This window comes from Methylobacterium aquaticum, from assembly GCF_001043915.1.
In the GTDB taxonomy this organism is placed as follows: domain Bacteria; phylum Pseudomonadota; class Alphaproteobacteria; order Rhizobiales; family Beijerinckiaceae; genus Methylobacterium; species Methylobacterium aquaticum.
In genome coordinates this window covers 1-48,089 of sequence record NZ_LABX01000091.1, presented here as the reverse complement: position 1 = coordinate 48,089, position 48,089 = coordinate 1, and the positions used below count along the sequence as shown (strand labels likewise).

The 48,089-nt window shown below is 70.2% G+C and carries 42 protein-coding genes; 12 read left to right on the top strand and 30 right to left on the bottom strand.

The features are described 5' to 3' along the window. Window positions 1–107: 107 nt before the first annotated feature. Entirely contained in the window at window positions 108–1,403 is a 1,296-nt protein-coding gene (locus tag VP06_RS12680) for a cell envelope integrity TolA family protein (RefSeq protein ID WP_082167362.1), read from the top strand. Between the two features lie 41 nt (window positions 1,404–1,444). Next, window positions 1,445–2,785: a Tol-Pal system beta propeller repeat protein TolB gene (tolB, locus tag VP06_RS12675; RefSeq protein ID WP_082167360.1), complete on the top strand. Its 1,341-nt coding sequence runs from the start codon at window positions 1,445–1,447 to the stop codon at window positions 2,783–2,785. A 243-nt stretch (window positions 2,786–3,028) separates the two neighbouring features. Here the strand turns inward: tolB and lanM are convergent, their stop codons facing one another. Together lanM and VP06_RS12665 are read right to left on the bottom strand one after the other, a co-directional pair. After that, a complete protein-coding gene (gene lanM, locus VP06_RS12670; RefSeq protein WP_048464134.1) occupies window positions 3,029–3,436 on the bottom strand; it encodes a lanmodulin LanM in 408 nt (135 codons plus the stop codon). A 128-nt stretch (window positions 3,437–3,564) separates the two neighbouring features. Further along, window positions 3,565–4,887 (bottom strand): hemolysin family protein, encoded by a 1,323-nt coding sequence (locus VP06_RS12665; protein WP_048464133.1) that lies wholly within the window; start codon window positions 4,885–4,887, stop codon window positions 3,565–3,567. 391 nt (window positions 4,888–5,278) lie between these two features. On the opposite strand from VP06_RS12665, the gene purH reads away from it, so the two are divergent. The 3 genes from purH (at window position 5,279) to VP06_RS12650 (ending at window position 10,002) form a co-directional block, all read left to right on the top strand. Then, a complete protein-coding gene (gene purH, locus VP06_RS12660; RefSeq protein ID WP_048464132.1) occupies window positions 5,279–6,880 on the top strand; it encodes a bifunctional phosphoribosylaminoimidazolecarboxamide formyltransferase/IMP cyclohydrolase in 1,602 nt (533 codons plus the stop codon). Between the two features lie 137 nt (window positions 6,881–7,017). Beyond that, on the top strand, window positions 7,018–8,301 hold the full coding sequence (locus VP06_RS12655) for a DUF3422 family protein (protein WP_048464131.1): 1,284 nt from the start codon (window positions 7,018–7,020) through the stop codon (window positions 8,299–8,301). A 765-nt stretch (window positions 8,302–9,066) separates the two neighbouring features. After that, on the top strand, window positions 9,067–10,002 hold the full coding sequence (locus tag VP06_RS12650) for a DUF3616 domain-containing protein (RefSeq protein ID WP_048464130.1): 936 nt from the start codon (window positions 9,067–9,069) through the stop codon (window positions 10,000–10,002). 175 nt (window positions 10,003–10,177) lie between these two features. On the opposite strand, the gene VP06_RS12645 is transcribed toward VP06_RS12650, so the two are convergent. The 7 genes from VP06_RS12645 to VP06_RS12615 all read right to left on the bottom strand — a co-directional run bounded on the left by VP06_RS12645 (window position 10,178) and on the right by VP06_RS12615 (window position 18,144). Beyond that, complete coding sequence (locus VP06_RS12645; RefSeq protein ID WP_048464129.1) at window positions 10,178–11,866, bottom strand: cation acetate symporter; 1,689 nt, start codon at window positions 11,864–11,866, stop codon at window positions 10,178–10,180. After that, the gene (locus VP06_RS12640) at window positions 11,863–12,171 is read right to left on the bottom strand and encodes a DUF485 domain-containing protein (RefSeq protein WP_048464128.1); all 309 of its coding nucleotides are present in this window, start codon (window positions 12,169–12,171) and stop codon (window positions 11,863–11,865) included. The genes VP06_RS12645 and VP06_RS12640 overlap by 4 nt, the downstream gene beginning before the upstream one ends. Before the next feature lie 308 nt (window positions 12,172–12,479). Then, window positions 12,480–14,429: an acetate--CoA ligase gene (gene acs, locus VP06_RS12635; RefSeq protein WP_048464127.1), complete on the bottom strand. Its 1,950-nt coding sequence runs from the start codon at window positions 14,427–14,429 to the stop codon at window positions 12,480–12,482. Between the two features lie 136 nt (window positions 14,430–14,565). Next, window positions 14,566–14,826, bottom strand: a complete 261-nt coding sequence (locus VP06_RS12630) for a hypothetical protein (protein WP_048464126.1) — start codon at window positions 14,824–14,826, stop codon at window positions 14,566–14,568. Window positions 14,827–15,121: 295 nt separating this feature from the next. Beyond that, window positions 15,122–16,012: a LysR family transcriptional regulator gene (locus VP06_RS12625; RefSeq protein WP_048464125.1), complete on the bottom strand. Its 891-nt coding sequence runs from the start codon at window positions 16,010–16,012 to the stop codon at window positions 15,122–15,124. Window positions 16,013–16,121: 109 nt separating this feature from the next. Beyond that, complete coding sequence (gene trxB / locus VP06_RS12620) at window positions 16,122–17,114, bottom strand: thioredoxin-disulfide reductase (protein ID WP_048464124.1); 993 nt, start codon at window positions 17,112–17,114, stop codon at window positions 16,122–16,124. A 31-nt stretch (window positions 17,115–17,145) separates the two neighbouring features. Then, window positions 17,146–18,144 carry a mitochondrial fission ELM1 family protein gene (locus tag VP06_RS12615; protein WP_048464123.1) on the bottom strand — a complete coding sequence of 333 codons (999 nt, stop codon included), beginning with the start codon at window positions 18,142–18,144 and terminating at the stop codon, window positions 17,146–17,148. Window positions 18,145–18,263: 119 nt separating this feature from the next. On the opposite strand from VP06_RS12615, the gene gltX reads away from it, so the two are divergent. Then, entirely contained in the window at window positions 18,264–19,610 is a 1,347-nt protein-coding gene (gene gltX / locus VP06_RS12610; RefSeq protein WP_048464139.1) for a glutamate--tRNA ligase, read from the top strand. Between the two features lie 9 nt (window positions 19,611–19,619). Here the strand turns inward: gltX and VP06_RS12605 are convergent, their stop codons facing one another. The 4 genes from VP06_RS12605 to VP06_RS12590 form a co-directional block, all read right to left on the bottom strand. After that, complete coding sequence (locus VP06_RS12605; RefSeq protein ID WP_048464122.1) at window positions 19,620–21,026, bottom strand: amidase; 1,407 nt, start codon at window positions 21,024–21,026, stop codon at window positions 19,620–19,622. A gap of 4 nt (window positions 21,027–21,030) precedes the next feature. Beyond that, the gene (locus VP06_RS12600) at window positions 21,031–21,378 is read right to left on the bottom strand and encodes a hypothetical protein (RefSeq protein WP_048464121.1); all 348 of its coding nucleotides are present in this window, start codon (window positions 21,376–21,378) and stop codon (window positions 21,031–21,033) included. 14 nt (window positions 21,379–21,392) lie between these two features. Next, window positions 21,393–21,959, bottom strand: coding sequence for a Uma2 family endonuclease (locus VP06_RS12595; protein ID WP_048464120.1), 567 nt, complete (start codon window positions 21,957–21,959; stop codon window positions 21,393–21,395). 118 nt (window positions 21,960–22,077) lie between these two features. Further along, window positions 22,078–23,511 carry a homospermidine synthase gene (locus VP06_RS12590; protein ID WP_048464119.1) on the bottom strand — a complete coding sequence of 478 codons (1,434 nt, stop codon included), beginning with the start codon at window positions 23,509–23,511 and terminating at the stop codon, window positions 22,078–22,080. A gap of 362 nt (window positions 23,512–23,873) precedes the next feature. Between VP06_RS12590 and VP06_RS12585 the strand changes: the two genes are divergently transcribed. Then, window positions 23,874–24,086: a hypothetical protein gene (locus tag VP06_RS12585; RefSeq protein WP_048464118.1), complete on the top strand. Its 213-nt coding sequence runs from the start codon at window positions 23,874–23,876 to the stop codon at window positions 24,084–24,086. A gap of 392 nt (window positions 24,087–24,478) precedes the next feature. Here the strand turns inward: VP06_RS12585 and proB are convergent, their stop codons facing one another. Next, window positions 24,479–25,630 (bottom strand): glutamate 5-kinase, encoded by a 1,152-nt coding sequence (gene proB, locus VP06_RS12580; RefSeq protein WP_048464117.1) that lies wholly within the window; start codon window positions 25,628–25,630, stop codon window positions 24,479–24,481. A 287-nt stretch (window positions 25,631–25,917) separates the two neighbouring features. After that, on the bottom strand, window positions 25,918–26,310 hold the full coding sequence (gene apaG, locus VP06_RS12575) for a Co2+/Mg2+ efflux protein ApaG (RefSeq protein ID WP_048464116.1): 393 nt from the start codon (window positions 26,308–26,310) through the stop codon (window positions 25,918–25,920). A 133-nt stretch (window positions 26,311–26,443) separates the two neighbouring features. Here apaG and VP06_RS36255 point away from each other — a divergent pair, with 133 nt between their 5' ends. Beyond that, complete coding sequence (locus tag VP06_RS36255) at window positions 26,444–26,947, top strand: hypothetical protein (RefSeq protein WP_156295566.1); 504 nt, start codon at window positions 26,444–26,446, stop codon at window positions 26,945–26,947. 60 nt (window positions 26,948–27,007) lie between these two features. Then, window positions 27,008–28,093 carry a 2'-deoxycytidine 5'-triphosphate deaminase gene (locus tag VP06_RS12565; protein ID WP_048464115.1) on the top strand — a complete coding sequence of 362 codons (1,086 nt, stop codon included), beginning with the start codon at window positions 27,008–27,010 and terminating at the stop codon, window positions 28,091–28,093. Window positions 28,094–28,196: 103 nt separating this feature from the next. On the opposite strand, the gene VP06_RS12560 is transcribed toward VP06_RS12565, so the two are convergent. The 10 genes from VP06_RS12560 to rpmH form a co-directional block, all read right to left on the bottom strand. After that, complete coding sequence (locus VP06_RS12560; RefSeq protein ID WP_048464114.1) at window positions 28,197–29,882, bottom strand: methyl-accepting chemotaxis protein; 1,686 nt, start codon at window positions 29,880–29,882, stop codon at window positions 28,197–28,199. A 410-nt stretch (window positions 29,883–30,292) separates the two neighbouring features. Beyond that, window positions 30,293–31,012 (bottom strand): 6-phosphogluconolactonase, encoded by a 720-nt coding sequence (gene pgl / locus VP06_RS12555; RefSeq protein ID WP_048464113.1) that lies wholly within the window; start codon window positions 31,010–31,012, stop codon window positions 30,293–30,295. Then, the gene (zwf, locus tag VP06_RS12550; RefSeq protein WP_048464112.1) at window positions 31,009–32,541 is read right to left on the bottom strand and encodes a glucose-6-phosphate dehydrogenase; all 1,533 of its coding nucleotides are present in this window, start codon (window positions 32,539–32,541) and stop codon (window positions 31,009–31,011) included. Before zwf ends, pgl begins: the two co-directional genes overlap by 4 nt. Then, on the bottom strand, window positions 32,538–33,512 hold the full coding sequence (gnd, locus tag VP06_RS12545; RefSeq protein ID WP_048464111.1) for a phosphogluconate dehydrogenase (NAD(+)-dependent, decarboxylating): 975 nt from the start codon (window positions 33,510–33,512) through the stop codon (window positions 32,538–32,540). The genes zwf and gnd overlap by 4 nt, the downstream gene beginning before the upstream one ends. Window positions 33,513–33,748: 236 nt before the next feature. Continuing rightward, window positions 33,749–36,580, bottom strand: a complete 2,832-nt coding sequence (locus tag VP06_RS12540) for a bifunctional transaldolase/phosoglucose isomerase (RefSeq protein ID WP_048464110.1) — start codon at window positions 36,578–36,580, stop codon at window positions 33,749–33,751. Window positions 36,581–36,694: 114 nt separating this feature from the next. After that, a complete protein-coding gene (locus tag VP06_RS12535; RefSeq protein WP_048464137.1) occupies window positions 36,695–37,066 on the bottom strand; it encodes a DUF423 domain-containing protein in 372 nt (123 codons plus the stop codon). Continuing rightward, window positions 37,066–37,734, bottom strand: a complete 669-nt coding sequence (gene yihA, locus VP06_RS12530) for a ribosome biogenesis GTP-binding protein YihA/YsxC (protein WP_048464109.1) — start codon at window positions 37,732–37,734, stop codon at window positions 37,066–37,068. The genes VP06_RS12535 and yihA overlap by 1 nt, the downstream gene beginning before the upstream one ends. Beyond that, on the bottom strand, window positions 37,734–39,581 hold the full coding sequence (gene yidC, locus VP06_RS12525; protein WP_048464108.1) for a membrane protein insertase YidC: 1,848 nt from the start codon (window positions 39,579–39,581) through the stop codon (window positions 37,734–37,736). Before yidC ends, yihA begins: the two co-directional genes overlap by 1 nt. A gap of 111 nt (window positions 39,582–39,692) precedes the next feature. Next, window positions 39,693–40,232, bottom strand: a complete 540-nt coding sequence (locus VP06_RS12520) for a ribonuclease P protein component (protein WP_063928385.1) — start codon at window positions 40,230–40,232, stop codon at window positions 39,693–39,695. A 46-nt stretch (window positions 40,233–40,278) separates the two neighbouring features. Further along, entirely contained in the window at window positions 40,279–40,413 is a 135-nt protein-coding gene (gene rpmH, locus VP06_RS12515; protein ID WP_010300405.1) for a 50S ribosomal protein L34, read from the bottom strand. 222 nt (window positions 40,414–40,635) lie between these two features. Here rpmH and VP06_RS12510 point away from each other — a divergent pair, with 222 nt between their 5' ends. Together VP06_RS12510 and rcdA are read left to right on the top strand one after the other, a co-directional pair. Next, complete coding sequence (locus tag VP06_RS12510) at window positions 40,636–40,827, top strand: DUF1192 domain-containing protein (RefSeq protein ID WP_048464107.1); 192 nt, start codon at window positions 40,636–40,638, stop codon at window positions 40,825–40,827. A 572-nt stretch (window positions 40,828–41,399) separates the two neighbouring features. Continuing rightward, entirely contained in the window at window positions 41,400–41,924 is a 525-nt protein-coding gene (gene rcdA / locus VP06_RS12505; protein ID WP_048464106.1) for a protease adaptor protein RcdA, read from the top strand. Window positions 41,925–42,037: 113 nt separating this feature from the next. Here rcdA and rpmE read toward each other — a convergent pair whose 3' ends face one another. Beyond that, the gene (gene rpmE, locus VP06_RS12500; RefSeq protein ID WP_048464135.1) at window positions 42,038–42,274 is read right to left on the bottom strand and encodes a 50S ribosomal protein L31; all 237 of its coding nucleotides are present in this window, start codon (window positions 42,272–42,274) and stop codon (window positions 42,038–42,040) included. A 215-nt stretch (window positions 42,275–42,489) separates the two neighbouring features. Here rpmE and VP06_RS12495 point away from each other — a divergent pair, with 215 nt between their 5' ends. Further along, window positions 42,490–44,310: an ABC transporter transmembrane domain-containing protein gene (locus VP06_RS12495; RefSeq protein ID WP_048464105.1), complete on the top strand. Its 1,821-nt coding sequence runs from the start codon at window positions 42,490–42,492 to the stop codon at window positions 44,308–44,310. Window positions 44,311–44,526: 216 nt separating this feature from the next. On the opposite strand, the gene VP06_RS12490 is transcribed toward VP06_RS12495, so the two are convergent. The 4 genes from VP06_RS12490 to VP06_RS12475 form a co-directional block, all read right to left on the bottom strand. Beyond that, entirely contained in the window at window positions 44,527–45,540 is a 1,014-nt protein-coding gene (locus VP06_RS12490) for a peptidoglycan -binding protein (RefSeq protein WP_048464104.1), read from the bottom strand. A gap of 7 nt (window positions 45,541–45,547) precedes the next feature. Beyond that, a complete protein-coding gene (locus VP06_RS12485; protein WP_048464103.1) occupies window positions 45,548–46,588 on the bottom strand; it encodes a MotA/TolQ/ExbB proton channel family protein in 1,041 nt (346 codons plus the stop codon). A 139-nt stretch (window positions 46,589–46,727) separates the two neighbouring features. Then, window positions 46,728–47,549, bottom strand: a complete 822-nt coding sequence (locus VP06_RS12480) for a TIGR00282 family metallophosphoesterase (RefSeq protein ID WP_048464102.1) — start codon at window positions 47,547–47,549, stop codon at window positions 46,728–46,730. A gap of 8 nt (window positions 47,550–47,557) precedes the next feature. Further along, window positions 47,558–48,089, bottom strand: a 532-nt coding sequence (locus VP06_RS12475; protein ID WP_048464101.1) for a 5-formyltetrahydrofolate cyclo-ligase, incomplete at its 5' end; no start/stop codon positions are given.

Genomic DNA, 48,089 nt, shown 5'->3' with positions numbered 1-48,089 from the left:
CCCGGCCCAAAGGCCGGCGCGCGGGCGGGTTTGCCGACAGGCCGCAGGAGACCGCCCCGGGCGAGGCCAGGGCCAGCTTGCGGCCCCCGCCGACGCGCCGGCCGGAGATGAAGGTCGCCAACGCCGAGGAGATTCCGCCGCCGTCCCTGCGGCCGGCCCTCGAGCAGCCCGAGTCCGCCCCGATGCCGCCGCCCCGCCCCGACACCACCAAGGCCGATGCGGAGAGGGCCGCGGCCGCCGCCGCGAAGGCCCGGGCGGAGGCCGAAGCGCGCGCCGAAGCCAAGGCCGAGGCGGAACGGGAGGCCAAGGAAGCCGCCAAGGAAGCTGCCAAGGAAGCTGCCAGGGAGGCCGCGAAGGAAGCGGCGAGAGAGGCCGCCAGGGAAGCCGCTCGCGAAGCCGCGAAGGACGCCGCGAAAGCGGCGGCCCGGGCGGCGGCCGAGAAGGCTGCGGCAGACAAGGCTGTGGCCGAGAAGGCCGCCGCCGAGAAGGCCGAGGCCGAGGCGATCCGGCGCGAGGAACTGGCCGAGGCCAAGGCTGCGGCCGAGAAGGCCGCCGCGGAGAAGGCGGCAGCCGCTGCGGCCGCCAAGGCGAGGGCCGAGGCCAAGGCCCGCGCCGAGGCCGAGGCCAAGGCGCGCGCGGACGCCAAGGCCGAGGCGGACGCCAAGGCGCAGGCGGACGCCGAGGCGAAAGCCAGGGCCGTCGCCGAGGCCAAGGCGAAGGCCGATGCGAAGGCTCGTGCCGAGGCCAAGGCCGAAGCGGAAGCCCGGAAGGCGGAAGCCGAAGCCAAAGCCCAGGCGGACGCCGACGCGAAGGCCGCGGCCAGGGCGGAGGCCGAGGCCAAGGCCCACGCGGCCGCCGAAGCCAAGGCGAAGGCGGAAGCCGCCGCGAAGGCGCGGGCGGTGGCGGAAGCGAAGGCCAAGGCCGCCGCCGAGGCCAAGGCCCGGCGTCAGGCCGAGCTTGCCGCCAAGTTCAATTCAGGCTCGATCCGCGACATGCTGGCCGCGCATGGCCCGTCGCAATCGACCGGTTCCACCGGCCGCGAGGTGCAGCGCACCGCCGCCCTCGGCACGGCGGCGGGCACGTCCCAACGCCTCAACCCGAGCCAGCGCGACGCCCTGGTCGGCCTGCTCCAGCAGCAGATCGAACGCTGCTACTCGGCGCCCCCCGGCGCCGCCCAGGGCATCGTGCTGCCGCAGCTCGACATCCGCCTGAACCCGGACGGCTCCCTCACCACCGATCCGCGCATCCTGCGTGCCGGCGGCAGCGCGGTCGACCGCTCGATCGCCGAAGCCGCCGTGCGGGCGGTGCGCCGCTGCGCGCCCTTCCGCATCCCGTCCCAGTTCGCCCCGTTCTACAACGACTGGCGGGTCATCAATGCGGAGTTCGAGTTGCCGCGGGTCTGAGAGCCCCCGGCGGCCTGCCTCACCCACGACGGACGTCCCCCATGCACTCCCCCTCGCGATTGCGTTCCGCTCTCGCCGCCTTCCTGTGGCTGTGCCTCACCGCCGGCTTCGTCTCGGGCTTCGCGGCGCCCGCACAGGCTCAGCTCAACCTGCGCATCGGTCCCGGCGGCGCGTTCCAGCCGATGCCGATCGCCATTGCGGAGTTCTCCGGCGATCCGAGCCTCGGCCCGACCCTGTCGGGCATCGTGACCAACAATCTGAAGCGCTCCGGCTACTTCACGCCGGTCGAGAGAGCCCGCTTCCCCGAGACTCCGAACTTCGACGCCGCCCCGAACTTTTCGGCCTGGAAGGACATCGGCGTGCAGGGGCTCGTCACCGGCCGGGTCATCCGCGACGGGTCGGGCCGGCTCAAGACCGAGTTCCGGCTCTGGGACGTGCTGTCCGGCCAGCAGATGATCGGCCAGCAATATGCCGGTGACGGCGCCAATGCGCGCCGCATGGGCCATCTGATCTCGGATGCGGTCTACACCAAGATCACCGGCATCGGCGGCTTCTTCGACACCCGCGTCGCCTTCGTCGACGAATCCGGCTCGAAGGAGCACCGCCGCAAGCGCCTCGCCATCATGGACCAGGACGGCGCCAACGTGCGCTACCTGACGAGCGGCGAAGCCTCGGTGGTGGCGCCGCGCTACTCGCCCTCGACCCAGGACATCACCTACATGGCGCAGGTCACCGGCCAGCAGCCGCGGGTGCAGGTCATCAACCTCGCGACCGGCGCACGCCAGGTGATCCCGACCAATGCCGAGATGAGCACCAGCCCGCGCTTCTCGCCGGACGGCCGGCGCCTGGTGATGAGCGACCAGGACGGCGGCAATGCCAGCATCTACGTCATGGACCTCGCCTCCAAGGCCCAGACCCGGATCACCAACGCCAACGCCATCGACACCTCGCCGTCCTTCTCGCCGGACGGGCGCGAGATCGTCTTCGAATCCGACCGCGGCGGCCAGCAGCAGGTCTACGTCATGGGCGCCGACGGCTCGAACCCGCGCCGCCTGACCTTCGGCGACGGCTCGGCCTCGCAGCCGGCCTGGTCGCCGCGGGGCGACTACATCGCGTTCACCCGCCAGCGGAAAGGCTCCTTCGCGATCTGCGTCATGAAGCCCGACGGCAGCGGCGAGCGGGTGTTGACCGAAGGCTTTCACAATGAGGGCCCGACCTGGGCGCCGAACGGCCAGTACGTGATGTTCTTCCGCGATCCCGGCGGCCAGGCCGGCGGCAAACTCTACATGGTCGACATCACCGGCAAGGTCGAGCAGCCGGTCCCGACGCCGTCCTACGCCTCCGACCCGACCTGGTCGCCGCTGATCGACGTGCAAAGGTGAGAAAGAGTCAAGAGTAATAAATCCTAGAGTATTGTCCGACGAAGTGGATACCGGTTCGTCGTAGAAAATACAGCGAGAGAAGCTTCGCGATTGCAACGCGATCGCGAAGCTTCTCTAGCCGTAGCAGAAGCGATTTGTTGTGAGAGTCCGTTGGGAAAGGGGTCTCCAGGCGCAACATGTGGCGCCCAATCTGCCCATCTGGCACCACATTTCGTATGTTGAGGGGGCTTTCCCAACAGCCTCTTACTTCAGCAGGCGTGCCAGGGCCTTGCCGGCCGGCGTGCGGATTTCCTTGGCATCGACGGTGCCGTCGTTGTCCGGATTGGCGGCCTTGAAGCGGGCCTCGACCAGGGCGAGGTACTCGGCCTTGTCCAGGGTGCCGTCGTTGTCCGGGTCGGCGGCCTTCATGTCCTTGCGGCTGACGCGGCCCTGAAGTTCCTTGGTGTCGAGGGTGCCGTCGGCATCCTTCTCGAGCTTGTCGAACACGGCGCCGGCCGCGGCCTTCACCTCGGCCAGGTCAATCGTGCCGTCGGCATCGGTGTCGACCGCCGCGATGGTGCGGTCGGCCTTCGGCTTTGCCTCGGCCGAGACCGGAAGCGCGAGCGGCGCGGCCAGGAGAGCTGCGAGCAGAAGGGTGCGGTTGAGGGTCATGGGTCTCGATCTCCGTCGCTCGCCGTGGGGCCCCCTGGCCCCACCCGGGCAGCGACTCAGGATAATCTGGCAGGAGCTACCTAACCCCACGGCGATCGATTGCAAGCGTGATTCACGCAGGGTAAGGCTCAGGTCTCCGTCTTTGCGGCCAGGATCTTGTCGACCCGGCGCCCGTCCATGTCGACGACCTCGAAGCGCCAGCCGTTGCGCTCGAACCCGTCGCCGGCGGTGGGGATGCGGCCGAGCTGGAAGATCACGAAGCCGGCGAGCGTCGAGAAGTCGTCGCTGTCGAGCCGCTCGGTGAGGCCGAGGCGCTCGAAGGCATCGACCGCCGGCATCATGCCGTCGATGAGCAGCGACCCGTCCTGGCGCTCGACCACCATCGGCTCGTCGTCGTCGGTTTCCGGGATGTCGCCGGCGATCGCCTCGAGGAGATCGGTCTGGGTGACGATGCCTTCGAGATCGCCGTACTCGTCGACGACGATCGCCATCCGGACGGGCTTGGCCTTGAAGGTCTCGAGCACCCGCAGGATCGGCATCCCCTCGTGCACGACGATCGGCTCGCGGATGATCGCGTCGAGGCTGATCGGCGCCCCGTCGAGGAGCTGGTTGAGCACGTCCTGCTTGCGCAGCACGCCGACGATCTCGTGGATCTCGCCGCGGCTCGCCACCAATTGCTCGTGGCGGCAGGCGCGGATCGTCTCCAGCACCGCCTCGCGCGGATCCTCGATGTCGATCCAGTCGACCTCGTGGCGCGGGGTCATGATGTCCCGCACCCGCCGCTCGCCGATGCCGAAGATGCGCTGCACCGCCGCCTGCTGCGATTCCTGGATCAGGCCCGCCTCCTGGCTCGCCGCCACCAGCAGCGACAACTCGGCGGTGGAATGCAGCGAGCCCTCGCCCGAGCCCGGCTGCAACCCGCACAGGCGCAGCACGCCGTTGCCGAGCCCGTTGAGGAACGAGATCGCCGGGCGGAAGATCAGCAGGAACAGCCGTAAGGGGCGAACGATGGCGAGTGCCGTGCGCTCGCTGCGCTGGAGCGCCAGGCTCTTCGGCGCCAGCTCGCCCAGCACGATGTGCAGCGAGGTGATGATGACGAAGGAGATCACCACCGCGACGGCGTGGGCGCCGACCATGCTCACGCCCTGCGGCAGGAAGGCGAGCAGGGGCTCGATCAGGTGGGCCAGGGCCGGCTCGCCGACCCAGCCGAGGGCGAGGGACGAGATGGTGATGCCGAGCTGCGTGGCCGCCAGATGCGAATCCAGGCTGTCGACCGCCCGTTGCAGGGCACCCGCATGGGCCCGCTTCTCGGCTACGAGCTCCTGGACCCGGCTGCGCCTGACCGCCACCAGGGCGAACTCGGCCGCGACGAAGAACCCGTTCGCGAAGACCAGGAACACGATGGCGAACAGGCCGAGGCCCGTCCCCCAGGGACTGTCGGAGAAAATCACCGCCTCCCGTGGCGCGACCGGCCGCTCCCGGGCTCGGGCGCGGCCGGCCCCCTCATAGCAAGTCTGTCCCCCGGAGCCTATCCGTCAGACGGCGCGAGCCGCGCCCCTCCACGGCCGATGCCGTGGAGGACGAGGGGGGCGCCTCGCCCGGTGCCCGACCGATCGCGCCGCGATGCCAGAACCGCTGTCGGTCGGACGTGGGCAGCGTCCGGCTCCGCGACGCGGGCTTGCCGAGACCAGTCCGGACGGATCGTCCGGGCGGCCTGTCACCCCGCTTTGCGGCGCAACATCTGGCTTCGACCGGCCGTTTCTGCTAGGCGCGCCGGAAATTCCTGTGCCGGCTCGGGTTTTTCCGCGGGCTGCGCCCCCGACCGAAAGACCCGGTGTCACCATGGCGAGCGACCTGTCCCGCATCTCCCGCGCGCTCCTCTCCGTCTCGGACAAGACCGGGCTGGTGGAATTCGCCCGGGCGCTCGCCGCCCGCGGTGTCACCCTGGTCTCGACTGGCGGCACCCACCGGACCCTCACCGAGGCGGGGCTGACCGTCACGGAAGTCTCCGACCTCACCGGCTTCCCCGAGATGATGGACGGCCGGGTCAAGACCCTGCATCCGGGCGTGCATGGCGGCCTGCTCGCCATCCGCGACAACCCTGAGCACCAGGCCGCCATGCTGGCCCACGGCATCGCGGCGATCGACCTCCTCGTGGTCAACCTCTATCCGTTCGAGGCGACGCTGGCGGCGGGCAAGCCGGCGGCCCAGTGCATCGAGAACATCGACATCGGCGGCCCGGCGATGATCCGTGCCGCGGCCAAGAACCACAAGGACGTCGCCGTGGTGGTCGACGTCGCCGATTACGGGGCGGTGCTCGCCGACCTCGACGCCCATGACGGCGCCGTCACCTTCGCGACCCGGCGGCGCCTGGCCCAGAAAGCCTATGCGCGGACCGCCTCCTACGACGCCGCCATCGCGACCTGGCTCGCCGGCGAGATCGGGGCGGCACCCGCGGCACAGACCTTCCAGGCCCTTGGCGGGACCCTGGCCCAGGGCCTGCGCTACGGCGAGAATCCCCACATGAAGGCCGCCTTCTACCGCACTGCCGGCGCCCCGCGCCCGGGCGTCGCCACCGCGCGCCAGCTCCAGGGCAAGGAACTGTCCTACAACAACATCAACGACACCGACGCCGCCTTCGAGGCGGTGAGCGAGTTCGACCCGGCCCGCACCGCCGCGGTCGTCATCGTCAAGCACGCCAACCCGTGCGGCGTCGCGGAGGGGGCGAGCCTTCTCGACGCCTACGAGCGGGCGCTGCGTTGCGATCCGGTCTCGGCCTTCGGCGGCATCGTCGCGCTGAACCGCACCCTCGACGCCGAGGCGGCGGGGAAGATCGTCGAGATCTTCACGGAAGTCATCATCGCGCCCGATGCCACCGAGGAGGCCGCCGCGATCATCGCCGCCAAGAAGAACCTGCGTCTTCTCACCACCGGCGGCGTCGCCGATCCCCGCAAGCCCGGCCAGGTCTGGCGCACGGTGGCGGGCGGCTTCCTGGTCCAGGACCGCGACAACGCCGTCGTCGACGACATGCCGCTCAAGGTCGTGACGAAGCGCGCGCCGACCGAGGCCGAGTTGTCGGACCTGCGCTTCGCCTTCCGGGTCGCCAAGCACGTCAAGTCGAACGCGATCGTCTATGCCAAGGACGGCGCCACGGTCGGCATCGGCGCCGGGCAGATGTCGCGGGTCGATTCCTCGCGCATCGCCGCCTGGAAGGCGGCGGAAGCCGCGAAGGCCGCCGGCTTGCCAGAGAGCCTCGCCCGCGGCGCGGTGGTGGCGTCCGATGCCTTCTTCCCCTTCGCCGACGGCCTGCTCGCCGCGGCCGAGGCCGGCGCCACGGCGGTGATCCAGCCCGGCGGCTCGATGCGCGACGACGACGTGATCCGTGCCGCCGACGAGGCCGGCCTCGCCATGGTGCTCACCGGCCACCGCCACTTCCGGCACTGACCGCCGGCACCGACCGCCGGCACCGACAGTCTCCTGGGCCGCCCGCCGACCAAGGGGCCCGTTGACCGAGGGGGCCGCCTCGGCCAAGCCAAGCGTGGCGACGACACGCTTGACGCAGCGAGAGGCGGGCGACGAGGATGCGGCTGGACGAACACCCCTTGCGCGCGCGGGTGCTGGCGGAGGTCCATGCCCGGCCATTCACGCCGGTCAAGACGCCCCGCCGCGTCCTGCATTACGCCTTCCTGACCGACGGCGATGCCGCCGCCGCCGACCGCGACGCGCTCGACGCCTATTGCACCGGCCTCGGCCATCCGGGGCCGGCGCCGGGAGCCAAGCAGCACCGGGTGATCTTCTCCGGCGCGGTCCTGCGCTGGGAGAGCCACAGCGAGTTCACCACCTATACGTGGGAATACGCCGACGCGCAGGGCCAGGCGTTCCAGCCCCATCCCGACGCGATTGACGGCGCGATGGCGGAGGTGGCCCAGCCCGGCCCGCTCCTCGTCGCGGTCGATCTCCACCTCCTAGCGGCGGTGGATGGCGGATTGCCGGCCGACGTGGTCTCGGGCTTCAATGCCGCCTCCCTGGCGATGGCGGAGGCGGAGGGGGGCGCGGCGGTGATCGCCACCGACTTCCAGCCCGATCCGCACGGCTATGTCCGCATCGTGGTGGCCGACCGGCGCCTGAGCCGGCTCGGTGCCGGCACCCTGGTCCAGCGTCTGCTCGAGATCGAGACCTACCGCACGCTCGCACTCCTCGGCCTGCCGGAGGCGCAGGCGCTCGGGCCGACGATCCGGCGGATCGAGACCGCGCTGCCGCCGCTGATGGAGGCGATGCGCTCCAGCGAGGGTTTTTCGGAGAATCACGCCCTCCTCGACGAGCTGATCGGGCTCGCCGCCGAGCTGGAGGCCGGTGCCTCGCGGGCGATGTACCGCTTCGGCGCGACGCGGGCCTACGACGAGTTGGTGCGCCTGCGCCTGTCCTCCTCGGGCGAGCACGCGCTGCCGGGTCAGACGAGCTGGTCGGTCTTCCTCGCCCGACGCTACAACCCGGCGATCCGCACCTGCACGACGATCGCCGAGCGGCAGGACATGCTCTCCCGCAAGCTCGCCCGGGCCGCCCAGATGCTGCGCACGCGGGTCGACATCGACCTGGAGCGCCAGAACCAGGCCCAGCTCCAGTCGATGAACGACCGGGTGCGGCTGCAATTGCGGATGCAGCAGACCGTCGAGGGCCTGTCGGTCGCGGCGATCACCTATTACGTTGCGAGCCTCTTCCACCACGTCCTGGAGGGGGCGCACCATGCCGGCCTGCCGGTCGACGCGACCATCGGGACGGCCGTGGCGGTGCCGGTCCTGCTGGCCGGGGTGTGGTGGACGGTGCGGCGGATCCGGCAGATGCATGGGGAGCCGGGCGGGCATTGATCCCGATCGTCGGTGACACCGGGGTCGCGCCGGTGCCGGAGGAGTGTGGCCCGGGCCGGGAGGACGAGTCCCTCGGGTGACGGACGCGGCGCCAATCAGATCTTGCGGGGGTGATCGCCGGTATTGCGACACACATCTGCGGCCGAACAAGATCGTAGAAGCGTGCCCGATTGTAATGCCATGGCCATGGCATCCCGTCGGCCTGAGAATCGCACGCCATCGACATTGTCATGAGATCATATACCCCAGGCACCCGAAATGTGGTTTCCACTTTTCGGGTGCCTGGGGTATATTTAATAAATATTTTGTATTTTAGGTCTGAGGCAGGCGAAATCGTCTTTTGCTTGGACATCAGGATGAGGTCGAGGGTGGGAACGAACGGCGCTCCAGACGGACCGTCCTATCGTGTCTCGTGTGCAGCACGGGTGGGCGCTGTGCCAGCGGGTCATGTCGAGACATGCGTTACGCCTTCGTCTCATGTCTCCGGTGCCGCCCGGCCCGTTGTGGGGCATCGGCGCGCCTCCAGGGTTGTTCTCGTTGCCGGTCCGGGTCGCGTTCGCCGAAACGGCCTTGTGGCGAACAGGATTTCGTTTTATTGCTCTCAACTAAAACATCGGCCATGAACGCGCTCTTGCGTGCAGATGATCGTTAGTCAAGATCATGCATCGACGGGCCTGGCTGGAGATGTGGAGCAATCGACCGATAAAATCATTGATATGCGTTAGGGGGGTGGCCATGGATAGACTGGCAATCGCATCTTTGTTGATGATCGTCCTTCATGGTCCGGCACTGGCGGATGATGTTTTGAACTATCAAGGGATGTGCGATGCATCGGCGGCCGTCGCGATCGATCGATCCAGTTTCGTCGTGGCAAACGACGAAGACAATACCTTGCGCATCTACGACAGGGATAAGCCGGGCCGTGCGCGGACGATCGCGATCGATGCGTTCCTGACCCCTCCGGATGAGGACACGAGCGGCAAGGAGAGCGATCTCGAAGGGGCGGCGCGCATCGGGAACCGCATCTACTGGATCTCCTCGCACGGGCGGAACTCCGAAGGCAAAAAGAGACCGAAGCGCCATCGCCTGTTCGCCACCGACATCGTGACCAAGGGCGGCGCCCCGGACCTGATCACGGTGGGCACGCCTTACACGGAGCTGGTCACGGCGCTCACCCAGCCTGCCCTTGCGTCGCTCGGCTTGAAGGACGCGGCGAAGCTGGCGCCCGAGGAGAACGGGCTGAACATCGAAGGTCTGGCGGCAACTCCCGATGGCCGCCTGCTGATTGGCCTGCGGAGCCCCGTGCTGGCGAAGGGCGCCATCGTCGTCCCGCTCGACAACCCCGCCGAGGTGATCGAGGGCCGGCCTCCCAGGCTGGGTCAGCCGATCCTGCTGCCCCTCGATGGACGCGGGATCCGGAGCATGGACTACGTCGCATCCCGCAAGGGCTACCTGATCGTGGCGGGGCCACCCGGCCCGGAGGGCGCCTTCGCCCTCTATCGCTGGTCCGGGACGGCCGGCGAGGCGCCGGAGACGCTGCGCGATCTGGCAGGGCACCCCGAGGCTCTCTTCCTGTATCCTGACGACCCGGACACCCTGCACCTGCTGAGCGACGACGGGGACGAGCCTGTCGGCGGCAAGCCTTGCAAGAAGGCCGCGGCGTCCCGGCAGTCGTTCCGCGCCTACGCGGTCAAACCCTGAGCGCCGCCGTTTGACGGGGATCCACGGCGGCCTTCCGGTCCGGGCCAAACGAGGGGAGACCGAGACCGGAGCGAGGCGTGAGTAACGGCGGCAGGGCGTCCGGGCTCGTGCGTCCGGACGCCCTGGTCTCGTCTGGGGAGGCGGTGCTCCGTTGCAGGGAGCCGCCCGGTTCCCGTCAATGCGCGTGCGCGCCGGCCGCCCCGATGCCGGTCTCCGAGCGCACGTATTGCGCCTCGAAGGCCGCCCGCTCGCGACGGGCCCGGGCGGAGTTGTCGATCGTCGAGACCGCCCAGATGCCCAGGAAGGCCAGCGGCATCGAGAACAGGGCCGGATTGTCGTAGGGGAAGAGCGCCGCGGCGTGGCCGAAGGTGGTGACCCACACCGCCTTCGACAGCACCACCATCACGACCGCGCTGACGAGGCCGATCAGGCCGCCGACGAGGGCGCCGAGCGTGGTCGTGCCCTTCCACAGGATCGACATGGCCAGCACCGGGAAGTTGCAGCTCGCCGCCACCGCGAAGGCGAGGCCGACCATGAAGGCGACGTTCTGGTTCTCGAACACGTAGCCGAGATAGATCGCCACGAGGCCGATCACCACCGCCGCGATCTTCGACAGCCGCACCTCGCTCGCCTCGGTGGTGCGCCCGCGGGCGAAGACCTGGGCGTAGAGATCGTGGCTGACGGCCGAGGCCCCGGCGAGGGTCAGGCCCGCCACCACCGCCAGGATGGTCGCGAAGGCCACCGCCGAGATGAAGCCGAGGAAGAGCGAGCCGCCGGTGGCGTTGGCGAGATGCACCGCCGCCATGTTGCTGCCACCGAGAAGCCCGGCGATCCGGTCGTAGGCGCCGTTGGCGCCGGCCTTGAAGTAGCTCGGGTCGCCCATCAGGAAGGTGATGGCGCCAAAGCCGATGATGAAGGTGAGGATGTAGAAGTAGGCGATCAGGCCGGTGGCGTAGAACACCGACTTGCGTGCCGCCTGCGCGTCCGAGACGGTGAAGAACCGCATCAGGATGTGGGGCAGGCCGGCGGTGCCGAACATCAGGCCGATGCCGAGCGAGATCGCGGAGACCGGATCGGCGACGAGGCCGCCCGGCGCCATGATCGCCTCGTGCTTGGGATGCTCGGCCACGGCCGCGGCGAACAGCGCCTCCGGGTTGAAGCCGTAGCGCCACAGGACCGCGAGCGCCATGAAGGACGCCCCGGCCAGCAGCAGGCACGCCTTGATGATCTGCACCCAGGTCGTCGCCTTCATGCCGCCGAACGCGACATAGACGATCATCAGGATCCCGACCGCGATCACCGCATAGAGGTAGTCGAGGCCGAACAGGAGCTGGATCAGCTTGCCGGCACCGACCATCTGGGCGATCAGGTAGAACGCCACCACGACGAGCGTGCCGGTCGCCGACAGGATGCGGATCCGGGTCTGGTCGAGGCGGAAGCTCGCCACGTCGGCGAAGGTGAACTTGCCGAGGTTGCGCAGGCGCTCGGCGATCAGGAACAGCACGATCGGCCAGCCGACCAGGAAGCCGATCGAGTAGATCAGCCCGTCGAAGCCCGACGAGAAGACGAGGCCCGAGATGCCGAGGAACGACGCCGCCGACATGTAGTCGCCCGCGATGGCGAGCGCGTTCTGGCCGGCCGAGATGCCGCCGCCGGCGGCGTAGAAATCGGCCGCGGACTTCGAGCCCGCGGCGGCCTTGTAGGTGATGCCCAACGTGGCGAGCACGAAGAGCAGGAACATCGCGACGGCGGTCCAGTTCGTCGCCTGCTTCTGCACGGCGCCGAGATCCGGACCGGCGGCGTAGGCGGCGCCCGCCCCGGCGAGGGTGAGGGCGGCCACGAGGGCAAGACGGCGAGCGGTCATCGGCCGAGCTCCCGGTTGAGGTCGCGGGTCAGGTCGTCGAAGCGGCCATTGGCCCGGGCGACGTAGATCCCGGTGAGCACGAAGGCCGACACGATGACGACGAGGCCGAGCACGATGCCGAGCGAGGTCACCCCGGAGCCGATCTTCGTCGCCATCAATCCATGCGCGAAGGCGACGAGCAGAACGAAGACGAGGTAGATGCCCAGCATGACGCCGGACAGGATCCAGCCGAAGCGGGTGCGCTCATGCACCAATCTGTGGAATGTCGGACTCGCCAGAACCCGAGCGGTCTCTGCCTCTGCCATCGGCGGGCCTCCCTGTCTTTGTTGTCGGTGATGGTGTCGTCGTGATCTGGCACGGCTCTGCCGCGCACCGAGGACGGTGCGGGAGGATGAGGCCGGTGCGTCGATCTGTCTGACGGCCTGTTCTCGCCAGGCTGAGCTTGCGCCGACTGTGCGTGTTGCGGCGCAATAATCCCGATGGCTCAATTCTGTGGCGAAAGCCAGCACAAAGGGACTGAAAATGTTCTCGATGCGACGAAGGTCTGAGAAGTGCGACCGTCGCGCACAGGATTAAAAAAGCCGGGGCCCCGATCGGGGCCCCGGCATCACGATCACTTGCTGCGGTTCTGGCGGTTCTCGATCAGGTCATCGACCACCGCTGGCTCGGCGAGCGTCGAGGTGTCGCCGAGGGAAGAGAACTCGTTCTCGGCGATCTTGCGCAGGATGCGGCGCATGATCTTGCCGGAGCGGGTCTTGGGCAGGCCGGGGGCGAACTGGATCAGGTCGGGCGACGCGATCGGCCCGATATCCTTGCGCACCCAGGCGACCAGCTCCTTGCGGAGCGCGTCGGAGGGCTCCTCGCCCTGCATCAGGGTCACGTAGGCGTAGATGCCCTGGCCCTTGATGTCGTGGGGATAGCCCACCACCGCGGCCTCGGAGACCTTCGGGTGGGCGACAAGCGAGGATTCGACCTCCGCCGTGCCCATCCGGTGGCCCGAGACGTTGATGACGTCGTCGACGCGCCCGGTGATCCAGTAATCGCCGTCCGCGTCGCGCCGGCAGCCGTCGCCCGAGAAATAGCGGCCCGGGAACGTCGAGAAGTAGGTCTGCACGAAGCGCTCGTGGTCGCCCCACACGGTCCGCATCTGGCCGGGCCAGGAATCGTCGATGCAGAGGTTGCCCTCGCAGGCTCCCTCCTGGACCACGTTGTCGCCGTCGACCACCACCGGCCTGACGCCGAAGAACGGCCGGGTCGCCGAGCCGGGCTTGAGCGGGGTGGCACCGGGGAGGGGGGTGATGAGGATGCCGCCGGTCTCGGTCTGCCACCAGGTATCGACGATCGGGCAACGCTCGTCACCGACCACCCGGTAGTACCATTCCCAGGCTTCGGGGTTGATCGGCTCGCCGACCGAACCGAGCACCCGCAAGCTCTTCCGCGAGGTCTTCTTCACCGGTTCCTCGCCGGCGCCCATCAGCGAGCGGATCGCCGTCGGGGCGGTGTAGAAGATGTTGACCTTGTGCTTGTCGACGACGTCCCAGAACCGCGAGATCGACGGATAGGTCGGGATGCCCTCGAACATCAGCGTGGTGGCACCGTTCGCCAGCGGCCCATACAGGATGTAGGAATGGCCGGTGACCCAGCCGACATCGGCGGTGCACCAGTAGATGTCGCCCTCGTGGTAGTCGAAGACGTATTGGTGGGTCATCGAGGCGTAGACGAGATAGCCGCCGGTGGTGTGGACGACGCCCTTCGGCTGGCCGGTCGAGCCCGAGGTATAGAGCAGGAACAACGGGTGCTCGGCCTCGACATGGGTCACCGGGCATTCGTCGGTGACCTGGGCGGCGGCGGCGTCGTAATAGACGTCGCGGACCGGATCCATCTCGATCGCGCCGCCGGTGCGGCGCACCACGATGACGTGGTCGACGCTGTCGGCCGGAAGGCGCTGGATCGCCGCGTCGACATTGGCCTTCAGCGGCACCTTGCGGCCGCCGCGCAGGCCCTCGTCGGCGGTGATGACGAGCTTCGACTCGCAGCCCTGGATGCGGCCGGCGAGCGAATCCGGCGAGAAGCCGCCGAACACCACCGAGTGGATCGCCCCTAGCCGGGCGCAGGCCAGCATGGCGAAGGCGGCCTCGGGGATCATCGGCAGGTAGATGGTGACCCGGTCGCCCTTGGAGACGCCGCGGTTGCGCAGGACGTTTGCCATCCGGCACACTTCCGTATGCAACTCACGGTAGGTGATGTGGCGCGACTCGGATGGGTCGTCGCCCTCCCAGATGATCGCCACCTGCTCGCCGCGGCTGTCGAGGTGGCGGTCGATGCAATTGTAGGCGGCGTTCGTGACGCCGTCGGAGAACCACTTGATCGAGACGTCGCCGGGGCCGAACGTCGTCTCCTTCACTTTGGCGTAAGGCGTGAACCAGTCGATCCGCTTGCCGTGCTCGCGCCAGAATGTCTCGGGATCGCGAATCGAGGCGTCGTACCACGCCTGATACTTGGCTTCGTCGATCTGCGCCCGCGCACGTGCCTCCTGGCTGACCTCGACGACCCGCTGGCTCATGGCGCTCCTCCTTCGTCGGCCGTGCCCGGTGGCGGACAGGCTGGTTGCAGCCGGTGTAGTCGTCCGCTCGGCGCGCCCGCAACCGCTCATTCCGTCTAATGCAGACCGGACTAATGCGGCGCGGCGGACGTAGCGGCTACTCCGTGCAGCCGGTGCAGATGCTGGTCTCGATCTGGCGCTGGATCGCGCGGTCGCGTTCGCGCAGGTCCGGCGTCAGGCCGGCCTCGGGGCCGAGGGCCGCGCCCGGCGGCTTGGTCTGCCCGACCCCGGTGGTCTCGCGGGTGGTCAGGGAGCCGGTGGCGCCGGGATCGCGCATCGGGGGCTCGGCCTGTGCCAGGAGCGGGCCGGGCGCGAGAGCCGCCGCCAGGAGGGCGGCGACGAGATGCGAATGACGCATAGTGAGCCTCCGTCGACCGTCAAAAGCACCCGGAGGTCGATTCCGGGCCTCGCCACGGACAACGTGAGGGCACTGCCCTGCGTTCGCGGTCGCTGCGTGCGCCAGAACACTTGCCGGTCGGTACGGTATCGGGCCCTCCGTCCCACCCGTGAACCCGGGCCGACTCCGCGAGGCGCGGGCTGGCTGGAGAAAGGCGCGGGTTTACCCCTCTCCCCGCGGGCGGGGAGAGGGGATGTCCCACGCCTCGTCTTTCCCCGGGCAGCCCTTCGCAAGGCGGGGCGGGCGGCGCCCCGGCTCAGTAGGTCCAGCGCTGCGCCTTGGCGACCAGAAAATCCCGGAATGCCTGGACGCGGGCGACCGTCCGCATCTCCTCGGCATAGACGAGGTAGCTCTCGAGGTTCGGCATCTCGTAGTCGCGCAGCACTTGGACGAGCTGCTCGTTCCCGTCCGCCACGTAGTCCGGCAGGATGCCGATGCCGGCACCGGTCTCGACGGCGAGCTGGAGCGCCGAAATGTTGTTCACCGTGAAGTGGATGGTGCGGTGCTCGCGCCCCTCGCGGCCGACGGTCGCGAGCCAGTGCGTCGCCATCAGGTAGGACGGCTGGTCGCCGCCGAACGAGACCAGGCGATGCTTGTCGAGGTCGTCGATCGTCTTCGGCTCGCCGAAGCGCTTCACGTAATCGAGCGAGGCGAAGACGTGGTAATGCACGGTGAACAGCCGGCGTTGGATCAGGTCCGGCTGGGCCGGGCGGCGCAGGCGGATCGCCACGTCGGCCTCGCGCATGGCGAGATCGAGTTCCTCGTTGGTCAGGATCAGCTCGACGCGGACATCCGGGTGCAGGTCGAGGAACTCGGCGACGCGCTGCGCCAGCCAGGCGGTGCCGAGGCCCACCGTCGTCGTCACCTTCAGATCGCCGGACGGGCGCTCGCTGGTCTCGACGAGGCGGGCCCTGGTGGTCTCGAGCCGCATCTTCATGTCCCGGGCGGCCCGGAACAGCAGGTCGCCCTGCTCGGTCAGGATCAGCCCGCGGGCGTGGCGGTGGAACAGCGGCGCCTTCAGCTCCCGTTCGAGGGCGCTGATCTGGCGGCTCACCGCCGATTGGCTCAGGCCGATGTCGTCGCCCGCCTTGGTGAAGCTGCCCGCCTCGGCGACGTTGAGGAAAATCCGGATCTTGTCCCAGTCCACGGCCGCCAACCCCTCGCCAGAGCCCCGGCCGGCCTGAATGCCGGTGAGTTCAGAGCGAACGCCACACAAGGCCGGAACCGGGGCTCATCCCCGGCCCCGGACACATCTCCTACTCGGCCGCGGCCTGGCGCGGCTGTTCGCCGATCGCCAGGTTGGCCAGATACTTCTCCGCCTCGAGCGCGGCCATGCAGCCCATCCCGGCGGCGGTGATCGCCTGCCGGTAGACGTCGTCGGTCACGTCGCCCGCGGCGAAGACGCCAGGGATCGCCGTCATGGCGGTGCCGGGCGTCACGTCGAGGTAGCCGCCGGCCCTGAGGGGCAATTGCCCCTCGAAGACCGCGGTCGCCGGCTGGTGGCCGATGGCGACGAACACGCCGTCGGCCTTGCGCTCGGTGATCGCGCCGGTGAGCGTGTCGCGCAGGCGGACATGGGTGACGGACGGGGCCGGCTTGTCGCGGCCGCAGATTTCTTCCACCGCGTGGTTCCACACCACCTCGACGTTCGGGTGCTTGAACAGGCGCTCCTGGAGGATGCGCTCGGCCCGGAACGTGTCGCGGCGGTGCACCACCGTGACCTTGGAGGCGAGGTTGGCGAGATACAGCGCCTCCTCGACCGCGGTGTTGCCGCCGCCGACGACCACGACCTCCCTGTTGCGGAAGAAGAAACCGTCGCAGGTGGCGCAGGCCGAGACGCCGAAGCCCTGGAACTTCGCCTCCGAGGGCAGGCCGAGCCATTTGGCCTGGGCGCCGGTGGCGATGATGAGCGCGTCGCAGGTGAAGACCGCACCCGAATCGGCCTCGAGCCGGAACGGCCTTTGCGCGAGGTCGACCTTGGTGATGTATTCCGAGACGATCCGGGTGCCGACATGCTCGGCTTGGGAGCGCATCTGCTCCATTAGCCACGGGCCCTGGATCGCGTCCGCGAAGCCCGGATAGTTCTCGACATCGGTGGTGATCATCAGCTGGCCGCCGGGCTGGAAGCCCGAGATCAGCAGCGGCTCGACCATGGCGCGGGCGGCGTAGATCGCGGCGGTGTAGCCGGCCGGGCCGGAACCGATGATCACGAGCTTCTCGTGCTGGGGAGCCTGCGGGGTGGTGGACATAAGGGTCTCCGGGGCTGCCGCCGATGAGGCCCTAGCGAGCCGTCCGGCGGGCGAGCGCGTCGCGATGCCCCATATAGGCATTCGCCACAGCCTGCGCGATCGCGAGTGTCATGTCTAAGGGCTTGGACCGCAACGCTTCAACCCGTCCAGTGAAAGGATGCACAGCTCCGTGCCGTTTCAGTGCCTCGAAGAGCGGGCGGTGGCGGGCATAAAGGTTCCCCGGTTCGAACAGCAGCACCGGGACGCCGACGGCGCAGGCTTCCGTCACCATGTTGGCCGAATCGGCCGTCGCCACGATCGTGTCGGCCAACGCCAGCAGGGCGAGATAGGGGTTCTCGCCGTTCCCGTCCCAGAAGAAGCCGCCCTGCCGGCGGGCCAGGTCGGCAAGGGCCGCCCGCAAAGGCCCGGGCGTGCGGCGGGAGGCGGTGATCATCAGGCTCGCCGCGCCGGCCAGGCGCTCCAGCCCGGCGAGCAGGGCCCGCGCGTCCTCGTCCGAAAAGCGCCCATGCCGGCTGTCGCCGCCGACCAGCACCGCGGCGCGGGGCCGGGGGAGGGCGGCGAGGCGTGGATCGGGGTTGTCCCGCGCGGCGGCCAGCCGTGCCGGAGAGACCGGATGCGGGCCCGTCTCGGTCACGATCACATTGGCCCCGCGCAGGCGGTCGTGGGCCGGCACCCAGATCAGGTCCGCGGCGCGGGCGCCGATGCGCGGGTCGCGCAGGAACACCGTGAAGGTCGTCCCGCCCGAGCGCCGCTTGACGGCGCGCAAGGCCGGCACCGCCCGCCGGCCGGTGGCGATGGCGAGATCGGGCCAGGGCGGGCGCAGGGCCCGCTCACGGGGATCGGCCGGGCCGCGGGGAGCGAGCCAGGAGAAGGGCGGGCGGGGGGCGATCCGTCGCTCCTCGGCGGCGAGCCCGAGCGCCTCGGCGAGGCCGCGGCAGGGGGCGAGGTCGCCGGCCTTGCCGTCGGTGACGAGCCAGGCCGTCGTGCCGGGCGGCGGCAGGCCGATCGAGGGAGGAGAGGAGGCGTCCACGGCCCATCGCGATGCGGCGCGGGGCAAGGTCTGTCAAGGCGTCGCTCCGATGCCTGCCGCGACGCCGACGGGCAACCGGCCGATTGCGCCCCGCTCGGCCGATGCTCTACGAGGACCGCATGGCACCCGTCGTCCGCTTCGCTCCCTCGCCCACCGGCTTTCTGCATATCGGCAATGCCCGGCCGGCCCTGTTCAATGCGCTGTTCGCCCGCCGGGAGGGCGGCCGGTTCTGGCTGCGCCTCGACGACACCGACACGGCGCGCTCGACGGCAGAGTTCGCCGCGGCGATCGCGGAGGATTTGGGGTGGCTCGGCATCGTCCCGGACGGGACCTTTCGCCAGTCGGAGCACCTCGCCATCTACGACGCGGCGGCCGAGCGGCTGAAGGCGATCGGCCGGCTCTACCCGGCCTTCGAGACGGCCGAGGAGCTGGAGCGCCGCCGCCGGCGCCAGCTCGGCCGCGGCCTGCCACCAGTCTATGACCGCGCCGCCCTGACGCTGACGCCTGAGGCGCGCGCCGCGTTCGAGGCCGAGGGGCGCCGGCCGCATTGGCGCTTCCGCCTCGATCCCGGCACCGTCACCTGGGACGACCTCGTGCGCGGGCCTTGCCACGTCGAGGCCGACAGCCTGTCCGACCCGGTGCTGATCCGCGAGGACGGCAGCTACCTCTACACCCTTCCCTCCGTGGTCGACGACGCCGAGACCGGCGTGACCCACGTCATCCGCGGCGAGGACCACGTCACCAACACGGCGGTCCAGATCCAGATCTTCTCGGCGCTGGGCGCCAAGGTGCCGGTCTTTGCCCACCACAACCTGCTCACCACGGCGAGCGGCGAGGGGCTGTCGAAGCGCCTCGGCCATCTCTCCCTGCGGGGGCTACGCGACTCCGGCTACGAGCCGACGGCGGTCGCGGCGCTCGCCGTCCTCACCGGCTCGGCCGAAGCGGTGCGGCCGGTCGCCGATCTCGACGAGCTGGCGTCCCTTGTCGATCTCGCCCATGTCTCGCGGGCGCCGGCGAAGTTCGACGAGCACGAACTCGACGGCCTCAACGCCCGGGTGGTCCACGGCCTGCCCGCTGCGGCGGTGGCCGGGCGCCTCGCCGCGATGGGCGTCGCGCCGGATCAGGCGCACGCCTTCTGGGAGGTGGTGCGGGCGAACCTGACCCGGGTGTCGGACGCCGCCGCCTGGTGGCGGGTGGTGGAGGGGCCGGTGACGCCGGTCATCGGCGAGGCGCCGGAGCTTCTGGCTGCCGCCCGCGACGCCCTGCCGCCGGAGCCGTGGGATGCGACGACCTGGAAGCGGGTGACGGACGCCGTGCGCAACGCCACCGGCCTCAAGGGCAAGGCGCTGTTCCTGCCCTTGCGCCTCGCGCTGACCGGCCTCGACCACGGCCCCGACCTCGCCGGCCTGCTGCCGCTGATCGGGCGCGAGCGGGCGCTGGCCCGGCTGACGGGCGAGACGGCCTGACCGAAACGGTCAGGCCACAATCGGCCAGGGCCGGAGCGCCGGCCGGATCCGCTCGAAGGCGCGGGCGAGCCGCAGCACCCCGACATCGTCGAAGCGCCGCCCGGCGATCTGGAGGCCGACCGGCAACCCGTCCGGCGTGAAGCCGGCGGGCACCGAGATCGCCGGCTGCTCCGACATGTTGAACGGCACCGTGTAGGCGATATGGGCCATCGCCCGGGCCGGGTCGTTGGTGGGCGAGGCGTGCTCGGCCGGGAAGGGCGGGTTCGGCGAGACCGGGCCGATCAGGAAATCGTAGGGCCGGATCGCCGCGAGCGCCGCGTCGCGCATCGCCGCCATCTGGCTCATGCCGCGGAAGATCGCCGCGCCGCTCGCGTTCCGGCCGCCCGCCGCCCAGTCGCGGATGAAGGGCAGCACCCGGGCGCGCCGGGCCTCGTCGAGGGCGTCGATGTCGAGGGAGGCGCGCTGGCGCCAGAACAGGTCGAGCCCGTCCAGCATCTCCTGCGTCAGGAAGGCCGGCACCGGCTCGATCACCGCGCCGGCCTCGGCGAGGAGCCGGACCGCCGCCTCCACCACCGCCCGGTTCGCCGGATCGAGGGGCAGGCCCGCCGCCGTGTCCATCACCAGGCCCAGGCGCAGGCCCGTCAGGTCGAGCCCGTCGAGATCGAGCCAGGGCAGGTCGGCCGGGGGCAGGCCGGTCGGGTCGCGGTCGTCCGGGCGGCTGATGCTGCGCATCGTCAGCGCCGTGTCGGCGACCGTGCGGGTCAGCGGCCCGGCGCAGCGGCCGTAGAAGGCGTTGTCGAGGGGCACGCGGCCGTGGCTGGGCTTGAGGCCGACGACGCCGCACCAGGAGGCGGGCAGCCGGATCGAGCCGCCGATATCGGTGCCGAGATGGATCGGGCCGTAGCCCGCCGCTGCCGCCGCGCCCGAGCCGGCCGAGGAGCCGCCCGGCCCCTTGGCGAGGTCCCAGGGGTTGCGGGTGAGGGGATGGACGCTCGACAGCCCCGAGGACAGCATGCCGTAATCCGGCATCGTCGTGGAGGCGAGGATCACCGCCCCGTCCTCGCGCAACCGGGCGGTGGCCGGCGCATCGCGCGGGCTCGGCGGCGCATCGTTCCGGGCGGCGGTGCCGAGCGGCATCGGCACGCCCTCGACGGCGATGTTCTCCTTGATGGTGACCGGCACCCCGTCGAGGGGCAGGGCCTCGCCCGTCATCCAGCGCGCCTCGGAGGCGCGGGCGGCGGCCAGGGCGGCGTCCGGCGCGAAGGCGTAGAGCGCGTGCAGGCGGGGCTCGGCCGCCTCGGCCCGGGCGATCACCGCCTGCGTCACCGCGACCGGCGAGACGGCCCGGCTGGCATAGAGGGTGAGAAGCTCGGTCGCCGGAAGATCGGCGAGGGTCGTGGATGTCGGCTGGTCCATCGCGTCAGCGGGCCTCGGGCGTCTTGTCGGGGCGCCCGGCCAGGGCGACGTAGAAGCCGAGCCCGTCCTGGGACGGCAGGGTCTGGAGGCGATCGACCCAGCCGCGGCGTTTGGCGTCGAGAAGCTGGCGGCCGACCGGCTGGAACAGGGTCTCGCCGCCGCCGGGCACCGGCCCGTCGAGGCGCACCGCCACGGTCTTGCCCTTGGCGAAGCGGCTGCGCTCCAGCATGTCGGCCAGCGACGCCTCGGCTTGGGGCCGGGGCGCGCCGCGCAGGTCGAGGACCGATTCGGCGTCGGTCACCCCGAGGGTGCCGCGCAGCTTGTTGGCGTAGAATTCGTCGAAATGGGGCAAGGGCGGCTCGGGCGTCAGAGAGGGATGCCATCGTAGAGGGCGGCGACGGGGATCTCCCCGCCGAGATCGGGCAGCGGAATCACGTCGTTCCGGCCGAGGATCCGCATGGTCGCGTCAGGCCCATTGCCCCGCGACCATCGCTCGACCCGGGCCTCGTCGGCATAGACGATCAGGGAGGCGCGCAGGGTCTGGAGCCCCTGGTAGAAGGCCGCCTTGCGACCGCGGTCGTTGTTCAGTGTCGACGGCGACAGCACCTCGGCGACGACGAGCGGGTCGCGGGCATAGCCGTCCGGAAGAAGCGGGCCGCACCGGACGATGACATCGGGGATCGGTGCGTCATCATCGACGAAGTCGTTGCGCAGCCCGAGGCCAGGCAGGGCGCGGCAGCCGAACTTCGCCACGAGCGGGCGCAAGGCCGCGAGGAGGTTGCTGACGATCAGCTGATGACGCTCGTCTTGCGGCGCCATCAGCACCGCCTCGCCGTCGAGAAGCTCCCAGCGCTCCTCGTCCGGGCGGTGGCGGATCATCTCGAGAAATTCGGCGACCCGCATTCGCGGGGCGCGCCGCAGCGCGAGCGACATGACCGCTCCCTGTCCCTGTCACCGCCCCGATGGTAGCACCGGGCGGCGACGGGCGACAGCCTGCGGCGGTGAGGCACCGCGCCCGAACAGGGGGCGCGGTGCCGCGTCGGTGGGCGCTTTATGCGCCGTGGACCAGCACGTTGCGGAACTGCCAGGGATCGCTCTCGTCGATATCCTCCGGGAAGAGGCCCGGGCGGCCGGAGAGCGGGGTCCAGTCGGTGTAGACCCCGACCACGGGGCCGAGATAGGGCGTCTGCACCTCGAGGCAGCGGCGGAAGTCGATCTCGTCGGCCTCGACGATGCCGGCCTCGGGGTTCTCCAGCGCCCAGACCATGCCGGCGAGCACCGCGGAGGTCACCTGCATGCCGGTGGCGTTCTGGTAGGGGGCGATGCGGCGGGTCTCCTCGATGGAGAGCTGCGAGCCGTACCAGTAGGCGTTCTTGCCGTGGCCGTAGAGCAGGACGCCGAGTTCGTCGATGCCGTCGACGATCTCGTTCTCGTCGAGGATGTGGTGCTTCTCCTGCACCTTGCCGGCCTGGCCCCACATCTCGTGCAGCGACAGCACCGCCTCGTTGCAGGGATGGTAGGCGTAGTGGCAGGTCGGCCGGTAGACCGGCTTCCCGTCCTGGCGCACCGTGTAATAGTCGGCGATCGAGATCGCCTCGTTGTGGGTGACGAGGAAGCCGAACTGCGCCTGCGCGGTCGGGGTCCAGGAGCGCACGCGGGTGTCGGCGCCGGGCTGGAGCAGATAGATCGCCGGCGCGTCCTCCGAGAAGGTGCGGCCGTTCTGCGGCATCCAGGTCTCGTGGGTGCCCCAGCCCAGCTCCGCCGGCTGGTTGCCCTCGGACACGAAGCCCTCGACCGACCAGGTGTTGACGAAGATGCCCTGAGGCTTCTCCGACTTGGCCCGCTGGGTGTCGCGCTCGGCGATGTGGATGCCCTTGACGCCGGTCTCGCGCATCAGCGCGGCCCACTCCTCGCGGGTCTTCGGCTCGGGGGTCTGGAGGCCGAGATCGGCCGCGACGTTGAGCAGCGCCTGCTTGACGAACCAGGACACCATGCCGGGATTGGCGCCGCAGCACGACACCGCGGTCGAGCCGCCCGGATTGCGGCGGCGGGCGTCGAGCACCTGCTCGCGCAGGGCATAGTTGGTGCGATCGCCCGCGCCGGCATTCTTGTCGAAGTAGAAGCCCGGCCACGGCTCGGCGACGGTGTCGATGTAGAGCGCGCCGATCTCGCGGCACAGCTCCATGATGTCCCGCGACGAGGTATCGACCGAGAGGTTGACGCAGAAGCCCTGGCCGCCGCCCTCGGTGAGAAGGGGCGTCAGAACCTCGCGATAATTGTCCTTGGTCAGCGCCACCTGCTCGAAGCGCAGGCCATGCTTGTCGGCGAGGGCCTTGTGGGCGTCCGACGGCTCCACCACGGTGAACCGGGCCTTATCGTAGGTGAAGTGGCGCTCGATCAGGGGCAGGGTCCCCCGGCCGATCGAGCCGAAGCCGATCATCACGATGGGGCCGCTGATGCGGCCGTGGACGGGCCAATCGGTCATGGCGCTCAAGGTCTCCGGAAAGTGGTTAGCGGTGTGCCCCGCCTGCGGGGACGGGCGTCCCCCGAGCCGGTCGGCTCGCCTAGCAGGCCAGGATGACGCGTGGGCGACGGGCTGATTGACGTGTCGGGTCCCTGGGGTCAACCCCAGGTCAGTCCTTCGGTCAGTCCTCGGCCTCGATGACCAAGCCGTTGGCTCCACACACCGAAGCGTCAGCACCCGGTTAGCGCGCCGACCGGATTCGGCATGCCGGAAGCGCATGGCGCCGCTGCGGCCGCCGCGCTTGTGTGCAGCGCGAGAGCATCCATATTGCATTGCAACAAGAACACCGGAAACGCCCGCGCGCAATCTCATCGGAGATCCCCATGCTCGCGGTCATCACTCACTCCCTCATCGCCCCCGCCGAGGAGCGCTCCGACATGGAGCCCGGCTTCCTCACCCTCGTCAGCCGCATCGTCCGTTCGGTCCACGCCGCCAACCTGCGTCGTCAGGAGCGTCAGATCGGCGAGTTCGTCGAGACCCGCGGCGGTCGCATCACCGACGACCTCGAGCGTCAGATCGGCCAGTACTTCTGCTGATCGCTCCGCCCCGGCTCGCCGGGACGACGAACGTTCGATGGTCCAAGCAGGCGCCAGGGGCGAGGCCATCGCCCTTCAGGCGTCTTCTTGGCGTTTGGGCCGTGCTTCACCTGGATCGCTCGACGCGAGAGCCGATCGACCAGCCCGGCATTCGAAAAGCCTCTCTTCCCATCGGCGCAAGATTCTGACGCATCGGGCCGATGAATCATCTCACATTTTCGATACGAGAGCGCTTCACGATCGCGTTGCAATCGCGAAGCCTCTCTCGCTCTCTGATTTTGCCGCATTTCCTACGACGAACCGGTATCCACTTCGTCGGAAAATGCTCTAAGCCAAAGGCTGAGCGAAAACTGGAGAACGGAACCAAAAGTCGTTTTCAACGGCCGTTGGTATCACTCCCCCACCACCGCCAGATCGTCCCGGTGCACCATCGCGGCCCGGCCCGGATAGCCGAGCACCGCCTCGATCTCCCGGCTCGACCGGCCGAGGATGCGGGCCGCATCGTCGCTGTCATAGGCCACGAGGCCGCGGGCCAGCACGATCCCGTCCTGCGAGCGGATCGTCACCGCGTCGCCGCGGCTGAAGCTGCCCTCGACCCGCGTGACGCCGACCGGCAGCAGGCTCGCCCCGCCTTGCAGGGCGCGGGCCGCGCCGGCATCGATCGTCAGGGTCCCGCGGGGCTCCAGCGAGCCGCCGATCCAGGTCTTGCGGGCCGCGCCCGGCGTCGAGCCGGCCAGGAACCACGAGCAGCGCGCGCCGTTCGTCACCGCCTTGAGCGGGTTCTTGCCCCGCCCGTCGGCGATCATCATCTGGGTGCCGCCCTGGATCGCGATCTTGGCCGCCTCGACTTTGGTCCGCATGCCGCCGCGTGACAGCTCCGAGGCCGGTCCGCCCGCCATCGCGTCGATCTCCGGGGTGATCCGGGCGATCACCGGCAGATGCTCGGCCGTCGGGTCGCTCGCCGGGGGGGCGGTGTAGAGCCCGTCGATGTCGGAGAACAGCACCAGCAGGTCGGCGCCGATCATCGTGGCGACCCGGGCGGCGAGGCGGTCGTTGTCGCCGTAGCGGATCTCCGAGGTCGCGACGGTGTCGTTCTCGTTGACGACCGGGACGGCGCGCTCCTCCAGGAGCTTCAGGGTGGTGGCCCGGGCGTTGAGGTAGCGCCGACGCTCCTCGGTGTCCTGCGGCGTCACCAGGATCTGCCCGGCGACGATGCCGTGATGGGCGAGCGCCTCCGACCAGTGGCGGGCGAGGGCGATCTGCCCCACCGCCGCGGCGGCCTGGCTCTCCTCCAGGCGTAAGGGGCCGGGGCCGAAATTGAGCACGGTGCGCCCAAGCGCGATCGAGCCGGAGGAGACCACCAGCACGTCGACGCCGCGGCCGTGCAGGTCGGCGATGTCCTCGGCCAGCGCCGCCAGCCAGGCATGGCGCAGCCGCCCCCGCGCCCGGTCGACGAGGAGCGCCGAGCCGACCTTCAGCACGACGCGGCGGAACTGGTCGAGGGTGGGGGTCTCGGGCGGACGGGGCGCGGCGATCGGGAGCATGGAACCAGGGGTCAGGGTGCGGCGGGCGTGAGATCCGTGCGGACGCCGTCGCTCCCCTCGTCGAGGAGCGGCAGGTCCCGGGTCCTTGCGACGGCGTAAGCCATGCGGTCCCCCTTGTTCAACCGCGCCGGAGGTCCGCCGCCCCGACCGACATACGAGAAAGGCGTCCGTAGCGGCCCGACACGTCCGGGGGCGACACGTCGGTCCACACCGACTATCGGTCGCCCCGTCTCGACCGGACCGACAGCGTCACCACGCGGCCCGGCATGGTGACGCTCCGTCCAAGGTCAGTGCATCACCCGCCGCACATGGGGCGAATCGAGCGAGAAGGCCGGGATCGCCGCCTCGAAGCTGCCGCCATCGGCGGTCGCCATGGTGTAGGTGCCCTCCATCGTGCCGTCCGGCGTCGTGAGGGGGCAACCGCTGGTATAGCTGAACGACTCACCGGGTCCGAGCACCGGCTGCTTGCCGACCACGCCGGCGCCGCGCACCTCCTGCATCTCGCCGCGACCGTCGACGATGCGCCAGTGGCGGGAGCGGAGCTGCACCTGCTCGCTGCCGTTGTTGGTGATCTCCACCGTATAGGCGAAGAAGTAGCGTCCGCTGTCGGGCGAGGACTCTTCCTCGACGAAGCGCGGCTGCACGGACACGCTGATGCCGCGGGTCTCTGCCTTGTACATCAGGGAACCTCCGCTGGCGGCCGCGCGGACAAGCGCGACGGCCGATGGAGGGCGTGGTACGTCCGGCCTCCGGGATCGTCAATCGTTGACGAACCCGGTCGGTAATCTTGCACGAGGTGCGCCCTTTCCCGCCATGAGGCTTCTTCGCTCGTCCACAACCGTCGCGGGCCTCGCCGCCGCGGCGGCCCTCGCGCTCCACGCCGATCCGGCCGCCCTCGCCCTGCTCGCCCTGTGGTCCGGGCTGACGCTCCGCGCGGCGCAGCGGGACCGGACGGAGGAGGGAGCGGGATCCTGGATCCGCCTCGCCCTCGGCCTCGCGCTGGCCTGCCGGGCGCCCGGCGGGCCGGCGGCGGCGCTTCACGCTGCGCTCCTCCTCGAGATCGCGGTGGCGCGGCTGACCGCATGGGCGGCGGCCCGGACCGGGACGGCGCTCCCCGGCCTCGACGTTCACTCGCTGATCCTCGCCGGGGCACGGGGCGCCGACCTCCTGGCGGCCTTGGGCCTCGGTGCCGTGATCCTGTGGCCGGACCGGGGGGCGGTGGTCGCGAGCGCGCTGGCGGGCCTCACTGCGATGGGGGCGATCGCCCGGGCGAGCCTCGCGGTCGCTCTGATGCGGGGTGTGCGCGACGAGGCGTGATCCTCTTCACCTCGTCGGAAGGCTGGCCTACGACAGTCATCGATCGAGGATGGACAGGTGATGGTGACGCTCGAGGACGGGATACAATCGGCGGAGAGCATCGTGGCGCTCGCCGCCGCCGGGGTGATCCGGCCCGCCGCGGCTTTCGCGGACGACCAGGTCCAGCCCGCGAGCCTCGATCTGCGCCTCGGCGCCCGGGCTTGGCGGGTGCGGGCGAGCTTCCTGCCGGGGCGCACCCGCGACGTCGCCGCCTGCCTCGACAAGCTGAAGCTGCACGAGATCGACCTGCGCCAGGGGGCGGTGCTGGAGACCGGCTGCGTCTACATCGCCGAGCTTCAGGAGGGGCTGGCCCTGCCGCCGGATCTCGCCGCCAGCGCCAATCCCAAAAGCTCGACCGGGCGCATCGACGTGTTCACCCGCGTCATCACCGACCAGGCGCGGGAATTCGACATGGTCGAGGCCGGCTATGCCGGGCCGCTCTTTGCCGAGATCTCGCCGCGCACCTTCCCGGTGCTGGTCCGCACCGGCTCGCGCCTGTCGCAGCTGCGCTTCCGGCGTGGCGCGGTCCGGCTCGACGATGCCGCGCTGGCGCGGCTGCACGCGGCGACGCCGCTGGTCGATGCCGCCGATCCGTCGTTCCAGGGCGGCGTCGCGGTCTCGGTCGATCTGTCGGGCTTCGACGGGCTGATCGGCTACCGTGCCAAGCGCCATACCGGCCTCGTCGACGTCGACCGGCCGCGCTCCTATCCGGCGTCCGAGTTCTGGGAGCCCCTGCGGGCCGACGGCTCCGGCACCCTGATCCTCGATCCCGGCCAGTTCTACATCCTGGCCTCGAAGGAGGCGGTGCAGGTCCCGCCCGATTTCGCCGCCGAGATGGTGCCGTTCGACCCCCTGGTGGGCGAGTTCCGGGTCCATTATGCCGGCTTCTTCGATCCCGGCTTCGGCCATGCCGAGGCCGGCGGCACCGGCGCCCGCGCGGTGCTGGAGGTGCGCTCCCGCGACGTGCCGTTCATGCTGGAGGACGGCCAGATCGTCGGCCGCCTGGTCTACGAGCGGATGGCCCAGCGCCCGGCCGCCCTCTACGGCAGCGCCGCGGGCTCGAACTACCAGGCGCAGGGGCTGAAGCTCTCGAAGCACTTCGTCTGAGCCGCGTGCCGGGTGACCGTCCCAGCCCGGGCGTGGTGACGCGGACGGTGCCGGGCCCGATCGCCGGCGATCGGGCCCCTTCCTGCCGTGCGTGTGTCGAGGGTCAGGCCGCCTTCACCCGGCCGAGGAAACTCGTCACCTCGTGCCGCAGCCTCTCGGATTGCCGCGACAGCGCCTGCGCCGCATCCAGCACCTGGGAGGCTGCCGCGCTGGTCTGGCCGGCGCCGTCGCGCACGCCGGCGATGTTGCCGGTGACCTGCTCGGTGCCGCGGGCGGCCTGCTGGACGTTGCGGCTGATCTCCTGCACGGCGCTGCCCTGCTCTTCCATCGCCGCCGCGATGCTGGCGGCGTAGGTCGACATGTCCTCGATGACCTTGGCGATCTGGCGGATGTCGCCCACCGTCGCGCGGGTCGCCTCCTGGATCTCGCCGATCCGGGCGCCGATCTCGTCGGTGGCCTTGCCGGTCTGGCCGGCCAGCTCCTTCACCTCGGCGGCCACGACCGCGAAGCCGCGGCCCGCCGCCCCCGCCCGGGCGGCCTCGATCGTGGCGTTGAGCGCCAGCAGGTTGGTCTGCGCGGCGATGCTCGACACGGTGGCGACGAAGTCGTTGATCCGCTCCGCCGTCCCGGCGAGGCGCTGCACCGTCGCGTTGGTGCGCGCGGCATCCTCGACCGCACGGGTGGCGATCCGGGACGACTGGTTGACCTGCTGCACGATCTCCTGGATCGAGGCGGTCATCTCCTCGCTCGCCGCCGCGACGGTCTGGACGTTCGCGGAGGTCTGCGACGCGGCGCCCGCTGCCGTCACGGTCTGCCGGGTCGTCTCCTCGGCCACGCCCGTCATCGTGCGCGCCGTCGCCTCCATCTCGGTGGCGGCACCGGCGAGGCCCGCAGTGAGGCCCGCCACCGTCTGCTCGAACTCCCGCGCCAGATCGTCGACGAGGCGGGCGCGGCGCATCCGGGCCCCGTCCTCCGCGGCCTGCGCCGCGGCCAGCCGCTCGGCCTCGATCGCGTTCCGGCGGAACACCTCGACGGCCTGCGCCATGGCGCCGACCTCGTCGCCACGGTCCAGGCCGGCGACCACGATCGTCTTGTCGCCCTGCGCCAGCCGCTGCATCAGCGCGGCCATCGACCGCAGCGGCAGGGCCAGGGTGCGCGATACCATGAGCGCCATCATGGCGGCGATCAGCAGGCTCGCGGCGGCTCCGGCCAGGTTCATCAGGTTGGCGAGGCCGAACGTGGCCTCCTGCTCGCGCTCGCGCGCGGTCATCAGGTCCTTCTCGACCTTGCTGATCTCGTTTGTCGTCTCGCGCAGGGCGTCCATGGCGGCCTTGCCGATCCCCTTGATCTCCATGGCGCGGGCCTGCTCGCGGGTCGCCGCATCGCCCATCAGGGCGATCTGCGTCTCGGCGATGTCCTGCATCCACCGTCGCGCCTGCTGGTCGAGCGCGTCGAGGCGTGCCTGCTGCGCGGGATTGTCGGCGGTCAAGCGCTTGGCCTCGGCGAAGGCGGTCCGGTACTGCTCCCGCCCCTCGCGGTAGGGGGCCAGGAACTGCGGATCAGCCGACAGAAGATAGCCGCGCAGACCCGTCTCCTGGTTCACCATCCCGGCCATGATGTCGTTGACCGTATGGAGCACGGTCTGCGTGTGCTCGGTCCAGTAATTGCGTTCCTTGATCGACTGGAAGCTCCGGTAATTCACGGCATTGACAGTCAGTGTCACGGCCACGAGGGTTCCGAACGCGATGGCCAGCTTCGGAACGATCTTGAGATTGTTGAGCGCGCGCATCGGCCTGCCCAGTCAGGACAGCTCGTGAGGAGCTGGCGGTGGATCGTTGACGCAGAACTGCGTGCACCCACCGTGATGATGAGGGGTTAAGATCGATTCACGGTTGCCGATTTTTCGCTCAGGTAACCGTTATGGAAATAAGCATTGACTAATTGAAGGTTGTACATAAGCATCGTTTTGTAAGTGCCTGCGATGCGCGCCGCGCCGTTTTGTCATCAAGATCTGGCGGCCTGTGCCGAGATGCCTATGCGTGAGCGTACAGGCTGTTGTTTGATGTCGCTGATGAAAATACCAGTGACCGGATGTCCCGGGGAGATGTCTGGAGTCCGATCGGACGGCGCCGCGCCGACGCGGCGCATAGGTGGGCACGCACGGTTGCGTTGCATCGTGGGGTCGCCCGCCTCCGCCCGTCAGCCCGCTGCCGCCCGGTCGAGCAGCCACGCCGTCTCGCCCCGGGCCCGCACATGGCCCGCGGGCAGGTCCTCGCCGGCGGCCAGGCGGGCGAGCGGCGCCCGCTTGCCCTGGCCGGTGACCAGGAACAGGATCAGCGGCGTGGCCCCCAGCGCCGGCAGGGTCAGGCTCACCCGCGGCACGAAGGGGGCAAGGCCGGCCTGCGGCACCGCCACCACCCAGGCTTGGGCCTCCCGCGCCTCCGGCTTACCCGGAAACAGCGAGGCGGTGTGCCCGTCCTCCCCGAGGCCGAGGAGCACGAGATCGAAGAGCGGGCGGCCAGGATCGAGCCGGTCGGCGCCGTACCAGGCCCGAAGTTCCGCCGCATAGGTTTCGGCACAGACCGGCGCCGCGCCGTCGCTCGGGATCGGGTGCAGGTGGCCGTCGGGCACGAGGTCCCCGAAGCCGTCCTGCGCCAGGCGCCGGTTGCTGCCGGCCTCCGGGCCGCCGCCGACGCGCTCGTCGCCGAAGAACCAGTGCAGGCGCTCCCAGGGCAGGGACTCGCGAAAGTCCGGCCCGGCGAGCAGCCGGTAGAGGAGCTTGGGGGTCGAACCGCCCGACAGGCAGATCCCGACCCGGCCCGGCGTCGCGTGGGCAACCGCGACCAGCCGCTCGGCCGCGGCGCGTGCGACCGCGTCGGGATCGGGCAGCACCTGATGGCCCGTGGGGACTGTGCTCATGTCTGATGCTCCAGCGAGCGCCATGCGCGCCCATCGCCGGTCAACAAGTCGTCCGCTTCCTTCGGTCCGGCGCTGCCGGCCTCGTAGGGGATGGTCTCCAGCCGACCCTGGGCGGCGGCGTCGAGGATCGGCTGCACGATGCGCCAGCCGGCCTCGATCATGTCGGCGCGCTGGAACAGCGTCGGGTCGCCGATCATCGCGTCGTAGATCAGGGTCTCGTAGCCGGTGCTCGGCTCGGTCTTGAAGTAATCCTTGTAGCAGAACCGCATGTCGACGCTGCCGAGTCGCACTGCCGGGCCCGGGATCTTGGCGCCGAATTGCAGCGAGATGCCCTCGTCGGGCTGCAATTGCAGCACCAGCCAGTTCGGCACGTCCTCGCGGACGTTGGTGCCCTTGAACAGCGACAGCGGCGCCTGCTTGAAGCGGATCGCGATCTCGGTGTCGCGCCGGGCCATCGCCTTGCCGGTGCGGAGGTAGAACGGCACCCCGGCCCAGCGCCAGTTGTCGATGCCGAGCTTCAGGGCCACGAAGGTCTCGGTGCCGCTGTGCTCGGCGACGTCCGGCTCCTCGCGATAATCCTTGACGGCCTTGCCCTGGACGGTGCCGGCCGTGTAGCGGCCCCGCACCGTGTCCTCGACCCGGGCGGAGGGGGTGGCGAGCAGCACCTCCTCCTTCTTGTCGCGCACCGCCTCGGCCTCGAACGAGATCGGCGGCTCCATCGCCACCAGCGTGTAGAGTTGGAACAGGTGGTTCGGCACCATGTCGCGGAGCGCGCCGGTGGCCTCGTAGAACTTGCCCCGTCCCTCGACGCCGACCGTCTCCGCGACGGTGATCTGCACGTGGTCGATGTGGTCGCGGTTCCACAACGGCTCGAACAGGCCGTTGCCGAACCGGAACGCCATGATGTTCTGCACCGTCTCCTTGCCGAGGAAGTGGTCGATGCGGAAGATCTGGTCCTCGGACAGGACCGTCAGGATGTCGGCATCGAGTCGCTCGGCCGAGGGCAGGTCGTGGCCGAACGGCTTCTCGATGATGACCCGGCGCCACCGATCCTCGCCCTCCTCGACGAGGCCGGCCTCGCCGAGCTTGGCGATGGTGGGCCCGAACAGGCCGGCGGCGACCGCGAGGTAGAACAGGACGTTGCCGCCATCCTCGCGGCCCGACACCTCGGCGATCGCGCCTTTCAGCGCCGCGAAGGAGTCGGCCTTCGACAGGTCGCCCGAGCGGTAATGCACGCGCTCGACGAGATCGGTCCACACGCCCTCGTCGAACGCGCCGCCGCCGGCCTCGCCGCCCTTGGCGGTGATGAAGCCGCGCACGGTCTCGCTCAGGTCACGGCGGAACTCCTCCGACGACATCTCCGAGCGGCTGACGCCGATCACGGAGAAATCCTTCGGCAAGAGACCCCAGTGGCCGAGATTGTAGAGCGCCGGCATCAGGAGCCGGTGGGTGAGATCGCCGGTGGCCCCGAAGATCACCAGGGTGCAGGCGGGCGGGGGGGCGGCCCCCTCGGCCATGGACCTCGTCATTTCGGCTCCTGGTGGCCGCCGAAGCCCTTGCGCATCGCCGAGAGCAGCTTGTCGGCGTAGGTCGCCTGCTGGCGCGAGCGGAAGCGGGCATAGAGCGCGGCGGACAACACGTGGGCCGGGACCGCCTCCTCGATGGCGGCGTTCAGCGTCCAGCGGCCCTCGCCCGAATCGGCGACATGGCCCGAGAAGGTGTCGAGGTTCTCGTCGCCGGCCAGCGCCATGGCGGTGAGGTCGAGGAGCCAGGACGAGACCACGCTGCCCCGGCGCCAGACCTCGGCGATGTCGCCAATATTGAGGTCGAAGCGCTGCGCCTCCGGCAACTCCGGGGAGTTGGCGTGCTTGAGGATGTCGAAGCCCTCGGCATAGGCCTGCATCAGGCCGTACTCGATGCCGTTATGGATCATCTTGACGAAGTGGCCGGCGCCGCTCGGTCCGGCATGGATGTAGCCCTGCTCGGCGCGCGGGTCGCGGCCGTCGCGGCCGGGCGTGCGCGGCACCTCGCCGACGCCCGGCGCCAGGGTCCTGAAGATCGGGTCGAGCCGGTCGACCGCCGCCTTGTGGCCGCCGATCATCATGCAGTAGCCGCGCTCCAGACCCCAGACCCCGCCGGAGGTGCCGACATCGACGTAGTGCAGGCCCTTCTCGTCGAGGATCGCGGCGCGGCGGATGTCGTCCTTGTAGAACGAGTTGCCGCCGTCGATGATCACGTCGTCCGGCTGCATCAGCCCGGCGATGTGCATCACCGTCACCTCGGTCGGGTCGCCCGCCGGCAGCATCACCCAGGCGGTGCGAGGGGCCTCGAGCTTGGCGACGAAGTCGTCCAGGCTGTCGGCGCCGACCGCGCCCTCCTGCACCAGGGCCGCCACGGCCTTGGGATCCTGGTCGAACACCACCGCCGTGTGTCCGTTGCGCAGGAGCCGCCGGACGATGTTGCCGCCCATCCGACCGAGGCCGACCATGCCGAGTTGCATCACGTTACTCCTCGCCGGCAAGGCCGGGGCCGGCGGCCCGTGGGCGTGGGGCCCGTCGTAACTCGTGAGGCGCGGTCCCCGTCTCCCGCGTGGGAGAGGGGTGAGGGTGCTACGGTTCCGGGTAAAGCGCGGGACGTTGAGCTGCCAGCACCAAGCTCTTCGCCTCACCCTGAAGCGTGTCACCCTCACCCCCGACCCTCTCCCACACGGGAGAGAGGGAGATCGCGTTCGAGGGGCTAACTAAGTGCCGTCTTCAGCCGGTCGAGCCCTTTGGCCACATCGCCCTTGATGTGAACCCGAAGCGCCCGCCGGCCGCGCTCGGAGAGCACGCCGAAATCGCCGCGCGCCTGGGCGGCGATCACGGTCGCGAAGCCGAGGCTGCGGCCCGGAATGGCGAGATCGGGCGCTTCCGAGGTGATCTGGAGGAAGACGCCGCTGTCGGGCCCGCCCTTGTAGGCTTGGCCGGTCGAGTGCAGGAAGCGCGGCCCGAACTCGGCGCAGGTCGCGACGTGCCTGGCCTCGCGCAGGGCCACCCGGGCCTGCTGAAGCGGCTTCAGATGCTCCGGGTTGCGGGTGACGTAGGCGAGCAGCGCGACGTAGTCCCCCGCCTCCACGCGCCCGATCTGCGCCTTGATCCAGCTCTCCGGGTCCGAACCCGCGCCGGCCTGGCGCAGGGCGTCGGCATTGGCGGCGTCGGTGAAGAGGGCGAAGCCGTCATCCTCCGCCACCGGCGTCTCGGCCGGCAGTGCGCCGTCCGTCTCGGCGGCCGAGAACAGCTCGCGGGTCTTGATCTTGCTCGCCTCGACGTCGGGCTGGTCGAAGGGGTTGATGCCGAGGACCGCGCCCGCCACCGCCGTGGCGATCTCGAAGCGGAAGAATTCCTGCGGCAGGCTCGCCTTCGAGGCGAGGGCGATCCGCACCACCGGGTGGCCCGCCTCCTCCAAAGCCGTGACGGCGGCGTCCTGGCCCGCATCGGCGCCCGCGTCGAGGCGCAGATAGACGAAGACCCGGTCCTGGCCGTAGGCGGCCGGCGCGGCTAGGGGCTCGTTGTCGATCGGGATGAGGCCCTTGCCCTCCTTGCCGGTCGACTCGGCGATGAGCTGCTCGGCCCAGGCGCCGAACGTGTCGATGCCGGGCGAGGCGATCAGCGTGACCTTGTCGCGGCCCTGCTCGGTGGCGGCCTTGCCCAGAACCAGGCCGAGCTGCACGCCCGGATTCAGGTCCGGCGGCACGTCGGAGCCGCAGGAGCGCACCATGGTGCGGGCGCTCTCCAGGAACGCCGTCACGTCGAGGCCCATGGCGGCGGCCGGCACCAGGCCGAAGGCCGAGAGCACCGAGTAGCGCCCGCCGATCTGCTTGACGCCGTGGAAGATGCGCCGGAAGCCGTCCTCCTTGGCGGCTGTCTCCATCGCCGAGCCCGGATCGGTCACGGCGACGAAGTGGCGGCCGGCCTTGTCGGGCCCGACCACGTCGCGCATCCGGCCGAGGAAGTAATCGCGAAACACGTTCGGCTCGAGGGTCGAGCCCGACTTCGAGGCGACGATGAACAGGGTACGCTCCAGGTTCACCGCGGCCTCGACCGCCCGGACCTCGTCCGGATCGGTCGAATCGAGGATGCGCAGGCGCGGGAAGCCGGCCTGGGGGCCGAACGTCTCGGCCAGCACCTCCGGCCCGAGGCTGGAGCCGCCCATGCCGAGCACCACCGCGTCGGTGAAGCCCTCCTGCTTCACCTCCGCCGAGAAGGCGGCGTAGTCGGCGGCCTTCGTCACCTCATCGTCCACGATGGTGAGCCAGCCGAGCCACTGCGCCTCGTCGGCGCCGCTCCACACGCTGGCGTCGCGCTGCCACAGGCGGCGCACCAGCCCCTCCTTGCGCCAAGTCTCGATCGCCCGCTTCACCGGCTCGTCGAGGCTGCCGAGCGCCAGGGCCTGCCGGTCGAGGCCCTCGCCCAAAAACGTTTGGCGCTTGCCCGCGACGGCGCCGAGCAGCTTGTCGGCGGCGTCGACGAAGAGCTGCACGCCCTCCTCGACGAGCTGGCGCGCCACCGCGTCGAGGTCGATCCCGGCCTTGGCGAGATGCGCGAGCACCCGCTCGGCCTCGTCGACGCCCTCTTCCAGGCTCGCCCGGACTTTTCCGTGATCGCGAAAAGCGTCCATCGTCGCGGGCGGGATGGTGTTGACGGTGTTGGGGCCGATCAACTCCTCGACGTAGAGCACGTCGGAATAGGCTTTGTTCTTGGTGCCGGTGGAGGCCCAGAGCAGGCGCTGCGGGTGGGCGCCCTTGTCGGCGAGCGCCTGCCAGCGCTCACCGGCGAACAGGCGCTTGTAGCGCTGATAGGCGAGCTTGGCGTTGGCAATCGCCACCTTGCCCTTGAGGCCCTCCAGTGCCGCCGCCTCGTCGGGGTCGCTGGCCGCGGCGATCGTGTCGTCCAGCAGCGTGTCGACGGCGGCGTCGATGCGGCTGACGAAGAAGCTCGCCACGCTGGCGACGCGGCCGATATTGCCACCGCTCCGGGCGAAGGTCTCCAGGCCGTCGATATAGGCGTTGGCGACGTCCTCGTAGGCGCCTTGGGCGAAGAGCAGGGTGACGTTGATGTTGATGCCGTCCGCCGTGAGATCGCGGATCGCCGGAATGCCGGCCGGAGTGGCGGGCACCTTCACCATCAGGTTGTCGCGGGCCACCGCCTTGTGGAGGCGGCGGGCCTCGTCCAGCGTCTCGGCGGTGTTGAGCGCCAGATAGGGCGACACTTCCAGGCTGACGAAGCCGTCCTGGCCGCCGCTCGCCTCATAGACCGGTCGCAGCACATCCGCGGCGGCCTGGATGTCGGCGATGGCGAGCCCCTCGTAGAGGTCGATCACCCGCTGGTCGCCCGCGGCCTTGAGGGCGTCGTCGTACTCGTCCGAGTGGCCGATCGCCTTCTCGAAGATCGCCGGGTTCGAGGTCACCCCACGCAGGCCGTCCTCCTCGACCAGCCGCTTGAGTCCACCCTTCTGGACGAAGCCTCGGGCCACGAAATCGAGCCAGACGGCCTGGTCCTGTTCGGCGTGCAGCCTCTTGAGCGGGTTCATGCCTGGATCTCCGCGTGTTTGCCGGAGATGTGGACCGGAAGGGGCCGCTGTCCAGGGGGAAGGAGTATCGTAAGCTTAGCCGGCCGCGTGAAAACGGCGCGTCCTTGATCTGTGTCAGCGCCGCGCCGGCCAGAACCCCGCGACGGCGACCAGCGCCCAGCCGAGGATCAGGATCAACCCGCCGCTCGGCGCCGCCATTGGGGCAAGCGGATGCTGCAACAGCGCCCGGACTGCAAGGTCGCCGGAGAAGAGCGCGAGGCCGAGCGCCAGGGCGAACCCCGCCGTCCGGACCGGGACCGGATGGGCACGGCCGCTGCCGGCCAGAAGCGCCAGGGCCAGCAGGGCCGGGGCATGGAAGAGCAGGAACTGCGCCGCCGTGGCGAGGCTCGTCGCCCCGGCGATGTGGGCCGCCGCCGCAGACAGCGCCACGCCGAGCGCGCCGGCAAGGCCGGCGAGCGCGATCAGGGCCCGGTCGGCGGGATGCATCATTCGCCGCGCTCGGCGAGCAGCCGGGCGATGCTGGCGCGCAGATCCGTGACGCCGTCGTCGGTGCGGCTCGAGGTCAGAATGATCTCCGGATAAGCCGCCGGCCGCCGGGCGATCGCCGCCGCCGTGGCGTCGAGCCGGGCCTGGATCTCGTGCTTCTTGAGCGCGTCCGACTTGGTGAGGACGATCTGGTAGGACACGGCGGCCTTGTCGAGGCCATCCAGCACCTCGGCATCGTTCGGCTTGATGCCGTGGCGCGAGTCGATCAGCACGTAGACCCGGGCGAGATTCGCCCGGCCGCGCAGGTAGGAATGGATCAGCTCGGTCCAGGCCGCGACCTTCGCCTTCTCGACCGCGGCGTAGCCGTAGCCCGGCATGTCGACGAGAACGAGCTTGCCGCCGCCCACGTCGAAGAAGTTGAGCTGCTGCGTGCGCCCCGGGGTGTGCGAGGTGCGGGCGAGCGCGTTGCGGCCGGTGAGCGCGTTGATCAGGCTCGACTTGCCGACATTGGAGCGGCCCGCGAAGGCGATCTCGTGCCCCCGCATCGGCGGCAGGATCTCGAGCTTGTCGGCGGCATAGAAGAAGTCGGCGGTGCCGGCAAAGAGCAGCCGCCCTGCTTCACGCAGGGCGGCGTCCTTCTCGGCCTCGGTCTGAGGCTGGTCCTGCATCAGCTCTTCGCAGCCTTCGGCGTGCGCGAGACCATCGAGCGCAGGTTGTCCCACAGCTCCACCTTCACCCCGTTGCGCCGCATGATCACGTATTGCTGGATCACCGACAGGGTGTTGTTCCAGGCCCAGTAGATCACCAGTCCGGCCGGGAACGAGCCGAGCATGAAGGTGAAGATGATCGGCATGAAGGTGAAGACCTGGGCCTGGACCGGGTCCGGGGGCGCGGGGTTCATCTTCATCTGCACGAACATCGTGATGCCCATGACGATGGGCCAGATGCCGAGATGCAGGAAATCCGGCGGCGTGTAGGGCAGGAGACCGAACAGGTTGAACAGCGAGGTCGGATCCGGCGCCGCCAGGTCGCGGATCCAGCCGAAGAACGGCGCGTGCCGCATCTCGATGGTGACAAACAGCACCTTGTAGAGCGCGAAGAAGACCGGGATCTGCACCAGCACCGGCCAGCAGCCGGCGACCGGATTGATCTTCTCCTTCTTGTACAGCTCCATCATCGCCTGCTGCTGCTTGACCTTGTCGTCGGCATAGCGCTCGCGGATGGCGGTCATCTCGGGCTGAACGGCCTTCATCTTGGCCATCGAGACGTAGGAGCGATTGGCGATCGGCAGGAAGAACAGCTTCAGGATGAAGGTCACGACCAGGATCGAGACGCCGAAATTGCCGAACAGCCGGTAGAAGAAGTCCAGCGCCTTGAACATCGGCTTGGTGATGAAGTAGAACCAGCCCCAGTCGATCAGCAGGTCGAAGCGCTTGATCCCGAGCGACGCCTCGTAGCCGTCGATGGCGCCGACCTCCTTGGCGCCGGCAAAGAGGTGCTGTTCCGACGAGACGGTGGCGCCGGGCGCGAGCGACTTCGCCTCGCCGAGGCTGCTCGCCTGGTAGACTTTGGTGGCGCCCTCGTCCCGCTCGGTGAACGAGCCGGTATAGGCGGTCTTCTGGTCCGGGATGGTGGTGGCGGCCCAATACTTGTCGGTGATGCCGAGGAAGCCGCCGGTCACCCCGGTCCAGGAATGGCCGCGGGTTCCGGGCGTGCCGAGGGGGTTCTCCTTGGCGAGCTTGTCGTAGGTGAATTCCTGAAGACCCTGGTCGCCCAGAACGCCGATCATGCCCTCGTGCAGGACGTAGTAGCCCTGCGTCTGCGGCTTGCCCCAGCGCGAGACGAGGCCATACGCATACAGCGTGACCGGGGCGGTGCCCTTGTTCTCGACCGCGTCGGCAACCGTGAACATGAACTTGTCGTCGACCGAGATCGTGCGGCGGAAGGTCAGGCCCGCGCCATTGTCCCAGGTCAGAACCAGGGGCTTCTGGGGGGTGAGCGCGTCGCCCTCGGCGGTCCACAGCGTGTCGCCGGTCGGCAGCGGGCCGGCATTCTGGCCGACCCAGCCGAACTCGGCGTAATAGGGGTTGGCCGAGCCGATCGGCGACAGAAGCTCGATGCGCGGCGAGCTGTCGTCGACGGTCTCGTGGTAGTTCTTCAGCAGCACGTCGTCGATGCGGCCGCCCTTCAGCGCCACCGAGCCGGCCAGCGCCGGGGTGTCGATCCGCACCCGCGGCGACCGGGCGAGCGCCTCGGCGCGGCTCGCCGCCAGGGCGGGGCTGCCGGCCGGCGCGCCCGGAAGGGTGCCGGGCAGCGGTGCTGAGGGGCCGCCCTCGCGGGGGCTCGCCGCCGGGCCGTTCTTGGCCGCCTGCGCCTGCCGCGCAGCCAGCTCCTTGGCGGCCTGCTCCTGGCGCTGGCGCTCCACCTGCGGCGCGCTGACGAAGTAGTTCCAGCCGAGCAGCACTGCCAGCGACAGCACCACGGCGATGATCATGTTCGTCTTGTCGTTACCCATGGACCCGCGACGCCTGCCGCCAAAAGAGCGGGACCGAGGGCGGACCTGGCGGCCCACATCCCGGCCCTCACGACCAACACGACGAGGCGATTCCGGCTGTCCGGGATCGCCTCACGACTTCCGTTCCGGGGACCCCGGTGCTGGGGCTTGCCCCGGCGCGCCCGGGCCCCGCTTGCCCGAGACCGGATGGCCCGAGCCTGCCTTGCCCCGATCTGTCTTGCCCCGATCTGACTGGCCTCTGCCGCGCCCCGGCTTCGCACCCTCGCCGGAGGGAGGCTTCGGACCGCGCGGCTTCGTCACCGTGCCGAGGGCTTGCGCGACATCCTCGACCAGCTGCGCGAAGGGCGCCGCCAGGGCGTCGCGCCGGCCGATCAGCACCATGTCGGCCGCCTTGTCCCGCTGCGCCGGGCCGGCCTGATCGGCCGCGCGCTGCGCGGCGGCCTTGAGGCGGCGGCGGATGCGGTTGCGCTCGGTGGCGTGACCTTCGCGCTTGGTCACGGTGAAGCCCACGCGCAGGCCGCCCGGCGGTCCATCGTCCCGCAGGCGGCCCTGTGCCGTCAGACGCTCGGTATGGAAACGGCGGCCCTTGGCCGCCGCCAGATAGTCCGGGCGCCGGGTGATCCGGCCGATCGGCGGCGAAGCACCGGTCATCGCGGCACTCCGGTCAGCGCGGCGCTTGCGGGCACCGCGACGGGCCTTACGCCGACAGGCGCTTGCGGCCGCGGGCGCGGCGGGCGGCGATCACCTTGCGGCCGCCGACGGTGGCCATGCGGGCACGAAAGCCGTGGCGGCGCTTGCGCACGAGCTTCGACGGTTGGTAGGTTCTCTTCACGGCTCGTTCTCCGAAGGCCGGGGCCGGCCGCACGCATGGCGCTGCCGAGGCCCTCGTGGTCCAGAATGTCTTGGCGAAAGCGAACCGCGCCCGAATGGGGCGCGGTCACGTCGCGCCGGTGTATGGCGGAATGGTCCCGGCGAGTCAATCGCGTTAAGGATCGCGCGCAGCCGCGCGTCGGCGCCTGGCGAAGGCGTCTGCGAGCGCGCGAGGGAGACGCCGATGTTCGACGATGCCGACAGCCGCAAGCCGCCGCAGGCCGCCCACCAGATCGGCCAGGACCTCGCTGCCCTGTCCGTCTCCGACCTCGATGAACGGATCGAGATCCTGCGCCGTGAGATCGCCCGGCTCGAGGAGGACAGGCGGCGTAAGCAGGCGTCGCAGGAGGCGGCCCGGGCGGTGTTCAAGTTCTGAACCGGGACGGGTCGCGGTCGGGATGTCCCGTTTCGGGGCGTCGATGCGGCGGTGGGGCATGGCCACCTGCTCGCCGGAGACCGAGGCTCGGTTGTTCTGTCCCGGCATTCGGGAGGGCCGTCCGGCGAAAAGCAGAAACCCGCGCGTCATTCGCCTGCAGGTTGAGCCTTGTCGCCTGGGGAGACGGCCCACTCGCCTGCGCCACCGGCGCTTTCCCGCTCACGCTCCGATCGCGTTAACCATTTCTTAAGCCTTCTGGGCGATAACCACGTCGGTCCAGCTTTCTGGATGTCGAGTGGTCTCTGTCCACTCTGTTTGATGCCTCCCTGTACGACTCTCTCAGCCGCCCCCTTGGGGCGGCTTTCTTTTTTCCGCCCCACCCCGCCGCGCTCCGCGTTTTTCGCGCGTTTCCTGGGATCGCCCGTCCCCCGTCGGCGTTGACGTTAAGGTTAATCACTCGTTGACGGCGCGTGGCCCGCGCCATGGCGCTATCGTTGCGCCAGTCAGCCCGAGCGCACCGTGAATGTCCCGCATCGAGGCGGGGCCGGCGCCGCGGTGGCACAGGAGGGATCATGGGCGTGATGGACGTGATGTTTCGGGACGAGCAGCCCACCGTGCGGTTCGGCGAGACCTTCGTGGCCTCCGAGGGCTTCAAGATGCTGTTTCGCGAGGGCATGACCCTCGTGGAGGAGACGGCGGCCTATCTCGACGGTCCCGGCCGCGACGAATCGCGCCTTCTCGCCCGCCACGCCGCCCTGACCTATGCCAGCGAGAGCATGCGGCTCACCACCCGGCTGATGCAGATCGCCTCCTGGCTCCTGGTGCAGCGCGCCGTGTCGGAGGGCGAGCTGAGCCTGAGCGAGGCCGCCGAGGAGAAGACCCGGGTCCGGCTCTCGACCTCCGAGCCGAACGAGACCGCCCCGGTCCTGATCGCCGAGCTGCCGCTGTCGCTCCAGGCCCTGATCGCCCAGTCGAAGCGGCTGCATGCCCGCATCCTCCACCTCGACCGCCTGATCTCCGACGACCGCCCGACCCCCGAGCCGCGGGTGAGCCCCGTCTTCGCCCAACACGACATGCTGCGGATGGCCTTCAGCTGAAGGCCGCGGCGGGGGAGGGCGCCGCCCTCCCCGGTGCTGGACAGAAGTGATCCGGGCACGAAAAAAGCCCCGGCCGCGAGGCCGGGGCTTTTTTCGCGCGAACGGTCCGCCGCTTACTTCTTGCCGAACGAGATGCCGGCGAAGCGCGAATTGAAGCGGGACAGGCGGCCACCGCGGTCCATGAGCTTCTGCTCGCCGCCGGTCCAGGCCGGGTGCGTGCTCGGGTCGATGTCGAGGTTGAGGGTGTCGCCCTCCTTACCGTAGGTGGAGCGCGTCATGAACGAGCTGCCGTCGGTCAGCACCACCTTGATGAAGTGGTAGTCCGGGTGCTCGGTCGCGGTGCGGGCCACCTTGGGGGTCGCGACCGACTTGCCGGCGGGGGCCGCCTGCTTGGCGGCGGGGGCTGCTTGCTTTGCCATGACGAATTCCTACAGAGTGCGACCCGCGCCGAACGCTCCGCTTCGGGCCGCGGCCATTGATCGCGCGTAATCGGATGAGCGGCGGCCTATACCTCACCTCCGTGCGCCAAACAAGCGCCGGCACCCCGGACAACACGACAGTTCAGATGGCACGTTCCGATACCGCTCGTCCCCGCGCCTCCCTCGGGGCCCTGAAGCCCCTCGTTCCGTTCGCGGCGCGCTACAAGGGCCGGATCGCCGCCGCGATCCTGGCGCTCGTCGCCGCCTCGGGCGCGACCCTGACGGTGCCGGTGGCGGTGCGCCGGGTGGTCGATCTCGGCTTCGCCCATCATGCACCGGGAATGGGCGAGGTCGGAATGATCGACGCCTATTTCGGCGCCCTGATCGGGGTGGTGGGGGTGCTCGCCGTCGCCAGCGCCGCCCGCTATTACTGCGTCGTCACGCTCGGCGAGCGGGTGGTGGCGGATCTGCGCGCCGCGGTCTTCTCCCGGCTCACCACCCTCGACCCCGCCTTCTTCGACCGGTCGCGCAGCGGCGAGCTGGTTTCGCGCCTGACCGCGGACGCCGCCCAGGTGAAGTCGGTCTTCGGGGTCTCGCTCTCGATCCTGTTGCGCAACCTGTTCCTGTTCGCGGGCGCGGTCGGCATGATGGTCTGGACCAGCCCGTGGCTGTCGGTGCTGGTGCTCGCCGCGATCCCGCTCATCGTCTTCCCGCTGATCCTCTCCGGCCGCGGGGTGCGGCGGCGCTCCCGGGCCGCGCAGGACCGCCTCGCCGACGCCTCGGCCTTCGCCACCGAGGCGGTGGGCGCCGTGCGGACCATGCAGGCTTTCGGCATGGCCCAGGCTACCGCCGCGCGCTTCGCCGCCGCCTCGGAGGAGGCGTTCCTGGCCTCGCGCAGCTCGGCGCGGGCACGGGCGCTGCTCACCGGCGTGGCCATCTTCCTGATCTCGGCCAGCGTCGTCGGCGTGCTGTGGTACGGCGCGCAAGGGGTCGCAGCCGGCACGATCTCGGCCGGGCAATTGTCGCAATTCGTGCTCTACGCGGTGTTCGGCGCGAGCGCGCTCGGCCAGCTCTCGGAGGTCTACGGCGAATTGACGCTTGCCGCCGGCGCCGCCGAGCGCCTGGGCGAGATCCTCGAGACCGTGCCGGCGATCGGCGCGCCGGACCGGCCCCGCGCCCTGCCGCAGCCGCCCCGCGGCGAGATCGCCTTCGAGCGGGTGCGCTTCCATTATCCGACCCGGCCCGAGCAGCCCGCCCTGCACGAGCTCACCTTCACGGTCGCCCCGGGCGAGCGCGTCGCCCTCGTCGGGCCGTCGGGGGCCGGCAAGAGCACGGTGCTGCAACTGCTCCTGCGCTTCTACGATCCGGAATCCGGCGAGGTGCGGATCGACGGGGTGCCGGTCGATGCGGTCGAGCCCGACGCCCTGCGGACCCGCATGGCCCTGGTGCCGCAGGACCCGACCGTGTTCAGCGGCAGCATCCGCGACAACATCCGCTACGGCCGGCCCGAGGCGAGCGAGGCCGAGGTGGAGCGCGCCGCCGCCCAGGCCCATGCCGACGGCTTCATCCGCGCCCTGCCGCAGGGCTATGCGACCCATGTCGGCGAGCGCGGCATCACCCTCTCGGGTGGTCAGCGCCAGCGCATCGCCATCGCGCGGGCCATCCTCAAGGACGCCCCGATCCTGCTCCTCGACGAGGCGACCTCGGCCCTCGACGCCGAGAGCGAGCGGGCGGTGCAGGCCGCCCTCGACCTGCTGATGAAGGACCGCACCACCCTGGTGATCGCCCACCGCCTCGCCACCATCCGGGCCGCCGACCGCATCCTGGTGCTGGAGGACGGCCGCATCGCCGAGCAGGGCACGCACGAGGCGCTGCTCGCCCGCGGCGGGCTCTATGCGCAACTGGCGGCGTTGCAGTTCGGCGCCGGGGTGGATCTCGCGGGGGAGCGGCAGGTGGCGGAGGTGTGATACCAACGGTCGAAAGAAAACGACCTTTGGTTCCGTTCTCCAATCGTCGCTCAGCCTTTGGCTGAGTATCGAAAGTTTGAGATGGTTCATCGGCCCGATGCGTCAGCATCTTGGGCCGATGGTATGAGAGACATCCGCCCGATTCGACAGGTGTGTCCTCTCTCGCGACCTCAGGCTGAAGTTCGCGGGTCGGATGAGACGAAGGGCGGAAAGTCCTCACCGCTCCGTCAGCTTCATCTCGATCCGCCGGTTGCGCGCGTAAGCCTCCTCGGTCGTCCCGGCATCGAGGGGCTGGAACTCGCCGAAGGCGCCGGCCAGCAGCCGCTGCGGTGGGATGCCCTTGCCCACGAGGTACTGCACCACGGCGATGGCGCGGGCTGCCGACAGCGCCCAGTTCGACGGGAATTGCGCGGAGTTGATCGGCCGCGCGTCGGTATGGCCGTCGACCCGCAGCACCCACGGAATGTCCGATGGGATCTGGCGGTTCAATTCCAGGATGGCGCTGGCGATCCGGTCGATCTCCGGGCCGGCCTCGGGCTTCAGCACGGCCTGGCCGGCCGAGAACAGCACCTCGGATTGCAGCACGAAGCGGTCGCCGACGATGCGGATGTCGGAGCGGTTGCCGAGGATCTGGCGCAGGCGGCCGAAGAAGTCGGAGCGGTAGCGGGCCAGTTCCTGCACCCGCTGGGCCAGCGCCACGTTGAGGCGGCTGCCGAGATCGGCGATGCGGGCCTGGCTCTCGCGGTCGCGGGTCTCGGAGGCGGCGAGCGCGTCTTCCAGGGCCGCGAGCTGCTGGCGCATCGCCGCGATCTGCTGGTTCAGCAGGTCGACCTGGGTCAGGGCCCGGGTGGTGGCGCCCTTCTCGGCGTCGAGCTGGCGGCCGAGTTCGGTGGCTTTGCCTTCCGCGCCCTGGCCGCTCGCGAGCAGGTCCTGCAACCGCTTGCGCTCGGCCTCGGAGCCCTGGAGGTTCGCCCGCAAGGAGGCGGCACTCTCCTCCAGCGCCCGCTTGCCGGAACGCTCCAGGGCCAGGAGGTCGGTCAGTTCGGAGATCTGGCGGTTCAGCCGTTCCAGCACGGTGTCGCGGCCGGACAATTCCTGCGACAGGAAGAACTGGCCGGTGACGAAGATGGTGAGCAGGAAGACGACCGAGAGCAGCAGCGTCGTCAGCGCGTCGACATAGCCGGGCCAGACATTGAGGGCGCGGTCGCGCCGGACGAGGCGGCCGGCCATCAGCGCGTCACTCCACTTTCTCCCGGGCGAGGCGCTCGAGCACCTGCTTCAACTCGCGCTCGCGGCTGGCCTGCGCCTCGACCCAGTCGCGGATCATCTGCTGCTCGGCGCGCATGTGCTGGACGAGACCCTGGATGCCCTCGGCGAGGTTCGCCATCGCCTGGGTGCTCGCCCGGCCTTGCGCCGTGCTGTCGCCGACGAGGGTGCCGAGCCGCGTCATCGCATCGGCGATGTCCTTCAGCACCGCATCGCCCTTCGGCGCCGGCTCGGGCGGGCGCGGCAGGCCGGTGGCGAGCGCCGCGGCAGCCGACACCGTGACGGGGACCGGCACCGGGGCGGGCAGAGGCCCCGCCGCCGTCACGAGCCAATCCTCCAGCTCGTTGTAGAACCGGGTATGGGCCTGCCCCGCCTGGAGGTCGAGGAAGCCGATCACCAGGGAGCCGGCGAGGCCGAACAGCGAGGCCGAGAAGGCGAGGCCGATGCCGGAGAGCGGCACCGCGAGGCCGCTCTTCAACTCGTCGAACATCACCGCCGCGTCGCCGCCCCCCGCCCGCATCGAGCGGATCACGCCGCCGACCGCCGAGAGGGTGTCGATCAGGCCCCAGAAGGTGCCGAGCAGGCCGAGCAGGATCAAAAGGCCGCCGATGTAGCGCAGGATCTCGCGTCCCTCGTCGAGACGGGAGGCCACGCTGTCGAGGAGCGGCTGGAATTGCGCTTGCGGCTGCGGCCGGCCGGCCCGCGCCTCCTGGAGCGCCGGTGCCAGGGCCGACAGTACCAGAGGCGTGCCGGGATCGGCGGCCCCCGTGACGGTGCGGTTGGCGAAGCGCACCTCGCGGAACAGGCGCTGCACCTGCCCGAAGGCCATCAGGATGGCGATCAGCGTCGCGCCGAGGATCAGGCCATTGAGGCCGGGATTCGCCATGAAGGCCGGCACGATCTGGCGGTAGAGCACGAAGGCCAGGAAGCCGGCCAGCGTCAGGAACACCACCATGCGGATGAGGTAGATCCGCGGCGACGTCAGAGGAGGGGACGCAGCGCTCGCCGCCATCGCGGGCCGTACTCACTGTCGCGGGCGACGCATCGCCCGCAGGGTGCCGGGGCGGTTCCGCCCCGAACCGGGGAGAGCCGGCGGCACTGTGCCGGGTGCCGCCGGGCCGATCAAGCCGGAGCCGGGGGGCGCCGGGGATTCAGTCCCAGTGTTGCGGCCATGCTTCCTCGAGATGCGGCCCGAGGCGCACCGGGCTCACCCGCCGGGCGAGGCCGGTGGCATCGTCGGTCTCCACCGCGAGGCCGCACAGGGTGCCCTCGCCAGTCGCGGCTTCGAGGCGGCTGCCCGGGGTCTTTTGCAGGAAGCGGCGCACCGGCTCGTCCTTCTGCATGCCGAGCACCGAATCGTAGTCGCCGCACATGCCGACATCCGACATGTAGGCGGTGCCGCCCGGCAGAATGCGGTGGTCGGCGGTCGGCACGTGGGTGTGGGTGCCGACGACGAGGCTCGCCCGGCCGTCGAGGAACCAGCCGAAAGCCTCCTTCTCGCTCGTCGCCTCGGCATGGACGTCGACGATCACCGCGTCGGCCGCATCGCGCAACGGGCAGGCGGACAATTCGCGCTCGGCCGCCGCGAAGGGATCGTCGAGGGGATCGAGGAAGATCCGCCCCATCACGTTGACGACGAGGACCCGGGCGCCGTGCTTCGTCTCGATCACCGTGGCACCGCGGCCCGGCGTCCCGGACGGGTAGTTCGCCGGGCGCACCAGCCGGGGCTGGCGGGCGATGAACACCATCGCCTCGCGCTGGTCGAAGGAGTGGTTGCCGAGCGTCACCGCGTCGGCGCCGGCATTGATCAGCTCGTCGCAGATGCTCTCGGTGATGCCGAAGCCGCCGGCGGCGTTCTCGCCGTTGATCACCACGCAGTCGAGGCGCCAGCGCTCGCGCAACGCCGGCAGGCGCTCGCTCACCGCCAGGCGGCCCGGCCGGCCGACGACGTCGCCGAGGAAGAGGAGGCGCATGGCGGGGGTCAGTCTCCGGTGGGGTGGATCAGGCCCGCCTCGGTGACGATTCCGTCGAGGGGCCGGTCGTGCGGGCCGTCCGGCACGACGGGGGTTTCCTGGGCCGCGAAGGCGATGCCGATGGCGAGCGCCCGTCCCTGCGCGTCGAGGCGCGCCAGCGCCCGGTCGTAATAGCCCTTGCCGTAGCCGATGCGGTGGCCGCGCCGGTCGAAGGCGGCGAGCGGCACCAGCAGCACGCGGGGATCGACCACCGGTGCGTCGGGCCCGGGCTCGCTCAGGCCGAAGCCGCCGGGGCTGAGCGCGTCGCCCTCGGCCGCGAGGCGGAAGACCAGCCCGTCGGGCGTGACCTGCGGCAGGGCCACGGCCTGCCCGCGGTCGCGCAAGGCGGCGATCAGCGGCCGGACGTCGACCTCGCTGCGAATCGGCCAATAGGCCGAGACGAGGTCGGCCTTCGCGATCTCGGGACGGGACAGGACGATCTCGGCGATGCGGCGGGCGGCGTCCTCGCGCGCCTCGACCGCCAGCCCGTCCCGCCGCGCC

Coding starts and splice junctions, on each gene's coding strand:
- VP06_RS12565 (WP_048464115.1), top strand. CDS start 27,008: ATGGTGACGCTCGAGGACGGGATACAATCGGCGGAGAGCATCGTGGCG.
- zwf (WP_048464112.1), bottom strand. CDS start 32,541: ATGACGAGGTCCATGGCCGAGGGGGCCGCCCCCCCGCCCGCCTGCACC.
- pgl (WP_048464113.1), bottom strand. CDS start 31,012: ATGAGCACAGTCCCCACGGGCCATCAGGTGCTGCCCGATCCCGACGCG.
- proB (WP_048464117.1), bottom strand. CDS start 25,630: ATGCTCCCGATCGCCGCGCCCCGTCCGCCCGAGACCCCCACCCTCGAC.
- VP06_RS12630 (WP_048464126.1), bottom strand. CDS start 14,826: ATGCGTCATTCGCATCTCGTCGCCGCCCTCCTGGCGGCGGCTCTCGCG.
- VP06_RS12495 (WP_048464105.1), top strand. CDS start 42,490: ATGGCACGTTCCGATACCGCTCGTCCCCGCGCCTCCCTCGGGGCCCTG.
- VP06_RS12480 (WP_048464102.1), bottom strand. CDS start 47,549: ATGCGCCTCCTCTTCCTCGGCGACGTCGTCGGCCGGCCGGGCCGCCTG.
- yihA (WP_048464109.1), bottom strand. CDS start 37,734: ATGCAGGACCAGCCTCAGACCGAGGCCGAGAAGGACGCCGCCCTGCGT.
- trxB (WP_048464124.1), bottom strand. CDS start 17,114: ATGTCCACCACCCCGCAGGCTCCCCAGCACGAGAAGCTCGTGATCATC.
- purH (WP_048464132.1), top strand. CDS start 5,279: ATGGCGAGCGACCTGTCCCGCATCTCCCGCGCGCTCCTCTCCGTCTCG.
- VP06_RS12640 (WP_048464128.1), bottom strand. CDS start 12,171: ATGGCAGAGGCAGAGACCGCTCGGGTTCTGGCGAGTCCGACATTCCAC.
- rcdA (WP_048464106.1), top strand. CDS start 41,400: ATGGGCGTGATGGACGTGATGTTTCGGGACGAGCAGCCCACCGTGCGG.
- VP06_RS36255 (WP_156295566.1), top strand. CDS start 26,444: ATGAGGCTTCTTCGCTCGTCCACAACCGTCGCGGGCCTCGCCGCCGCG.
- VP06_RS12540 (WP_048464110.1), bottom strand. CDS start 36,580: ATGAACCCGCTCAAGAGGCTGCACGCCGAACAGGACCAGGCCGTCTGG.
- lanM (WP_048464134.1), bottom strand. CDS start 3,436: ATGACCCTCAACCGCACCCTTCTGCTCGCAGCTCTCCTGGCCGCGCCG.
- VP06_RS12595 (WP_048464120.1), bottom strand. CDS start 21,959: ATGTCGCTCGCGCTGCGGCGCGCCCCGCGAATGCGGGTCGCCGAATTT.
- gnd (WP_048464111.1), bottom strand. CDS start 33,512: ATGCAACTCGGCATGGTCGGCCTCGGTCGGATGGGCGGCAACATCGTC.
- VP06_RS12655 (WP_048464131.1), top strand. CDS start 7,018: ATGCGGCTGGACGAACACCCCTTGCGCGCGCGGGTGCTGGCGGAGGTC.
- gltX (WP_048464139.1), top strand. CDS start 18,264: ATGGCACCCGTCGTCCGCTTCGCTCCCTCGCCCACCGGCTTTCTGCAT.
- apaG (WP_048464116.1), bottom strand. CDS start 26,310: ATGTACAAGGCAGAGACCCGCGGCATCAGCGTGTCCGTGCAGCCGCGC.
- VP06_RS12560 (WP_048464114.1), bottom strand. CDS start 29,882: ATGCGCGCGCTCAACAATCTCAAGATCGTTCCGAAGCTGGCCATCGCG.
- VP06_RS12535 (WP_048464137.1), bottom strand. CDS start 37,066: ATGCATCCCGCCGACCGGGCCCTGATCGCGCTCGCCGGCCTTGCCGGC.
- VP06_RS12605 (WP_048464122.1), bottom strand. CDS start 21,026: ATGGACCAGCCGACATCCACGACCCTCGCCGATCTTCCGGCGACCGAG.
- VP06_RS12490 (WP_048464104.1), bottom strand. CDS start 45,540: ATGGCCGGCCGCCTCGTCCGGCGCGACCGCGCCCTCAATGTCTGGCCC.
- VP06_RS12520 (WP_063928385.1), bottom strand. CDS start 40,232: ATGACCGGTGCTTCGCCGCCGATCGGCCGGATCACCCGGCGCCCGGAC.
- VP06_RS12645 (WP_048464129.1), bottom strand. CDS start 11,866: ATGACCGCTCGCCGTCTTGCCCTCGTGGCCGCCCTCACCCTCGCCGGG.
- acs (WP_048464127.1), bottom strand. CDS start 14,429: ATGAGCCAGCGGGTCGTCGAGGTCAGCCAGGAGGCACGTGCGCGGGCG.
- VP06_RS12680 (WP_082167362.1), top strand. CDS start 108: ATGAAGGTCGCCAACGCCGAGGAGATTCCGCCGCCGTCCCTGCGGCCG.
- VP06_RS12510 (WP_048464107.1), top strand. CDS start 40,636: ATGTTCGACGATGCCGACAGCCGCAAGCCGCCGCAGGCCGCCCACCAG.
- VP06_RS12590 (WP_048464119.1), bottom strand. CDS start 23,511: ATGACCGATTGGCCCGTCCACGGCCGCATCAGCGGCCCCATCGTGATG.
- yidC (WP_048464108.1), bottom strand. CDS start 39,581: ATGGGTAACGACAAGACGAACATGATCATCGCCGTGGTGCTGTCGCTG.
- tolB (WP_082167360.1), top strand. CDS start 1,445: ATGCACTCCCCCTCGCGATTGCGTTCCGCTCTCGCCGCCTTCCTGTGG.
- VP06_RS12650 (WP_048464130.1), top strand. CDS start 9,067: ATGATCGTCCTTCATGGTCCGGCACTGGCGGATGATGTTTTGAACTAT.
- VP06_RS12485 (WP_048464103.1), bottom strand. CDS start 46,588: ATGGCGGCGAGCGCTGCGTCCCCTCCTCTGACGTCGCCGCGGATCTAC.
- VP06_RS12585 (WP_048464118.1), top strand. CDS start 23,874: ATGCTCGCGGTCATCACTCACTCCCTCATCGCCCCCGCCGAGGAGCGC.